This window comes from Ilumatobacter sp. (genome assembly GCF_039969435.1).
GTDB lineage: Bacteria > Actinomycetota > Acidimicrobiia > Acidimicrobiales > Ilumatobacteraceae > Ilumatobacter_A.
Genome location: NZ_JBDVNU010000025.1, coordinates 1 through 57,671, shown reverse-complemented (window position 1 = coordinate 57,671; position 57,671 = coordinate 1). Strand labels below are relative to the sequence as shown.

The window sequence follows — 57,671 nt, the reverse complement described above, 5'->3', positions numbered from 1 at the left end:
ACCGCCCGGGCGATGGACGCCGCGTTCTCGGCCGTCACGTTGTTCCGATCGACCTCGCGGATGCTGAACCAGCCCACCGCGGTGAGCGGGATCAGAAGCAGTGCAGCGACGTACACGGCGAGCGGCAGGCCACCGAGGCGGCGTCGGGAGAGCATGCGATGGTGTCTTCGGCCGACCCTGTGGACGACTTGAGAACCCAACGGCGACCCCGTCGTGCCGACGATGGGACTCGAACCCACACTGACGGCCACCTAAAAACCGTGCCTCTGCCAATTGGGCTACGTCGGCGCCCGCTCTCACGATACGCACCGCGTCGGCGATCGTTCGCTCCGATCGGCGGGTCCGCGTCGCATCGACACCACCGTGCCGACCGGAGCGTTCACGCCGACCTGGGACTCACGCCCGGGACGGTCGGACCACGACGGCCGGGTCCGCGGCCCGAGGTGAAGCCGCCGGCGCCACCCGCGGTCCTAGCCTGCGGGCCGATGAATCGGCGCCAGATCCTGCACGGTGTCGCCGTGCTCGTCGCCTGGGTCGGAGTGGCCGGCGTCGGCGTCGTGATGCTCTCGCAGGCCGCCGGGTGGAACGGCGGCGCGCTGACCGCCACGCTGCAGTCACTCACGCCGTACGGGATTCCCGTCGTCCTCGCGTCGGCGGCGTTCGGAGTGTGGAAGCGAGAGGACTCGTTGGCAACGGTCGGTGCGCTGGTCGCGCTCGGCGCCTTCGCCCTCTCGATCCCCTTGGTCGTCCCACCCGGTCAGCCGGCGCCGACGCCGGAGTCGATCCGCACGAGCGTCGCGTCGGTCAACCTGCTCTACAGCAATCCCGTCGTGGACGAGGTGGCGGACGAGCTCGTCGATCTCGACCCCGACGTGATCGTCTTCTCGGAGTACACACCGGCCCACCGCGACGCACTGCTCGCCCACCCGCTGGCGGACCGGTATCGGTACCAGGTCAACCGGGACGAACGGCGCTCGAGCGGGATGGCGGTGTGGTCCAGGTACCCACTCGACGCGATGCCCGCCGGCACCGATCGAACCGTGGATACCGAGGTGTCGGCGCCCGATGGACCGATCCGACTCCTCGGCGTCCATCCGCCGACACCGGTGTTCGACTTCGATCTGTGGGAGGGCGAGCTCCGTCGCATCGGCGAGACCGCGGCGGACTCCGCGCTGCCCACGCTCGTCATCGGTGACTTCAACGCCTCGTACTGGCACCCGGCCTTCCGCGACCTGTTGGCACGCGACCTGACCGACGCACACGTGGCGAACGGATCCGGATGGTCGACCTCGTGGCCCTCCGACCGCTCCCTGCCTCCGTTCGTCCGCCTCGACCACGCCCTGACCGGCAACGGACTGGTCTCGACCGACGTCGACGACTTTCGCGTTCCGGGCAGCGATCACATCGGGTTGATCGTCACGGTGGCACCCTCGACACCCGCCACCGACGAGCCGGGTCCCGACGCTTCCGGTTGAGGCGGGTCGGTTTCCGGTTCCGAACGCCCACCGGACCGGGGACGCACGGACACGGTCCGGTCGGGTCGGCCCTGCCCGACGTCTCCGGTGCCGCCCGATTCAGCTGCGCCGGTCGAGTTCGGCGAGAAGTGCCCGGAACGCCTTGCCGCGGTGGCTGACCGCATGCTTCGCGTCGACTCCCATCTCGGAGAACGTGAGTCCGCCGCCTCCGTCGGGAGCGAAGATCGCGTCGTAACCGAAACCGGCAGCGCCACGTTCTTCGGTGGTGATCGTTCCTGCGCAGACGCCTTCGACGGCGATCTCGGAGCCGTCGGGCCACAGAGCCAGCGCCACGGTCCGGAACGCAGCAGTGCGGTCCTCGGCGTCGGTGAGCTCTCCGAGCATCTTGTGACGGTTGTCGGCGTCGCTGCACCCCTCCCCCGCGTACCGGGCGGTGTGCACGCCGGGTGCCCCGCAGAGCGCTGACACTTCGAGTCCCGTGTCGTCGGCGAGGGCGGGCAGGCCGGTCGCCTCCACGAGCGCAGCCGCCTTCAGCCGGGCGTTGCCGATCAGTGTGTCGGCGTCCTCCACGACATCGGGAACGGCCTCGGGGCGCGGCAACAGATCGACCACGCCGCGCAGCAACGCCTGGATCTCGGCCACCTTGCCCGGGTTCGCAGAGGCGCAGACGAACTGCGGGAGGGCCGTCATCGACGTGCGGGTCGCGGGGTGGGGGCCGTGGCGATCAGGTCGGCCTGCATCGCCGTGATCGTGGCCAGCCCGCCCTCGGCGAGCGCCAGCAACCGATCGAGTTGACCGCGGCTGAACGCCATCCCCTCGGCCGTGCCCTGCACCTCGACGAACTTGGCCTCACCGGTGGGTCGTCCGTCCGTGTTCGGCTGGAGCATCACGACGTTCATGTCGACCTCGGCGGCCGAGTCCTCGACGTACGGGAGGTCCAGGACGGGCTCACCGCCGACGATGCCGACGCTGATCGCCGAACAGAACGAGTGCAGCGGGTTCCGAGCGAGTTCTCCCCGGTCGACGATGCGCTGGAGTGCATCGTGCAGGGCCAGGAAGCCACCACAGATGCTGGCGGTGCGCGTGCCGCCGTCGGCCTGGAGTACGTCGCAGTCGACGGTGACCTGACGTTCGCCGAGCAGCTTCATGTCGCACGCGGCGCGCAGCGAACGACCGATCAGCCGCTGGATCTCGACCGTGCGTCCCGACTGCTTGCCCTTGGCCGCTTCACGGCCGATGCGCTCGGGCGAGGCCCCCGGCAGCATGGAGTACTCGGCCGTCACCCATCCCTTCCCGGACCCGCGCATCCAGCGCGGCACGTCGTCCTCGACGCTCGCGGTGCACAGCACGCGGGTGTCGCCGAAACCGACCAGCACCGACCCTTCGGCCATCTCGGTGAAGTCGCGCTGGAAGGTGATCGGGCGGAGTTCGTCGGCGCTGCGGCCGTCAGGTCTCGTCATGGCCCGCAAGCTACCGCTCCCGATCGTCGACGTGAGGATCGCCCCGCCCTGGGACGGGGCCCGGCTCACGTCGAGCGCGTTTCCCCGTCGCAGCGACCATCGACGTGAGGATCACCCCGTCCTGGGACGGGGCCAGGCTCACGTCGAACTCGGTCCGGGCGGCCAGGGTTCGGTGGCGTCGAGTTCGGGGCCGAGGAGGCGGCTGCCGAGGTCGCGGAACACGTCGATGTCGCCGCTCGATGCGAACCGGTGTCGGCCCGGCGTCGTCGACTCACGCAGCAATCCCACCTCGGTCAGCCGCGACCGCACGGCGAACGCGGTCTCATCGGCCGAACTCACCAGCGTGACTCCCGGACCCATCACGTCGCCGATGACCCGCGCGAGGAACGGGTAGTGCGTGCATCCGAGCAGCAGCGCGTCGACGTCGGCGTCGACGATCGGCGCGAGGAGCCTCTCGGCGAGCACCGTCACCTCGTCGCCCGAGGTCTGGCCCCGCTCGACGAACTCCACGAATCCGGGGCATGCGGCGCTGCTCAGAGCGACCGGCACGCCGGTGTCGGCGATGCTGCGGACGTACGCCCCCGACTTCACGGTCCCGACCGTTCCGATCACGCCCACTCGGCCCGTGACGGTCGTGCTGACCAGGGCTTTCGCGCCGGGGCGGATGACGTCGATCACCGGCACGTCGACCTCCGCCCGCAACTCGTCGAGACCCGCAGCGGTGGCGGTGTTGCACGCCACGACGATCGCCTTGGCCCCGTAGTCGTCGATCAGGCTGTGCGCGAGTTCGTGGGAGAACCGCTGGACGTCGGCGAGCGCCTTGGAGCCGTAGGGGTACCGACCGGTGTCACCGATGTACACGAGGTCCTCGGCGGGCAGCAGATCGATCATCGCCCGAGCCACGGTGAGGCCTCCGAAACCGGAGTCGAACATCCCGATCGGACCGCTCACACCGAATCACCCGCGTGACGACCGAAACGCCGAGCGACGGGGTCGGCTGGGGTCAGACCCCAGCCGACCCAAGCATCAGAAGTAGATGATCTTCTCGGCAGCGGCTTCGGCCACGTCGAGGTCATCGGTGTACGCACCCGTGGAAAGGTACTTCCAACCACCGTCGCACACGATGAACACGATCGTGCCCGACTCGATCTGCGACGCGACCTTGGCCGCTCCGGCCAGCGCCGCACCCGCAGAGATCCCTGCGAACACACCGCATTCCCGAACGAGGCGTCGGGTCCACTCGATGGACTCGCGGGGCCGCACGACACGCTTGCGGTCGAGCAGGTCGTATCCGTTCCAGTTCTCGAACACCGGCGGGATGTAGCCCTCTCCGATGTTGCGCAGCCCCTCCACCCGCTCACCGAGCGGCGGCTCGACGGCGATGATCTGGATCGAGGGGTCGTACTCCTTGAGGTACGTTCCGACACCCATCAGCGTCCCACTGGTGCCCAGACCGGCGACGAAGTGCGTGATGTCGGGAACGTCGCGGACGATCTCGGGTCCCGTGCCCTCGTAGTGCGCTCGCGGGTTGGAGTCGTTGGCGTACTGATATGGGAAGAAGTAGTCGGGGTGATCGGCGGCCATCGTGCGTGCGCGTGCGACGGCACCGTTCGAGCCTTCTCCACCCGGCGTGAGGATGATCTCGGCGCCGAAGATCTCGAGCATCTGACGACGTTCGACCGAGACCGACTCCGGCATCAGGATCTTGATCGGATAGCCCTTCAACTGGGCGATCGCTGCCAGAGCGATACCGGTGTTGCCCGACGACGGTTCGAGGATCGTCTGCCCCGGGGACAGGCGTCCGTCGTCCTCGGCGCTCTCGATCATCCGCTTGGCGATGCGGTCCTTGACCGACCCGAACGGGTTCTGCATCTCCATCTTGCCGAGGATCCGGACGTTCGGGTTCGGTGAGAGGTTCGAGACGTCGACCATCGGCGTGTTACCGATCATGTCGAGCACGCTGGCGTGCATGGTGCCCGGCATCGCGACCGTCACCGGCTCGTGGATCTGGGCGTTGGTCATGGCGCTCATCACAGTCATCTCCGAGTTCAACAGCGAGCCGGTCGCGGGCATTCCGACAAATCCGATCCGATTGGTCGGGAATCTATCCCGACGTCGTCACGACTACCGGATCGTGTGCCCCGATCCGGCGAGCGTCACACCTTGCGAATCCTCCACTCGGCCGACCCGAACAACCTCCGGTCCTTGACTCCGCAGCAGCTGGAGAGGTCGGACGAGGGGCCCGACCGCTCGGCTACGAGCGCGGCGTCACGATCCGAACGCAATTCTCGTGCCATCCAGGAAGTTGAGGGCGACCTTCGAACCTGGATCGGTGAGATCGTCGACCGGGATGGGAATACAGACCGTTCCCGTCAGCGTTCCGCCGATCAGTACTTCATCGAAGTCGCCGAATGCGCTCGGGGTGACGCCACAACCGGTCGCGAGGGTGAACGAGTCGTAGACGCCCGCCGACGCACCTCCCAGGATCTCCCACGAGAAATTGAACCCCGGCGAAAGCGGTTCGGTCGTCGCCGACACGAGGGTCATCGACACATCGAAGCCGGCAAACACGGTCCCGTCGGGCGGTGGCTCGTTGAACTGATTCTCGGCAGACACCACGTCGTCGATACTCCGTGGAGCCGCCACCGTGATGTTCCAGACCGACTGGTCAGCATCACCGAACGACTCGAAGGTCACATCGTGGCTCGATCCGAAGACAAAGGGCAGACCGATCGACCCGGAGTCCGATCCTCCGTCCCCGACTCCGGAATCACCTGCACTCGGCACCGGAGCGGGCGCCGGGTTGGGGAGTCCGCCCCCGCCAAAACTCAAGCGATCACTTCCGATGAAGCTCATCACCACCTGGGTTCCGGGATCTGCCGCGTCTGCTGCCGGCACAGGGATACAGACGCTCCCAGCCAGGGTTCCGCCGATCAGAGCTTCGGAGAAGTCGTCGAAGGAGTCGGTCACCACGCCGCATCCGAAACTTTCCGTCTCGATCGTCGTCGAGTCGTAGACCGACGCCGACGAACCACCGTTCACTTCCCAGGAGAAGTTGAACCCCGGCGAGAGCGGCTCCTTGTCGGCCGAAATCAACGTCATGGCCACGTCGAAGCCGAGGTAGATGATGCCGTCGGGAGGCGGGCTGTTGAACTCGTTCTCAGCAAGCACTTCAGCAGTGATGTCCCTCGGTGTTCCGACCGTCGTGTTCCAGACGGAACCGTCCGCGTCGCCGAACGAGTCCCAGGTGAGCGCCAGTTCGGAATCGAATGAGAAGGGGCGATCGCGAGATCCGTCCGCGAGGTCTGGCGACTCTTCGACTGGCGGTTCGTCAACGGACTCTTCTGCGACCACTTCGGGGTCGTTCTCTTCGGCGGGGGCCTCTGTTGCGCCCGGCGCATCTTCGTCTTCGACAGCCGCATCCGGCGCCGTGACGTCGCTCGCTTCTTCCTGCTCGTCGGTGCCCGGCTCATCGGGCTCGCTGGAGACCTCGGCGTCCGACTCGTCGCCACCTCCGCCACCAGCTACGGCAGCGATCCCCACGATCCCGAGTAGCACGACTCCTCCGACAGCCCACCATCGCTTCCAGATCGGCTTCTTGCTGTCGTGCTCCCGGGCAGAGAACGAGGTTCCGGCAGGAGAGTCGGGAAGCGGAGCCGGCGGTTGCTGCGATGGTGAATGCGGTGGCGGGGGCGATTGCGGTGGTGGTGGTGGAGACAATGGCCGACTGGTGGTCCCGACCGGGGGCGGGGGCTGGTCGTTTGCTGGCGTAGCCGAATCAAAGCGTGGGGCCGACGAGGACGCTGCGGACTGTCGAGGCTGCGAATGTTCTGTCCATTGATTCCCGTCCCACCATCGGACGAGATCAGGGCGTTGTTCATCCGGGTACCAACCAGGTTGTGTCATTTCTGGACACTAATCGTTGGCAGAGCTTCGTTTCCAAACCGGGGTTGGTCACACCACGGCGAATGGTTCGGACACGATCACGCCGTCGACGATCCGGTAGCTGCGGACCTCGGGCGACTCGCGCTTCAGGCTCACGATCACATAGTGCCAGTCGGGCGACACGGCTGCGTCGACATCGGTCGGGCTCGGATAGGGCTCGGAATGCGTGTGGGAGTGCACCACGCAGTTGATCTCCCAGTCCCTGTCGTCGGCGTCCATCTCGGCGCGCATGAAGTCCTGCGGGTTCACGGTGTAGACCCGCGCCGACTTCGCGTCGTTGCGACACGGGTAGAACACCCGCCCCCCGTTGCCGGGTCCTCCGGCCGGAGCGAGCGGGCCCGCGATCAGCCCGCACGCCTCGAGGGGGTACTCGTCGAGAGCGAGCCCGACGAGCTGGGCGTAGACGTCTCGCGTCACCTGGAACACGACGTCGATGGTACCGGCACACCGGCCGGCGGAATCGGAGCCACCCGAACGACCGGTGGTCGATACCCTCGCTGTTCTCATGGCGAAGAAGGGCAAGAAGACCAAGAAGGCCAAGCCCACCGATGGCACGCAGCTCATCGCGAGCTACAAGCGCGCCTACCGGGACTACGACATCCTCGACACGTACGAGGCCGGCATCGTGCTCACCGGCAGTGAGGTGAAGAGCCTCCGCGAGGGCAACGCCCAGATCGCCGAAGGCTACGCACGTGTGAGGCGTGGCGAGATCTGGATCGACGGTGTGCACATCCCGCCGTACCTGAACGCGATCGGGTTCGGAGCCCACGACCCCGATCGGGAACGCAAGTTGCTGCTCAACCGCGCCGAGATCGACAAGCTCGACGCCCGCACATCGCAGGGCGGTCTGACGATCGTCGCCCTTCGCCTCTACTGGAAGAACGGGCTGGCGAAGATGGAACTCGGGCTGGCCAAGGGCCGCACGAAGGGCGACAAGCGCCAGAACATGGCGGAGCGTGACGCAGACCGGGAGATCGAATCCGCATTCAACCGGGCGCAGAAGTACCAGTACGACTGATCCGGCCGGGCCCGCCGACGCCCACACGCGCAGCGGCCCCGCACCCAGGAGGTGCGGGGCCGCTGTTCATTCGATCAGCGTGAGCTGATCAGCACGTGAACGTTCGTGATCAGGCGCTCGGCATCAACACGGCGTCGATGATGTGCACCGTGGCGTTGGCCGTCGAGACGTCGGCGCATCCGACGGTCGCCTGGCCGTTGACCGAGAGGGTGCCGTCGTCGGCGACCTCGAGCGTGATGTCCTGGCCGTTGACCGTGGTCACCGAGTCGAGCTCGGCGAGGTCGGCGCTGGAGAGCTGCTCACCGGCGACGACGTGGAGCGTCAGGATCGAGGTGAGGAGTTCGGTGTCGGCGAGCACCGCCGCAACGGCGTCTTCACCGAGCGCTTCGAAGGCCGGGTTGGCCGGAGCGAAGATCGTGAACGGACCATCGGAGTTGAGGGTGTCGACCAGACCGGCCTCGACCACTGCGGCGACGAGCGTCGACAGGGCGGGGTTGTTCGACGCAGCCGTGCCGGCCGGGTCGTCGGTCATGCCGGCGAAGGAACCTTCGCCGTCGGCCGGAACGGCCTCGCAGAGCGGGCCCGAGGGAGCCAGGGCGGCGCCCTCTTCTTCCATGGCGTCGGTCGTGGCGGGCTCTTCTTCCATGGCGTCGGTCGTGGCGGGCTCCTCTTCCATCGCCTCGTCCTCCATCGCGTCACCGCTCGGCATCAGCACTTCGCCGATGATGTGCACGGTGCCGTTGGCGACCGGAACGTTCGAGCAGAGGACGTCGACGCCGTTGACGGTGGTGCCGTCGGCGCCGAACTCGATGCTCTCACCGTTGACGGTCTCGAGCGAACCGGCCTCGCCGAGGCCGGCGGCGTCGAGCGACTGCCCGGGCACGACGTGCAGCGTGAGGATCGAGGTCAGGAGCTCCGTGTCGGCGAGCACCGCAGCGAGGTCCTCTTCGGGGATCGCTGCGAACGCATCGTTGGTCGGGGCGAAGATGGTGAACGGGCCGTCGCTGTTGAGCGTGTCGACCAGTCCGGCCTCGGTCACCGCGGTGACGAGGGTCGAGAGCAGGGGGTTGTTCGACGCAGCCGTTGCGGCCGGGTCGTCGGTCATGCCGGCGAAGGAGCCTTCGCCCTCGGTCGGAACAGCGTCACACGCCGGGCCGAACGGGCCGTCCTCGGCCATGGCGTCGGTCGATGCCGGCTCCTCCATCGCATCGGTGGCAACGGGCTCTTCCATCGCCTCGGTGGCGACGGGCTCGTCGACGACCGTGTCGGCGGCGTCGTTCGAGTCCGATCCGCAGGCGGCGGCGGTCATGGTGACCACTGCGGCGAGTGCGAGGATCCGGCGGGAGTTCTTCTTTGCGATCATGAGATGTGACAGCTTTCTGTGCTTGGTGGGGGTTCACGCTGCTGGTGCAACTGAGCCGCTCGGAACGATCCTGGCGACTGTCCGGCGGGCGACCCGCTGGACATCGAGTGTTCGGTCCCGTGACGAACTTGGATCACCCGATGGTGGAGGAATCTCTCCCTGACCGTGCTGTCGTGCGCGAAGTCCCAGCTCACAGCAACTCGAGCGGACCGTCGTGGACGGCGATCGATCTCGATTCCCGTGATTCTCACGGCTCGGGCGACGGGGCTGTACGCTGCGTCGCCACATAGGAACACCAAGCAAGACAACACGGGGCTGACTGGATTCGACGTCAGTAACGCTGTTCGAGTTTGCGACCCGAGTTTCTCAGACTCGTTAAACGGGGAAACCACAGAATTGCCGATGAGCAGTTCGCTCTCGCCGCCTGATCCCTGATCAGATGAGTGAAGAGTCATCGTGAGCAGAAATGTCGCACGGGGCCACTCCACCACAGCCCGGCAACAGAAGTGGGGGATGACGATGGGAAAGACCATTGCCAGCGGGAAAGACTGCTGACTTTCAGGAAAGACTGAGCGTGGCCGGACTCGATCCGGCAGCCGACCCGTCGGTGTCTCAGCGTCAGAGGCGATGTCGGGAATGGTCGTAGCAAGTTCGGATACCGGCTGATGGACGGGGGTTCGATTCCCCCCAGCTCCACAAGTGGGTTCGCCCAAGTACGTCAGGATCCGCCATCGTGCGGATCCTGACTTGTTTACCAGGGCTTTTGTTCGCCAACGTACGTGGACGTGCGTCGTCGTTTCTGGAGCGTTGCGCCCCCGGTAACTCCCCCTGAGGTACTGTTACTCCCCCGGTTACTCCCCCACATTCCTATCCGGAGTTCCGACGAACGAAGGAGTTCGGCATGCCAAAGCAACCGCGAGGCAAGCGGATCGAGTCCGCAGATGGCACCTTCGAGGTCGCCTCGAAGAACGGCAACGGCGACGGCTCGGTCTACTTCGAGCCACCGTCCACCGAGAAGAGCGGGCGCGTGCGCAACGGCCGATGGCGCGCCACGTACCGGGACGAGAACGGCAAGGTTCAGCGAGCGAACGGGAGGACCCGAGCCGCCGCCGAAGGCAATCGAGCCGAGAAGCTCGCATCGATCGAAAAATTGCCGCGTGCCGGCAGCCGATTTTCGCCGGAGACGACCGTCGCCGAACTCACCGACTGGTGGCTCGAATCCGTGGCCAGGCATCAGGTGAAAACCTCGACGCTCGACAGCTACCGCAAGTTCGCCGGCTACCTGGCAAACGACATCGGCACACACGCCGTCGTCGATGTCGGAGCTGAGACACTCACCGCTTGGCAATCGAAGCTCCTCGACAAGTACGCGCCGTACACCGTCCTCAACTGCAGGAAGGTGTGCCGGCAAGCGTTCACCGAGGCCGTGAAATTTGGCCTCATCCCGGCCAACCCTTTTGACCTCGTGAAGGCACCACGAGCGAAACGGGTGAAAGCCGGCCGGGCCCTCTCCCCCGACGAGGCAAAGTCCCTGATTCTCGCAGCGCAGGAGATCCGGCTCGGCGCAGTCATTACGTTGCTCTTCTGCCAAGGCTGGCGCGTCAGCGAAGTGCTCGGGCTCGCTTGGGAGGATCTCGACCTCGACGAAGGGACGGCGCAGATCCAACGCGGCGCCGCCTACACACCGTCGGTCGGCACCGTGCTCGGGTCCACGAAGACTTCGGGCGCCGAGGGAGTCCACTACCTCGCCCCGGTGTCGGTCGCTCACCTCCGTCGGCGTCGTGAAGCGCAGGAGGCCGAACGAGAGCGACTCGGCTCAGAATGGCCGACGCACTCGTTCGAAGGTCGTCCGCTGTCCATGGTGTTCACAACGCTCGACGGGCGTTTGGTCAACCGACAGACCATCACGAAGGGGATCACTCGCGCTGCGGCCATCGCCGGTCTCGATCCCGAAGGACTCGCCTCTCACGCCGGACGGCGAACCGTCGTCACTGCCCTCTACGCAGACGGCGGGCTCGACCTCGCCGACGTCGCCCGCCACGTCGGCCACTCCGATCCCTCGACGACAGCCGAATACGTCCGCAGCCTCGGCCGCCGACCGAGCGATACGGCAAAGCGCGCAGCGCAGTTGCTTGACCCGACGCTGTAGGCCGACAGCCCGGTCGGCAATCAGGAAGGTGTAGGCCCTCGGTTTGGCGTCGATATGGTGCGGTTTTCGTCCGGATATTCAGGTTCTGTACCTGCCACACGCCGACATCCGACGTCACCCGTCGCGGCTACATCCAGATCGCACGTCTGTACTTGCTCACCCACGTCGGCAACATCGGTCGAAGACCTCGCGCCAGCCCACGTGCGTCGAATGATGTCGACGCTCCAGCGAAAAGGCCGGTCTGCGAACACCATCCGCCAGGCGCGAGCCGTTCTTCGGCGCGGGCTACGCGTTGCGGAACAGGAAGACCATGTGAACCGCAACGCGGCGATGCTCGTCGACGGAATCAAGGTGCCGCGATCCGAGGGCGAGGCGCTCGATCCGGCAGATGCCAGGACGCTGCTCAAAGCAGTCGGCGACTACGAGATCGGCCCGCTCGTCGCCGTTCTTATGCTCACCGGGCTTCGCAAGGGCGAGGCGCTCGGACTCGGCTGGTCGTCGATCGACCTCGATTCGTCGCCGGCCACCCTCACTGTCAGGCGGGCGCTCAAGCGAGGCGATCGCGACACGCTGTACTTGGATGAGCCGAAGACGAGTGGTTCTCGCCGAACCATTCACTTGCCCCCGCTCGCGGTCGGCGTGCTCCGCAAGCATCGAGAAGTCCAGGATGAACGACGCAGAGACTTCGGCTCGGAATGGGGGCTCGGTTGGCCCGGCGATCTCGTGTTCACCTCGACGGTTGGCACTCCTCTCGGTCCGAACCGATGCAACCGGCTAGTGAACGCTATACCCTCGCCGTACTCGACCGAGAACTCACTCCTCACAGAATGAGGCACTCGGCCGCCTCGCTTCTGATCGCTGCTGACGTCCCGCTCAAGACGATTTCCGATTCGCTTGGCCATTCATCGATCCGAGTCACCAGTGACACATACGGTCACCTTTTCTCGCCGGCGAAAGCCGATGCGGCGAACGCGATGCAGCGGCTTCTCGACGATTCCGACGAATGCGAATAGATTCCTCGAGCCGGAATCCACGTTGAGGGCTTGCCGGAAGCTCCCGTGCCGATGCTTCCCGAACGCGAGTGGCGACCGGAAGTAAGCTTTTGTTCGCGATGGCCAAGTTTCTTGACCCGAGTCTCCGTGATCTGGCGGGGGGCGAGTTGCTTGATGCGCTCGCGGAGCAACAGCGATGGGACGTTCTCCAAGCGATGTGGCTGGCGGGCGACGGGACGACCGCTGTCTCAGTTGGCCGTCGGCTCGCGGAGAGCAATGATCCGCAGGTCGTCGATTTGGTCGCTGGGTCAATCGTTGAATCCGTCTTCGCACAACCTGAAGCAGGGGAGATCGTGCAGATGTTGGACGCGTCGGTCTGCACCGCGGGCATGGCGGAACGGATCTTCGACGTCACACCTGACGAGGAGCTACGGACGGCTGTTCCGATCACGCTGTGGCTTCTTCGGCAGCCGGGTGACTCCATCGACGCGCACGCCATCGAGTTGGTCGGTGACGTCGAGTCCTCGCGAGAACTCCGCGAAGCCGCCGCCGCCCGCTGTTGTCAGAGCCCCGCTCTTCGAACGCAGGGGCTAGCAGCGCTCAGCGCCTTCGATCGCACGGATCCAACTCGTTGGGTCGAGACCGTTGACTTGATCATTCGGGTGGTCGGAACGGCGCGTGTTGCCGGTCTCGCAGACCTGCGTCGGACCCTGGTTGACGAGTACGTGGCCTACCACTCCATCGGTGAGCCAGCTGGTTTCGTGGCGCTCGTGCTGGGAGTGCCGCAGGTGGTTCTCAACGCGATTTCTACGGTGAATGACTTGCCCTCCGAGCCGACGGCGGGAGCAAGCCAACTGCTCGTGCGGGCGGCCGTCCTGAGCGACGACCCGGACTTTCGGGTTGAGGTGGCCTTGTCGACGGCGACCAGGCACCCCCCGTTCTGGGTCGCGCATCATGCCGCAATCGTTGCACCGTGGGGACCGATCGAATGGAGTACGTTTTTCGCTTCGGTGCCGACTCGCGTCGAGACGGGCTCGAACATCTTGTTTGATCAGCTCATTCAGCTTTGCCCTGACGATTTCATCGATTCTGTCGTCGCCGTCAACGCAGCAGTGCATTTGGATCTTAAGGCGGGTAGCGGTTCTGCCGTCGAGTCGGCTGGGGCCAAGCTGTCGCGTCGCATCGACGCAGAATCGGCCGATGAGCTGGCGCGCCTCGCATGGCCGCTCCCGGAAGACGACCGCTGGCCGGCCTTCCGCACGCTCGTCCGGCGAGCCATGCCAGACGATGCTGTACGAGCGACTCTGCTTGGTTTGTTGATGGACGTAGGGGTCGTTAGCCCGGCTGCTGCACAAGAGTTGGTCGCCGCCGGCTACCGTCTCCAAGCCCTCGACATGATCGGCAATTTCGATCTGGGCGTCGATTTCGTGTCGACCGTCGTTTCGGCGGTCCCGGCAGCAGCGGCAGAGTTCGGCGCCCCACTTGCAACTGCGAACCGCATCGTGTTGATGCGTGGGCTTGCACCGACCTCGCCAGACCACGCGTTCGCCCACGTGGCCAAGGCGTGGGATGAGATGGCCGAGAACGAGCGAGATGTAGTGCTTGAGCTCCTTGAGCGTTACGGGACGGAGCAGCAGTCGTCATTGCTTGACCTGATCGTCGCCGACACGAGCGGTTCGAACCGAACTCGACGTGCTCACGCCGGGCTGCGCTGGGCGGCGCTGGTCGCCGAGGGGACTGCCTTCCCGGCGGGCATCTCGTCACTGCTCCAAACCAGCAGTCCTGATCTGGCGCGAACTGCTGCCACCATCGCAACGCAAGTTCGACCGAGTGACCATGAGACCCTTGTCGCCCTGCGCGATCGGTGGGCAACCGCCGATCCTGGCGACCCAGTTCGCGCAGAGTTCAGGTCCGCTCTCGACGCTGTTGACAGCTCCCTCGCAGCAAATCTTGCTGTGCTGGAACGTAGCCCGCTTCTTCAAGACGGGCCGGAGTTGATCCGTGCGCTCGGCGTCACCGCAGGCCCCGACGGATTCATCCAACTGACCGCTCTCGTCGGACCCGACGCACGAAACGACAACATCGAGTTGCGGCGAGCTGCTGCCGCTGCATTGCAGGAGTTTTTCACGGCTCACCCTCAGGAAGCGACCACTGGCATGGTCGAGGCGCTCGGACGGATGGCGAGACCTGATGGTGGTGACCTTGATGCTGTCGCGCGCAAGTACCTCTCTGTTGCGTTCCGCAGTGCATCACTCGGCGATGACGCAGCGCTCGCAATGCTCGATCCATACATCGGTGATCAACACACGATGGGTGACTACATGGGCGCCGAGAAGCCGGCAGCCGTAGCGGCCCTGAACGGGATCGCCTCCCGGCGCTCTCAGGGCGCGGCCGGGTACTCCGGGCTGGTACAACAGCTCGACGTAGTTGTCGAGCAGATCGCGCGCGCCGGGTACCTCGTGATCGGAACGTCCGACAACATGAAGCAACAGATACGTTCAGACCCCGGCAACGCCAGTGGAAAGCTCCCATACGGCCGTGTCATCGATGGACTCAGGCAGACCCTCTCAGTGGCAAACATGGAAGTTCTGCACGATCTCCGATCCGCAAAGACCGAGGCACACGGAGCGGACGAGCTCACAGAGCACGACATGAGCCGAGCCGAAGACGCCTTTGGAGAATCCGTGTCGTTGCTCTACACCGCCATCGACGATGCGTGGACGGGGCGCCCGGGTCTGAAGGTTGTCGATGACCCGACTAGCGCCTGAGGGTGAAGTTCTAATTAGCCGTCAAAGATCGCGTGACGTCGCAACTGCACGTACCGCACTCCCTACGTGTTCCATCTGGTCGCGTTCGAACGAGTCAGTTCCGTCTCGATTTTGTACATCGCCGGATTGAAGATCCAACCCTCGACCTCTTAAAGCCACAGGTCGTACACCAACACGCTCGTGCGTGAACGCGAACGCGATCTATGCGAATCGCAGGTGGGCATCGGTTCTACTCGAACTCCGCGGCCCTGGCTCCGAGGTTGGACGCGTTCTCGCTGACTACTCGCTGGGCAGCGTCGTCGTATCCGTCCGAGCTTTCGGCTCGCAGCTCAAGCGAGAGTGTCACGTTCTCGCCGAGTCGGGCTGCGACGTGCTCAAGGATGTCCGCCAGTTCGGCGGCACCGCGCAGACGGTCGAGGTCAAACAGAGCATAGAACGAATTCACCGACGGCCCGGAGGGTTCAGCGCCCGCCGCACCAGACCCGCTCGCGCTGTCACCAGCGCCCTCATCTGCCGATGAACCATCAGACGAATCGCCGTCATCGTCCGTGGTCTCGGCCTTGGGAGCTGGAACGTGGCCTGGGTGAATGAGCCAGCCACCGGGGGCGGGCACCACCATCTGGTTGGTTGTGATGCCGACCCAGGTCTCGCCGTCGTGAGCTTCCGCATAGGCGAACGTCTCTTGCTGCCAGTTCATGTTGCTCGTGCCGTCGCTGACGGCTCCGTTCAACACGTCGACCGAGGTGAGTCTGGGCAGGTGCGGGAACCGCGCGTACTTCGTCCAGAGGTCTCGCAGCGCGATGTCGTGCCGCTCGCTCCACAACTCGTAGCGATCGACATCCATCTTCACTCGGACCCCGCCGTACGACTGGATGAGCTTTTCCTCCGTCGCCAGCTTCTTCGCGACGCGATCGGCAAGGTCACCGCTCGCCGATGCCTTCGTCGTCTGCCACACAATTTCGGAGGTACCGGGGGCCTGGTGTGGTGTGAGCACCAGTGTGAACGCTTCACCGGTCAAGCTGTCGACTGATTTCGAGGTCTCAGCGATCCTCTCCGCAGCTTGCTTCTCCTGGTGCCGGTTCAGGTTCAGGAGGTCGTGGTCCTCGGCGATCGACTTCCAGGCCAAGTGAAGACGAGCAGCCGTTCGAAGCTCCGCCAAACGGTTCGCCGCACCGGCGACGAAGACGAGCATGTTGCGATTGTGGCGCGGGCCGCCATCGTGTTGGGCGAGGATCTTGCTGGCGAGATCGATCGCTGTCGAAGTGGTGTCGTTTGCCTGATGCGTGACGTTCGGCGAGAGGACGACGAGGCGTACACCGTCATCGTCGTCCGGAACGTCGCCCGGACCTTCGGCGAAAATCTGCATGGCCTCGAACACGCCACGGGACTGGCCCCGCAGGCGTCGAGCAACCTCGTCGTCGGCGTCGCGGTCGGTGTAGTTCGAGCCGGCGCGGTCGGCGGCGAGTCGGGTCGAGTTCGGCTGTAACGAGTACCAGTACTGAGAGCCCTCGACGTAGAGGTGCGTGGCTGCGCCAGCGAGGCGCTTCAGTGCATCGGCGAACTGAGCCGGCGACTCCCCTGGCTGGACGCACCCGAGCACAACGGACTTGATGTCGACACCGCGAGAGCCGTCAGGCCGGGCTGCTGATCCCATGTAGACCGTGCGCGCAGCGCGCCGAGTGGCTGAGATCCGACCGAAGTGCTTGTTCTCCTTGTCGATGGCCAGCGGCAGGGCGTTCTCACCATCGACATCAGACTTGATCACCGGGTCCCACCCGTCCTCGAGATACTTGCGCATCTCAGCCACGAGCGGACCGGAATCCATGGGCAGTGTGCCCGGCATGATCAGCAGCGACGAGTCGCCCCGCTGCCACAGCTCCGACACCGCTTCGGCCATCAATCGCAGCACACCTCGGGTGCGCTGAAACTTGTCGAGGGACGACCACTCGCCGAACAGCCGGTCGAACAGCTCCGGATGGATCGGATACGACAGCTCCATCCGCCGTCGGTATTCATCCTCAGCCGCCATCGAAGGGAAGTCGGCTCGCTGATTTCGGTACATCTCACAGAAGGCTCGAATCACGCCGTCACGCACTCGAGCCTTGTCAGGAGTGATCGGATCAAAGAGGCGACGACGAACGATCTCGAACGACTCGTCCGGCGAGGCCGGCTGCCATTGCTTTGCATTGCGGGTCACCACGTGCTTCAGCCGCTCAAGCGCCTGCTTGCCACGCGTCCCGCCGACCTCGATGTCCGAAGCTGGGATCGACACGAGTACTACGACGTTCTTCACGGCGGCAGCTGCCTCGGTGAGCGTCTGAGCGAACGTGAACTGCGTGTCGAAGTCACCGCCGACGAGCCGCTCACCGTCACCTCCGTCGCGCAACTGACGGGCGTATGCGACCCATTCGTCGATCATCACGACGGCCGGACCGAACTGCTCGAACAACCTCTTCAGCGCAGACGCGGGATTCGTTGAGTTCTCGTCGTCAGTACGAACGATCTCGTAGCCCTCTCGGCCGCCAAGTTGATAGGCGAGGTGGCCCCACAATGTGTGGAGCACCACTCCTTCTTCGGGAGAGGACGGTGCGGACACCGACACCATCTGGCCGACCAGAGCAGCGCGGCGAATCTCACCTGGCAGTGTCACGTTGGCTTCGGAGAGGGCTTCACCCAGACCGACGAGCTTCGACGGCGACACGCCTGATGCGAGGTGGTAGAGCGCAATCATCGAGTGGGTCTTGCCGCCACCGAAGTTGGTCTGCAGCTCGATCACCGGGTCGCCACCCTGACCGGCGAGTCGGCGGCCGGCACCGATGAGCAGATCGGTGAGGCCCGCTGTCATGTAGGTCCGGGCGAAGAACGCTGCGGGGTCCTGATACTCGTGGTCGGCGGTGCCTGACGCCACCTCGAAGAGGTCGGCGGCGAACTCGGCCTGCTCGAACGTCCCAGCCGCAACATCGGAGTGCGGGCTGATGATGTCTCGCCACGGTGTCAAGCCAGCAGTCGGCTGACCTTCGGTCGGCTTGGCCGCCGTCTTGCGACGTTCGGAGCGGGCCTCTTCGTCGAACATCTGTCGTAGCAGGTCGCGACGAAGGTCCTTGAGCACTTTGCGTTCGTCGACATTGCCCAGCGCTTCGAGAACTCGCTCCATCGAATCGAGCACTCGCGTCGTGTCGTCCGACGACATCGACGCCTGATGCGCCCACTTGTTGCGAGAGTCCGCGACCTCGAAGACGAGCGACCGAATGGTCGGCGAGAAGTTGTGTCCCCAGACGTCGTTCCAGGTGATCTTCATCGAGCGGAGTAGGAACGACACGTCCGTCGGCGACGCGTTCGGGTCCGGCGAGTGCGACTTCGAGTTGATCTGGGCCACCCAGTCCTTTCCGTAGAAGCCGGAGAAGGTCGCCTCGCACGCCGGGACGAGCCCGTCCCTGAAGACATCGAGCGCCTTCTGTAGACGCTCTGAGTTCGGCATCACCATGTCAGTTCTCTCCTCGTGCTTCGAAGTCCAGCTCTGGGCTCTCAGTCATTTCATCCCCACGTGAACCTCCGGCAGCCCTGAGAGCTGGCATGGCAGCGATCAACGAGTTGTACGCCGCGGCCTCAACCACCCACCCGCGGTCGGACGAAACCTTGAACAGCAGGTAAGCGAGTTGGCGAGCTCGTTCGCCATAGCCCCCCAGCGTGTGTAGAAGCGATGCCGCTTCGGACTCCGAGCGTTCCAGTGCTGCGATGAGATACTGCGTTGTCTCCCACACCGTTGGGCGCTTATCTCCCAAGAACGTCCAATCCGGAGCGAGCTGGTCTCTCTGGTAGAGGGAGAACTGGCCTTGTCGTGTCTCACCAATGCCGGCTTCCTCGAGTCCGGTCAAGGAGGTGTCCTTAGCTTGGGCGAGGCTGATGGCATCACCCGAGGCACCGGAGCTGTAACCGTGCTGGCTGTACCAAGAGAGCGCGAAACGACTGTCCTTGTCCATCTCCGATTCCTCGCCATCAAGGATTTCACCAAGCTCGTCGTTGATGATCGCAAGAGCTGACCAGACCGGCATTGCGGACCCGTCCGCTTCGACGACACGTGAATAGCGCGAGAACACTCCAATTCCCGGTCCAATCGTCGATTGTGGAAGATCGACTGGCGCAATGCTCCCAGACTGAAGCAATCGAATGGCGGCCGGAAGTTCTGAACGGAGAGCGGCGACAAACTCCGCCCGGGTCGCCATCGGTGCCCCCGCGGCCCGAGGTCGGCAGGCAAGAACGATGGACGAGGCGAGAGCATTTGTGCCTGACGCAACTAGCCGCTTCCCCAGCTCGGTTCGCATTGGCCAAGTCGCCGTCACCTGGATTCCGGCGTCGACTATCGCCTGCAGGAAGGTGGACCAACCGGTCGACCCCTTCACGCCATCACGCGTTTCGGTTGCTTTGTATGCGTAGTAGATCGTGGCAGGAACCCCGTCTGCTTGGGACGCTGCGACCGCCCGCATGAACTCGCCCATGCCCTCTTGGAAGTACTCTTCCGCAGCGCGCAGCGAACCCTGCCGGTGTCGATTGGCAATCAGCTCGCCTGCCTTTGGCGTCGCGAGCGTGGCGCATTCATTGGGCCAGACATCGGAGAGATTGCGTCGCATCCAAGCGAAGAAGAAGTCGGCGATGTCGGCGTAGCTGATGTTTTCGGCGTAGGGCGGATCGGTAGACAACGCAACCGGCGAGTGTTTCAACATGTTCGCGCGCGCATCCACCTGTTCTGCCCTGCCAGGCGCCGAACCGGGTGGAACCAAACAGTCTCGAACCGCCTTGACGACGCCAGAGAGCTGGGATGCCCAACTCGCCATTCGCCCTGAAAATGGGTTGGCCTCGCAGTAGTCCCATGTCATCGGAATTGCTTGACGCCCGAATGCGTTTCGCAACTGCTCGTTTCCGTTGTGCCAGGTGCACATCCACGTCCAGTGCTCGACGCACTTGTCGACCACGAAGGCTAGATACGTGGTCACGGCATCGGCATAAGCCTGGGCACCTTCCCCACCGTCGCTCAATCGCTCGCCGTCATCGGCCAGACCTGCCGCAATCGCGTCCCGGAGCACATCGGCGGAGATCGATTTCAGTTCGTCGGAAAAGGTCGTTCCGGCGAGTAGCTGTCGGGGAGTGAAGAGCTTCCACCATTCGTCGAAGCCGTATGGGGTGACGGTCCCGCCGGTCAACTTCTCCGGGTTCCGGCCCGCTGGTCTCCATTCTGGTGGGTCGACATCGGCTGCCGATACATCCGCCGGCGACGGAGATACGTACACACGCCCTTCCGGGCCATCGGCAACGATTGCGAGGAGATCGCTTCCCATCCGACCAGCCGTCGCTTCATGCTTGATGAACTCGCCGGAGATGGCAGCACCTGTTGCTACACAGGTGCCCACGCCGCCATCCACGGATGGAGCGGCCGGTTCGCCACCATGGCGAACCACATAAGAGATCTCGTGCGAGGCCCGATCAATCACAGGCTCGATCCAGACGACAGGTTTGCCCTTCTTCTTCGAGAGGATCCAAGATCGAACCAGCGGGACGCTCCCCGGCCAGCTCGGATCGGGAGAAGCAACCGTGTGAGCCCAGATCCAGATCAGCGGTTTCGCTTCGGGGTTGTCGGCAGGCCGCGGATAATGGCTTCCGATCCGTTCCTCTGCTCGGCGAGCCAGCGCTGCGCCATACTCGGCGATGTCAGCCGCCAGCCCGGTTGCCCGCCCCCATTGAGCTAGTTCATTCGCGAGATGCGGGTGCACTGGGTTGCGACCAGCGAAGCGATACGGAACGTCAATCATCGCCTTCTGAATGAGCACAGCAACCGGGTTGAGGTCGCCGCTTATCACCTCCAGTCCGAGTCGCTGGGCCTCAATCGGGATGGCTCCGCCCCCACCGAAGGGATCGATTACCGGAGGAGCACCGTCGGGAAAGCACCGCTGAATCTCAGCCTTCGCCGACTCCAGAACAGCGGGGTTCTCCGAGTTTTTCCAGAGAACTAGCTGCTCAAGAATTCCAAACAACCTGTCACGCTCAGCCTGCTGCTCCACGTCTGAAAGCCGATCGTCTCCCGAAGGATCGTCCACTAGAGAAGACCACAGTACGGCTCTGGCAGCGGCGAGCGGCCGGCGAGCCCACCAACGATGGAGGCTCTGCGGGTGGGACGCCGCCCCCATTGTCTTCTGCTTCTTCGATTCGATGTTGATCGCCATCAAGGGCAGCGCCACCTCGATCAGCTTCGGTTTGTACGTCATTGGGGATCTCCGGCTTCTGCAAGAAGGGTGGCGACTTTCAGCGGTACGCCGGTCTGGGCGAAGTTCAGCATCGTGTCTGCGAACGGGTCGACGAGGTAGCGAACCAATGGAGTGCCAGCCGGGTCGTCGGGCACGGATGCGACGGCCAGGCGCCAACAATCCGGATTTGACTTCGACTTCTGAACCTGTGGCGCGCTGACATGAATCTCCTCGGTTCGAGGCAGATGACTCTTCACTTCTATGAAGTAGTGGATGCCGGTCACCGGGTCGACGGAGTCGATGTCGAAGCCGATGTTGTGATGAGGCATCTCGGTCGGCACGCGACCGATCGAACGCTCAGCATCCATCACCGCCGCCACCCCTCGGCGATCTGTCTCGGCCTTGTCGGCCTCGGGCTCGACCGCGGTCGGGGCGTCCGATTGGTGGAGATCGAGGAAGCCTTGCGGGACAACAAGTGCCGCACCGGTGATCGTCGGTGGACTGTTGTGAAGGTTCTCTTCGAGGTCGAGCTCGAGGCGGCGGCGAGCGAGGCGTGCCTCGAGGTCGTCCGCCCGAGCGCGGGCGTTGCCGGAGTTGAGCGGCGGCTTCTTGCCTGCTAGCTCCATTTCCTTGATCTCTTCAGTACGCCGGTCCCAGTAGAGGATCTCGGATTCGAGCCGCTTCCTCACAGCAGCGCGCACCTTCGCGACCCTTGTCTTGGTAATCGTCGTCAGCTCTGCGAAGTGCGGCCCCGCAAGATTCTCGATAGCCCAGTTCCTTGCGTCGTTCTCCGCTGTCCGGTCTGCCCACCCGTCGTCGACGTGGGAATCGATGACAGCCTGTTCTTCCGGCGTCGGCGGTGCGTAGGCGATGTACGGCTCGTCCCCTGGCTGCGTGACGTTGCCGGCGCTGTCGATCTCGACGTACTGGAATCGCCGGGACACGACCTGACGATGTCCATCGCTCCATCGGCCGTCCGAGATGGTGTGGTCGATGTAAACGAGTAGCCGAGGCTCGGTGCGATCGTCATCAGGAGCGACGAGCGTTGCGCCTCGCTGCAACGTGTCGGCGTGGTCGAGCAGCACCTTGTCGACCACGGCTGCGAGCAGCGGGGTGCCCGGAGCGACCAGCTCTGCACGTTGCTCGCCATCTGGCTGGATAGCTCGCTTGTCGAACGTGATTCGGGAGTACCGATCGTGGACGTGGCCGAGACTTCGGTCAGCGTGAGTTCTGATCGCGGCGGGCACCCGGGTGATCTCGAAGCGGTCAGCCTCGCGTTTGGTGATTCGACCTCCGTAGAGCTCGAGTCCAGCTTTGAAGAACGAACCGACGAAACCAGGCTGCAAGCGTCGCGCCTTCGCTCGTTCCATCAGGTCACGGATCTCGTCGGTCGCTGCTTCGACGCCGAGCCCACCAACGAGCGCTCGCTCTCGAAGCACGTCCTCCAGTTGGTTGCCGATGTCGGAGTCGATCACTTCATCCATGAATCTGGTCCGGATCGCTTCGTCGTCCTCGCGAATCGCTTTGATGAGCAACTCTTGAAGCGAAACGTTCAGATGCGGGTCTCCGAGCACGTCGTAGACCTGATCGCCGTAGGTACCCCGCTGCTGCTCGATCTTCTCGAAGAGGCGCTCGAACACCATGCCTTCGCGAGTCTCGTGAGCGACGAGGTTCCACAGGTGACAGGGCAACTTCTGGCCGATCCGATGGATGCGTCCGAAGCGCTGTTCGAGCCGGTTCGGGTTCCACGGCAGGTCGTAGTTGACCATCAGGTTGGCGGTCTGCAGGTTGACGCCCTCGCCGGCCGCGTCGGTTGCGACGAGTACCCGGACGGTCGGGTCGACCCGGAACCGGTCCTGGATTTCACGACGGTCGTGACGCTTGATCCCACCGTGAATAGTGACCACTGCTTCGGGCCGACCCAGTTCGTTGACAACCAGGTTGGCGACGTAGTGCAAGGTGTCCTTGTGCTCAGAGAAGATGATCAACTTCCGAGGAGTCTCACCCTCTCGGAACTCATCTGAACGCAGCAGATCTCGAAGCTGCAACCACTTCGTGTCGACGCCGGAATTGCGCACGTCGTTCGCAATCCGGACCAGTTCGCGAAGCTCGACGAGTTCTGCAGCGAGTTCGTCCGCTGTGGCCGCCGCCGTGCCCGCGTCGATGAACGCGTTCTCGAGGTCTTCGAGTTCAGCGTCGTCGTAGTCGTCATAGTCGAAATCTTCAAGGTCGCCGAGCTTGATGCCCTTCGGAAGATCAGTCACCTTGACCAGCCCGCCACCAGCGGCAAGGCGGCGCAACTCGCGAGACTGCTTGTCCAATCGTTCGGTACGTCGACGGAGCGAGTGGTAGATCGCATCAGGTGAAGACGCAAGACGGCGTTGCAGGCCGGCCAAGGCGAAACCGACGATGAGGCCCCGGCGTTTGTCACCGCCCTCCCGCATCCGGTCTGCCCGGTTCATGCCGGTCTTGACGTATTCCGTCACCTCGTCGTACAGGCGTTGCTCCGGACCCGACAACTTAAATCGAAGCGTCTCGGCGGTGCGTGTCGGGAACAACCGCTTGCCGTCGAAGGTGAGCAAATTCTCCTTGACAAGCCGGCGCATCACGTCAGACACGTCCGGAACCTCATCGCCGCGAAGTTGTCCGGCAAATCGTTCCTCGTCGATGAGTGTCATGAAGGCGAGGAAGTCTTCGTTCTTGCCGTTGTGAGGGGTCGCTGACAGCAGAAGGAAGTGCCGGGTGTGATCACGAAGCACTTCGCCGAGCGCAAACCGCTTCGTCTTGTTCAGCTTGTCCTTGAACCGCTGCGCCGACATCTTGTGTGCCTCGTCCACGATGATGAGGTCCCAGTCGGACTGCTCGACCTTGGCCGTCAGCTCCTCTGACCGCGCCAACTGGTCCACGCGTGCGACAAGCATGTTCTTCTCGAGAAACGGGTTTCCCGTCCGGGACTCCTCGACCGATGCCCTCGACATCAAGTCGAAGTGCAGCCCGAACTTGTCCCACATCTCGTCCTGCCACTGCTCGACCAACGAGCCCGGGGCAACGATGAGGCAACGCGCCACGTCACCACGCAGCATCAGCTCTCTGATGAGCAGCCCTGACATGATCGTCTTGCCAGCGCCGGGGTCGTCAGCGAGCAAGAAACGCAACGGCTTCTGTTCGAGAAACCTGTTGTACACGGCATCGATCTGGTGGGGGTACGGCTCGATGTTCGAGGTATCAACCGCCGCAAACGGGTCTGCCAAGTGCGCGTGCTTCATTCGCCGCGCTTCAGATGCCAAGCGGAACATCGCGCCATCAGCGTCGAACGACCACCGACGCGAGGAGACCTCTGAGATGTTCGCCGCGTCGTCGGCGGTGACAACGCGTTCGTCGAGACGTCCTTCACCATCGCGGTACGTCACCGTCACCGATGATTCGCCGTTGCGCTCAACGACGATGACGGTTACTTCGGCGTCGGCCCGAATTCCTGAGTAGCGCTTGCCGACTTCAATCGCGGCAAGGTCAGTCATTTGTTGCCGTGGACGAACCCAGTCGTCTTGCCGCCCGTCGATCCGTCATCGCATTAGAGAGTACAGAACCGACACCTTCTGGCAATGGTGCGAACACTCTCCGCATCACGATACGTGGCCCGCAACACCGAAGAAGCTCTCGATGACGGAGTCGGACACAGTGGTCCAGAACTCGCGCCTACGCGCTGCACGAGTTCTACCCGTCGATGAGACTCTCGCATCCGACGGAACGATCGAGATGCTCTCGCATCTCAAGATCGCGGAGGGTGGAGGAAGCAACATTCCGCGCGTGTACTTCTACGACGACACAGCGGGAAAGACCGGCAAGGTCCACGTCGGCTTCTTCGGGCCGCACCGCTACATGGAAAACACGAAGAGCTGATCGCTCTGCGACAGCCCGTCGGCAGTCGCGACGGCCCGCCGCCTATTGGATGCAGGTCCCGCCGGCCGAACGGATATCGATCGCCTGAGAGGTACCGGTGTAGCAAAGGAAGTCGGCCTGCTCGGCACCAGCAGTCGACCGGTGTCGCTCCGGTGACCGACCGTCCGTAACTACGAAGCGACCGCACGACGAGCAAATCCAAGCTGATGATGCGGGCTCGGGCTTTGTTGAGTCACTCATTGCACTCCAGTTCTCGGCGACCCCAATGCGCCGCTTCTGGCCACCGTTCGGAGATCGTCGCCGAGCCGACGAAGCAGGCTGCGTTGTTGGAGGAGTTCTTCGAGCGACTCGATGAGTTGTTCACGGTCGACGCCAACCTTCGACTTCGGTGGGGCCATGGCGGCAGACCGGATCAGCGCCGTGAGTTCGTGATCCGGGAGGCTCATCGCTTGACACTCTACGAACATGTGTTCGAACACCGCAACTCGACCGATATCGGTCATCATGATGCGCTTCCCGGCAAGTTGGTCGGGCCCTCGGCTTCGCCGGCTCGCACCGACGATGAGCGACGAGGTCCGGTCGCCTCCCGGACTCTCGCTTGGGTCCAACCGAGGATCTCGGCTGCCTGTGCGACACTCGTCGCTACAGCCAACTTTACCGCCGCCGCCCCTTGCTCGGCCTCGAGCGTCACAACATCGCATCGCAGCGCTTCGATCCGCCGTTCTCGCGTGAAGAAGTCGTTGATCGCTGCAAGCTGAGCGTCGTACCGCTGCTTCACCCGGTCCCGTGCTTCTCGCTCAGCCGGCGTCTCACTTCGTCTCGGCATTCCCGTACTCCTGTTCGTCGAGCCGCAGACTCCGAACGTCGACGGTCACTCAACCCACAACAGGCCCCGCCGAGCACCGATCGTTACAAAGGACTTTGCGCCGAACGTCAATACGCACGACCCGATCCACAGCCGAACGGGCCCGACACGACCCGACCGGAGCAATCTGAGAGTCGCACAGATGCACCAGGGTGCTGCACCGGCGCTGTGGCGCCGAAGTTTCGTGTAACGGTCGACCGCGAGTGGGGCCTGTTGGGGGTGTCATGTTGTCGCTGTGGAAGCTCCGTGTTGGTGCCGAGGAGTACTACCTCGGACAGGTCGCGGACGGCATCGACGACTACTACTCCGGCGCCGGTGAAACCCGTGGCCGCTGGCTCGGACTCGCCAACCAAGCCCTCGACCTGACCGACGAAGTCACGGGCGACCAACTCCGCGCTGTACTCGCTGGGCTCAATCCGGGTACCGGGCTCACCCCGAACGGCGACCAGGTCAAGACCTGGAAGAACCGTGTCCCCGGTTTCGACCTCACGTTCTCGGCACCCAAATCGGTCAGCGTCCTGTACGCACTTGCTGACCCGCTCGTGCGTGCCGAGGTCGTCGAGGCCACCAACATCGCCGTCGAGGAAGCGGTCCGCTGGCTGGAGCGAGAGGCGTGCTTCGTGCGCCGTGGGTCCAACAATCGGGAAGCGAAGGCGACGCCGTTCGAGCAGTTCGGGACCCGCCGACTTCCCGGTGTCGGGTTCATCGCTGCCGGGTTTCGGCACCGCACCAGTCGCGCTGGTGACCCGCATCTGCACACCCATGTCCTCGTCGCGAACCTGACTCGCGGGCCGGACGGAAAGTGGTCGGCGCTCGACGGACAGGCCCTGTACCGCTCCAAGTTGGCGGCCGGAGCGATGTATCAGAGTGTGCTGCGCAACGAACTGTCCCGACGTCTTGGCGTCGAGTGGAACACCGTGCACAACCATGTTGCCGACATCGCTGGCATCCCCCGTCGTGTGGTCAAGCACTTCTCGAAGCGGCGCACCGAGATCGAAGCCGAACTCGATCGGCTCGGGCTCGACGGACCTGATGCGGCTCGTGATGCGATGCTCGCCACGCGTTCCAAGAAGCTCGACATCGATCACGACACTCTCGACGAACACTGGGAGGCCGACGCGGCGAGCGTCGACTACTCCCCCGCCGACGTCGCCGAACTCCTCGCACACGCCACACTGCTCGACCCTGAGCGCGCGCTCACCACCGACACGCTCATCGCTGTCCAGGCGGTCGATACCGAGACCGGCGAGCGAATCGAACAGTCCGTCACGGTCGCCGAATTCGTCGCGTCCGTGGCGTGGAGGCTCCCCGAGACCGATGCCGTCGTGACCCGACATGACGTCCAGAACACCGTCACCGAACAACTCTCCCGGCACGGCAACTCTCGTCTCGTCGAGCGTCTCACCGACGCCGTACTCGCCTCCCCCGAACTCATCCCACTCCCCACCGAAGACGGAGCCGACGCCGGTTGGGAACAGCGATGGACCACGCAGAGGTTGCTCGACATCGAGCACGACCTCACCACCATGTTCGCTCCCATCCCGCAGCCCCACCAGGCGCTCGACCCTGTATTCGTCGACGAGGTGCTCGCCCAGATAGACCGACCGCTCGGCCCCGACCAAGCCGACACCATCCGACGAATCTGCACACAAGGGCTCCCCGTCGAGGTCGTCGTCGGGCGAGCGGGAACGGGCAAGACATACACAATGAACACCGTCCGCCACGTCTTCGAAGCCGCCGGCCGACGCTTGATCGGCGTCGCACCATCCGCCCGAGCAGCCCGCGAACTCGGCGACGGCGCCGGCATCGACGCCTACACGATCCCGCGATTCCGTAGCTCCTGCGTCAACACGCTGTCGTCGAGTGATGTGATCGTGATCGACGAAGCCGCCATGACCGGCACCATCGACCTGTGGAACGTGTGCAACGACGCCCGCACCGTCGGTGCCAAAGTCATCCTCGTCGGTGATCACCACCAACTCCCCGAAGTCAACGCCGGAGGCGGCTTCGCAGCAGCACTCGAAGCCCTCGGCGACCGCGCTGCACACCTCACAATCAACCGGCGCCAACACCACAAATGGGAACACCACGCCCTCGACCACCTCCGCAACGGCGACATCGCAACCGCCTGGAACGCGTACACCGACCACGACCGAGTGACCCTCACGGACACCCGAGAAGCTCTCCACGAGCGAGCCGTCAGCGACTGGTGGACCGCCCACGAAACCGGATCCAACGCTCACCTGCTCGCCGGCACCCGCTCCGAAGCCCGAGCACTCAATACGCTCGCCCGCCAGAAAGCAGCAGCGTCCGGAACCCTCACCGGAACAGCCCTCACGATCGGCGGCAACGACTTCCAGGTCGGTGATCGCATCGTCGCCCTCCGCAACGACATCGGGCACTACGACCTCGACACACACTCACGATGCCGTGTCGACAACGGGATGATCGGCACCATCACAGCGATCGACCACCAAACCCAAGAGGTCGATCTGCAACTCGGCAACCAGCGCACCATCCGACTCACCGGGGCCTACGTCCGATCCGGGCATGTCGATCACGGATACGCCACCACCATCCACAAAGCGCAAGGGATGACCTGTGACGACATCTTCGTCGTCGGCCCCGCCGGCCTCTACCGAGAAGCCGGCTACGTCGCCCTCTCTCGCGCCCGCAACACCGCCCACCTCTACGCCACCACCAAAGACGCCGCAAGCATCGGCGAACGTCCGCACACCGACCACGCCATCCCACTCCCCTCGGAACACGTCGACGACCCCGAACACGACCTCATCACAACGCTCGAACGATCCCAAGCCAAGAGCTTTGCCATCGCCCAGGCACCGCACCTGAGCGAGATCGCACGGGTCGCACATGAGCATCACCTCGGCTCCCTCACCGCCCGCCAGCAGCACATCCGAGACACGATCCGACAGCTCGAAGCAGACGGCTTCACGAACCCCACCGCTGCTGCACGAGCCCTCGAACGTGCCAAGTCGCATCGGTCCTTCATGCACGTCGGCGGCCGGGTGAACGCCCTCGATTGGGACAACGTCGGCACCATCACCCACCTACACGACACGACCGGAGCCGCAAGCGTTCAATTCACGACCAGCGACGGCAAACACACCCGAACCCGAACCATGCCATGGTCCGACCTCAAACCCATCGACCATCCCGAACCCGCCGACATCGGCGAACGAGCGACGAGCTACCTCGACGAACTCAGCGACACGACCGAACGCCACGTCACCCAATGGAACAGCGCACTCGGCAAGCAGGGAATCAACCCGGACGAACCCGCAATCGTCCCAGCGGCGATCCAACACCGCACCCGACAACTCACCCACCAACTCCGAGCCACACCACCACCCTGGCTCGACACCTGGCTCGGTAACCGGCCGACCGCCCCAGCCGGCGCAGTCGTCTACGACGACGAAATCCGAGCACTCGCTGCATGGCGAGACACCCAACACCTCGACCCTGCGACCCACGGCTACGGACCAGCACCCACCGACGCGGACCTCCTTGATGAATGGCGAGCCCACATGGACCGAGCGCTCGATGCCCACGCCTGGCTCGCCGAACACCGACCGTCGCCTACACCCGAAACCTCGACCCCAATCGAGCTACGAACCGCACGAGAACGCCTGCAAGAACTCGACGCATTGTTCGCCACCGCCCCTCCCGACCAGCGCAAGATCATCGAATCCCTGCTCCACAGCAAGCTCACCATCAAGGAGAAGGGCGAAGCCCTGAAGGTCGCGAACGCCAGCCGGGAAGCGCGGCGCGACTGGATCCTCGAACACTGGCCCCACATCGTCGAACACCACGAACTCACCGAGATCTCCAACCAAGCCGACGCTCTCCACCACTGGCCCGAGCCACTCCCTTCGACAGCGCAAGCAGCGCTCGACGAACTCCGAGCAACCATGGTCGACACCCCCGAAGAGGCCACGATCGCCGAGATCGAAGCCGCCATCGATCAGCGCGACCCCCACCACGAACTCCGCCGACTCACCGACGAACGAGCTCCCCTGGAACGGCAACTCCTCGCGCTCCGCTCCACTCTCGACGATCCCGAGTTGCCTACGCCGATCATTGAACAGCACATCGCCCGGCTTCACGAGAGGCTGGATGATCTCGATAGGCGGATTGAACACGCCGAGGCTGATGTCGCTATGTGGGATTGGGGCCAACGGATCGACCCGGTACTCGACGGCGCTCTCGCCCGCCGCTCGAACCACCTCGCCTACACCGCCGTCACCAGCAAGGAGCCGTGGATCGAGAACCTCATCCAGGAGATGGCTCGCCTCGATCAGCCGATCGATGCTGCATCGCTCCGTCTTGCGATCACCGAGATCGCGACCTATCGCGAACTGGCCGACATCGACTCTGATCAGCCCCGTGGACGACCGCCGTCAGATCCCCGCCTACAGACAGAGTACGAACGTCTTTCGACACCCGCCGAACCGTCGATGTCCGATCCCGTCGTGGATCTATCACCCCATACGTGAGCGTCCTCTCCGGCAATGCCGATGGAGCGATATCGGACACTTTCCCACGAAGAAGCACCGAGCCTGAAGGTAAGTCCGACCGATCGAAATGCCGGATATCGCTCAGGTGCCTGCGTGGTAGCCGGAACATTACGAGCGGCAGCGCCCCACACGGCGGTCGTGATCGTCGACGTTGCACGCCGGGCCCGACCGTCAGCCGTAGATCGGGCTTCGACCGAGGGCAACCGTCATCGCGCCGATCGCAGCAGATCGATCAATCCCGAGGTCGGCGGCGACTGCACCGCATACGTGCGGCGACCTGCGTGTCGATTGCTTCGGTCATGAATTGGCTGGTCCGGTTTCATCAGAGGGTGGAGCGCTCGGAGCAGTCGAGAGGAGGTCGGCGAGGTCGTCTCGGATGGGCATGGCTGCGAACGCTGACACTCGGGATCTGCCGGTGTTGCCGATGGGGTAGCGGCCGGTGACGCTGCCCGGTCCGGCGAGCAGGAGCCTGCCGACTTGGCCAGCGATTTCGCGAATGTCTCGCTGGCGCAAGGCGAAGCCGAGCATGTGTGCGTGCACTCTCAGGTGCGGTCGGACCCAGGGCTGGGACAAGACGTGAGCATCTTCGAGTTGACGCCATGCAGTCGCCTGATCACCGATCACGTGCGCTCGGGCAGCACTCTCGACGAGTTCGGCAATGCGGACTCGAACCACGTCGTGTAGCGGCGGTCGTCGGCGCATCAGGCCTCGCTTCTTTGCGCCGGGCAGACCGACCGGGCCTTGGTCATTCCGAAGCCTCCAACTCGGTGAGTGAGATCGTTGCGAGGCACGAACACTGTCAATTCTCCGCAACGGTGTGGGCGAGGTGCTCGCGTGACAGGTCCAGCAGCATGCGAACGTGGACGTCATCGAGACGGTAGAACACGTTGCGGCCGTCACGCCGATTCCGGACCGCCCCCGCGCTTCTTAGGAGTCGCATGGCCTGAGATACTTTTGTTTCATTCGTGTCGACAACGGCCGCGATATCGCACACGCACAGCTCACCGGCCTCCAAGAGCGCGTACAGGATGCGAACACGTGTGGGGTCGCCCAACAACCGGAACATCTCGGCGAGGTCGACGGCCTCGTCAAGACTGACGACATTGGCCGCAACGGATTCGACTCGGCCCTCGTCAATCCGAGTCTCGACACATCGATCAATTCCAGTCACGGGAGAAACCTGCACAGACGTGAAGATATACTCGTTGGCGTGATGTCGCAACCCACGAGCACAGCCTTCTCGGCTCGCCCGCCTTCGTCCCGTTTGACTACAGCGTGACTCTGTTGGCGCACGCCGGCGCCGGTCTCATCAATACCTGGGGGTTCGCGTACGTCGGGGGAATCATCGGTTTGTTCAGCGTCTCGCTGCTCTATGTGAAGGGCAAGGTCACTGAAGGGTCGAGCATCGCGGGGCGGCCGTCGAGGCGGTCTGGTCTTGCTGTGCTCGGCCCGGGTGTGATCGTGGTCGGCGGAGTGTGTGGCGTCTCGTTCGGGCTCGGCGCCGGAAGTCTTCTCGAGCGTCAGTTCTTCGACGATGTCGAAGTGAGCAGCGTGGTCGAGCGTCTGTGCGAGACCTCCTACGACCCCGCCGTTGCCGAATTGTCGCTCCACGACGACATCGGACACGTGGCCGACGATCTTGACGCAGCGACGGCTCAAGGTGTGCACCGTGAGCTGCACGCCCGAAACCTGCAGGCTGAGGAGCGCAACCTGCTCGTCGATCGTCTCATCAGCGAACTCACCGCCGCCGACGGGAATCAGATTGCCTCGTGCGAGGCGTTCTCGGTCAGCCGAACAGGTGACCAAGCGTGATCGCAATGTCTGTGCAAAGTGGGTCGAGCACAAACTGCGTAGCGGCAGTGTCGATGCGACCGAACGAGCGCCTCGAGCGTGAACGCCGAGAAATCCGACAAGGCACAGCTGTCGATCGGTTGCGGGGCAATCGGGTGGGTGATTGCACAGTTTGTGTCGCTGCCCGTGATCAGCGCGGCAGGGTCCGGGAGTGACGCAACCGACATCCTGATTCCACTGCTCGGTGTGGCAACGCTCGCGTCGTGGACTGTGCCGGTCGTGGTACTTCGTTCGTCTCGCGACGCGTCGGCGCGGCCGTCTTCGTTGTCGACTGTCAGGCCTCTGCCAAGGTCAGCGATGCTTTGATCATCCCGGACGGAGTGTTCATCCAACTGGTCGCCGTCCCGCTGCCGTATTGGCCAGTGCGATCGGTCTGGTCCAACACCTTCTCCGACGAACGATTCCATGGCAACGCTCGCGACCTCGTCGATCGAGCAGGTGGATTCGCGACTGTCGTGCTGATCGTGATGGTCGCGATCGGCGCCCCGATCGTCGAAGAACTCGTATGCCGAGGATTTCTGCAGCGCTCGCTCGCCACCCGGTTTCACTGACGTCGCCCGTTGGCTGCTCGTGGAGGGGTTGTTCAATGCCGATCCATCTCCGTCGCGTCGAGTTTCCCGGCCTCGCCTTGTTCGCACTGACGTTCGGCGCTTCGGCCCTCGCAACCGGGCGGATTGGAGCACCGGTTGGTTTTCACGTGGGCTTCAACGCTGCCAGACGCTCCTCGCATTCTGTGCGTTCAGATGTCACGTCGGAAGGTCGGCGGTAGAGACATTGGTGGTGTACGACGTTGTGTCGGACCGCGATCCGCGCCAATATGTCGCACCGACGCGCGATCGACACTGATCCGTAACGTCTGCGATGGCTTGCGCCAACCGCTGCCGCGGACATCAATGCCACGAACCGGCCTTGGAGCACGCATGCCTGACCGACACGACCCGACACTGACCACGACGCCATCAGCGACACGAGCCCGACTGTCGAGGCGCCGGTTCCTCACCGTTGCGAGCATGCTTGGTGCGTACGGGTTGACCCACGCCGATCACGTACTTGCCCAAGTGCCGGCGACGACGGGGACGACGTCGTTGAACCGACCGGCGAGCGCTCTCGCGCCCGCCGTACGCGTGGTTCCGGAGGCCGTAGTCGAACCGCCGGGACCGGGAGAGATCCTGTTCCCGATCGCGGTCGGCCCCGGTGACTACTGCTACGCCAGCAACAGTTTCGGCGACTGTCGCGGTTCGAACTGCAGTCGTTCACATGAGGGCGTTGACATCATGGCTGACGAGGGTCTCCCGATCCGTGCCACCGTCGACGGTCGCTTGACGAATCGCTATCTTGATTCGGGCCAGACCTCCGGTGCCGGACACGGCTGGACGCTGTACGACGAGTCGACCGACACGACCTTCAAGTATTTCCACATGGGCAGCCACGAAGAGGGCCTCGAGGTCGGCGACGAGGTTTTGCAGGGTCAGACGATCGGCTACGTCGGCAACACCGGGACCTCGGGCGTCCCGTCGGGCACGAACTATCACCTGCACCTCGAGTATCGCCCGAACAACGTCGCAGCGAACTCGTTCCCGCTGCTGCAACGCGACCCCAACGTCATCTTCGAAGCCTGATCTCGACAGCACAGCCTCCGATCATCCGCATGCGATTGCTGCAGCCGTCGGCCCCGAGATCGGCGTGCTACGTCAGCTCGGCGCTCGACCTCACGAACGGACGTCGAGCGGCTTCGCAGACGGTCGAGCAGAACCCGTCGCCGCCGGACGAGCTTCCACCATCAGACTTCGCGCTTGTCCCCGCACTTCCGATCTCGAAGGCGTACGCGGCTGAACCTTGAGCAGGACTCATCTGCGGAACCTGGCGTGCGGGGAGACGCGGGCTCAGCCGTAGTCGCTGATCGAGCCGTTACCCAGCGCGTCGACGAGTGCGCTGCGGCCGCGTGCGACCCGCGACCGGATCGTCCCGATCGGGCAGCCGGCGACGCGAGCCGCATCGGCGTACGGAAGCCCGATCAACTGGGTCAGGACAATGGCCTCGCGCTGATCGTTAGGAAGCGCCGCCAACAACTGCATCGTGTCGACCGCGTCGGTCGTGTCGAGTATCGGACTGACCACAGGTTCGGCGACAGGATCGGTGCGACGAACGGTGCGACGTCGGATGTCTTCGCGACACACGTTGCGTGTGACCCCGAGCACCCACGTGAGCACGGAGCCGCGTTCCCACCGGTGCAGGTTCTTGATCACCCGGTACAGCGCTTCCTGCGCGAGATCGTCACTGTCTTCGGGGCGGGTCAGGTAGGCAGCGAATCGCCACACGTCGGTCTGGACCTCACGCACAAACTGTTCGAGCGCTATCTGATCGCCGTCGCGGCCAGCGCGAGCGGTTGCGTCGAGATCGAACATGCCAGCGCAGTGTGCCAGCGCTGGGCGCTGGTCAGCACCACTGGGTGAAGTCAATCCGAACGCAGAACTCGACAAGTGGACGAGCAATGGAACTGAAAGGGCATCTCATGCCACTTCTAGCCATGGAGTGCGATGCAGCGCGAGAGGTCCTGTCGGCACAGTTGGACCAAGAGGCGGGCGTTCACGAGGTGGCGGTCGCGAATCGCCACCTCGGTCGATGCGCCGGATGTTCGCAGTGGTGGGCGTCGGTCGGCACCGTGACGCGCACGTTGCGTGTGCGTTCGGCTGAGAGAGTTCCGGATATCGCAACCCCGGCACTCGCCCGCAGCGGCAACGTTCGTCGGTGGCCGTACCAGTCGGCTCGCGCGAGTCTCGCGGTGCTCGCCGTCATCGAGCTGGTGTTCGCCTTGACCGGGGTGCTCGCGGGACGCGACGCCTCACCCATCCACGACAGCCAACACCTCGGTGCCTTTGGCGCAGCGTTCGCCGCGGCGGTTCTGCTCGCAGCGTGGCGACCCGGTCGCGCTCGCGGCCTGATGCCGCTCGCGCTCACACTGGGAATCGCGATCCCGGTCTTCGCAATCATCGATCTCGTCAACGAGAATCTGACAACCGGTGGCGGCATCCACCACGTAGCACAGATGGTCGGACTGGCGCTCGTGTGGCTCGTGTCCACCCACCCGACGGCACCGGCTCCGGTTCGACCGATGCCGGTGCGACGGGCCGCGCCGCCGGCGCATGTCGTTTCGGCCGGTCCGCCGCAACGATGAGTCGCGCCATGCAGTCGGTTGCCAGGGGTCTGTCAGCAACCGGAGTCGGGATCTTGTTCGTACTGTCAATCGACCAAACCACTGCAGCCGGAATGCGTTCGTCGTCGCCACCCGGCAGCGCCGTCGACGACACCACGGTGAACTCGTCCGCAGGCTCTGTGGTCTTCGGGCTCAGCATCGTGGCAGTACTGGCCATCGGGGCCTTCGTCGTCTGGAAAGCCCGCAAGAACCGCCCCTGGTGATCCGGATCGCGCTGGCCTGACCCGCGACACACGTCCAACACCACCTCAAGAATCGCACCGTCGAGGAGTTCCTGAATCCGTATGGCAATCATCGAACGAGAAGTCGAAACACCATCACCACCCAGCAACGTCGCGCCGAACGCCGTCACGGCATCGACGTCGTTCGGCTATCTGCGTCGGCCGGTGCAAACCACCGGTTGGCGTTCGTGGGCGTTTAGTGTCGACCACAAGAAGATCGGCATCATGTATGGCGTCGTAGCCATGTTCTTCTTCCTCGTCGGGGGGATCGAGGCGGGCCTCATCCGCCTCCAGCTTGCGCGGCCCGACGGGACGATCCTCTCGGCCGACAAGTACAACCAGATGTTCACCATGCACGCCACCACGATGGTGTTCTTGTTTGTGATGCCGATGGCGGCAGCGTTCGCAAACTATTTGATTCCGTTGCAGATCGGTGCCCGCGACGTGGCGTTCCCGCGGCTCAACGCGCTGTCGTTCTGGGTGTTCCTCGGTGGTGGATTGTTCCTCAACTCGTCGTGGATTCTTGGCGGCGGCGCCGACGGTGGCTGGTTCATGTACGCCCCGAACTCCGACGTCCCGTTCTCGCCCGGCAATGGCGTCGACTTCTGGGGCCTCGGCCTGCAGATCACCGGCATCGCTTCGCTCGTCGGTGCGATCAACCTGATCGTGACCGTGTTGAACATGCGCGCCCCGGGCATGTCGTTGATGAAGATGCCGATCTTCACGTGGATGGCGCTGATCACCCAGATGTTGCTGCTGTTTGCGATCCCGGTCATCACCGTCGCGTTGTTCCTGCTGATGTTTCAGCGGTCCTATGACGCGACGTTCTTCTCCGTGGAGGCCGGTGCCGACCCGTTGTTGTGGCAGCACCTGTTCTGGATCTTCGGTCACCCGGAGGTGTACATCCTCGTGTTGCCGTCGTTCGGCATCGTCTCCGAGATCCTGCCGGTCTTCTCGAAGAAGCCGTTGTTCGGATACCCCTTCGTCGTGTTCTCCGGCGCAGCGATCGGTTTCGTGGGCTGGGGTGTGTGGGCTCACCACATGTTCGCCTCGGGTCTCGGGCCTATCTCGGTCGCCGTGTTCTCGGTGTCGACGATGGCGATCGCTGTACCGACGGGCGTGAAGATCATCAACTGGACGCTCACCATGTGGGGCGGCAAGTTGCGGTTCACGACCGCCATGTTGTTCTCTGTCGGATTGATCGTGCAGTTCACGATCGGTGGCTTGTCGGGCGTCACCCACGCTGTTGCACCGTCGGACACGCAGCAGACCGACACCTATTACATCGTTGCTCACCTGCACTACGTGATCTTCGGCGGCGCCGTACTCGGGCTGTTCGCCGGCTTCTACTACTGGTGGCCGAAGGTGTTCGGCAAGATGCTCAACGAGAAGCTGGGTAAGTGGAATTTCTGGCTGATGATCATCGGGATGAACATGACCTTCGGACCAATGCACATCATCGGTCTCCAAGGCCAACCCCGACGCATGTACCGATGGACCGAGGCACGCGCTGGTGAAGGGTTCTTCAACCTCGGGTTCTGGAACCTCGTGTCCACGATCGGCACGTTCGTGCTCGCGATCGGGATCCTGCTGTTCTTGATCAACACCTGGATCAGCCGTCGAGGCCCGGCGGCTCCGCTCGACCCGTGGGATGCGCGTTCGCTCGAGTGGCTGACCACGAACCCGCCCAAGCCGCACAACTTCGATCGCACCCCGACCGTGCATGCGCTCGACGAGGTGTTCCACCGCAAGTACGAGGACGTCGGCGAAGACGGTCACCACGACTACGTACGCCGCGCCACCCTCGAAGAGATCGTTGCCGAAGAAGAAGCCAACGCCGACGGACACATACATCTCCCGTCGCCGTCGTACTGGCCGATCGTGCTCGCTACAGGCCTCCCGGTCATGGCCTACGGAGTGATCTACACCGCCTGGCTGATCGCACTCGGTGCCGCCATTGTCATCGCCGCGATGTTCGGGTGGGCACTCGAGCCAGCGGACGCCAGCCCCGACGACTTCGACCCACCCGAGACGACGCCATCGTCGGCGCTCGCCGCTCACGCGACCCACGACACATCATCATGATACCTGTATAGTTGTGCAGATGTTGTGGCGCATTGACGGAACGGAGCACCCGAGCGGTGAGGGGTGGCAGGCGTGAACGAGACAGTGCAGCTCGACCTTCCAGTGTTGCTGCCGCACGTCCCTGGTGACGACGACGGCTGCGTCCACAAGCTCACGGCGATCTTGTCGAAGAGCACTGGGGTGTCCGACGTGCACCTGGTTGCGTCCGACGGAGACGGCCCGAGTCAATTGTGTCTGCACTTCGATTCGTCGGCGACGAGCGTCGCTCGAATTCGAAGCCTCGCTCGTGCGTCGGGCGCAGAGATCACCGATCAGTTCGCCCACATCTTCTGGGACGTCAACGGAGTGACGCACACTCGCAGGGCACGATCTGTCGCGGAACGCCTCCGATCGATCGACGGGGTCGCCGAGGCCGAGGTCTCACCGGGTTTCGTGCGTGTCGAGTTCGACCGTCGAGCGACTTCCGAAGGCGACATCCGAGACGTTCTGGCGCGTCACGGTGTCGGCGTCAAGCCAGCGAGCCGAACGACGCCCACCGTCGACGCTCACGAAAGCCAGCCCGGGCCGAAGAAGGCAGGCGACTCATCGGCAACGGCACCCGATGACGCAACCGGTCGTGACGAGCACGCAGAGGACGACGGCCACGATCATGGATCGGGTGAACACGTACACAGCGGGCCGTTCGGTGAACGCAGCGAACTGATCTTCGCGATCACGTCGGCGTTGTTGTGGATCGGTGGTTTCGCCGCGGAGCTCGCCGGCTGGCTCGACGACTCGGTCCTGACCGCAGTGTTCATCATGTCGGGGTTCTTCGGCGGCTACTTCACGTTGCGCGAAGCAATCGATGGGATCCGCAACAAGCGATTCGAAATCGACTTCTTGATGCTTGTCGCTGCCGCTGGCGCAGCGATCCTGGGCAAGTGGGAGGAAGGGGCGCTGCTCCTGGCGCTCTTCAGCGTGGGACATGCGCTTGAGGGCTACGCGATGGGGCGCGCCCGCCAAGCCATCGAAGCACTCGCCGATCTCGCACCGCCGACCGCGATCGTGCGCCGCAACGGCAACGAGTCCGAAGTGCTTGTCGGGGAACTAGTTGTCGGCGACACCGTGGTGGTCAAGCCGAACGAGCGGATCGCAGCCGACGGGTTCGTCGTGTCCGGTACCAGCAGTGTCAATCAGGCGCCGCTGACCGGCGAGAGCATCCCAGTTGACAAGTCACCCGTCGACGACGTTGCTGCCGCTGCGAACGCCCCCACCGAGGTTTCTGGCGAATCGAAGCTGTTTGCCGGGACCATCAACGGCAGCGGCCAGATCGATCTGTACGTCACTCGATTGGCGAAGGACTCGTCGCTGTCGAAGCTTGCGACGATGGTTCGCGAAGCCGAGACGCAGGCGTCACCGACACAGCAGTTCACCAACAAGTTCGAACGCGTCTTCGTTCCAGCCGTCCTCGTCCTCGTCGTCGTGGTGATGGTCGCCGGGCCAGCACTCGGATCGTCACTGTCGGACTCGTTCTATCGAGCAATGTCGGTCCTCGTCGCTGCCAGCCCGTGCGCGCTTGCGATCGCGACGCCGAGCGCCGTGCTCGCAGCGGTCGCACGCGCCGGCCAGATCGGTGTGCTCGTCAAGGGAGGCGGACCACTCGAGAACCTCGGCACGTTGAACGCAATCGCGTTCGACAAGACCGGTACCTTGACGGAAGGCGAACCCCGTCTCACCGATGTCGTCGCCGCGGACGGGGTCGCCGAGGCCGAACTGCTCTCCGTCGCCATCGCGGTCGAGAACCGAAGCGACCACCCACTGGCGGCTGCCATCGTCCGTGACGGCACCGCACGAATCGCCGGCCGCGAGATCCCAGCCGTCAGCGGCGTCGAATCGATCACTGGGCGAGGGGTTCGCGCAGTGGTCGACGACCGGACAGTCCTCATCGGAAACATCAGGCTGTTCGAAGAGACCGGCGGCATCGATGAATCCGTCCGCGCAGCAGCAGACAGCTTGCTCGGCCGGGGACGAACGATCATGGTCGTCAAACATGGCGACCGGTTTCTCGGAACTTTCGGGCTACGCGACACCCCCCGGCCAGCAGCGAAGAAGATGATCGACGACCTTCGCGCACTCGGGATCGAACGGGCCATCATGATCTCAGGCGACAACCAGCTCGTTGCGGAGTCGATCGCCGCCGAGGTCGGACTCACCGACGCTTGGGGTGACCTCATGCCCGACGACAAGGTTTCAGCGATCGAGCGTTTGAGAGGCGAGGAAGGCAAAGTTGCGATGGTCGGCGACGGGGTCAACGACGCACCGGCGATGGCGAACGCAACGGTCGGGATCGCGATGGGAGCGGCCGGGTCCGATGTGGCGCTCGAAACTGCGGATGTCGCGTTGATGGGTGACGAACTCGCAAAACTTCCCGTGATCATCGGCCTCAGTCGGAAGGCGAGCCGGGTCATCAAGCAGAACCTGTACATGAGTCTCGGAATGGTTGCGTTCCTCATCCCCGCAACCCTCGTCGGGTACGTCGGTATCGGGCCGGCAGTCGTGTTCCACGAGGGATCCACACTCGTCGTCGTTGCGAATGCGCTGCGACTACTTGCCTATCGGCGCAACGAATCGACCAGCGCAAGCACTTCGCGTTGAGTCGATGCTGCTCAGGTTGATTGGTAACGAGCGAGTTGTCTGAGATCGGAGCTGTTTCGTTCACCGGCGTCGGCGTCGATGTCGCCGCCGGACTACTCGTTGCGATCCTCGTCGCTGTTCGACCGGCGTCCGGCGACGACGCCGTCGATCTGGACCGAGCGACGATTCGGCGGTATCTCGCAGCAGATCCGGTCGTTCTTCGCCCCGCCCGCATCGCCCCGAAACGCATTGCGTCGGCAGCGGCTGAAGGTCTTGCGATTGCGTTTGTGATCATCGTGTTCGTCGGCGCCTTGGCCGGGATCCTCTTGGTGATGGTCCGAAACGAGATCGGACTCTCTCCGGCACGCGCGTCGCACCGGGTGTCCGCTGGAAGACCGATGTCATCATCGGTGCAATCATCGGTTGGGCCTGGTTCGCGATCTGCACCCACGTGTTCGGAATGGCCCTCACGCGTAACGACGAGTCCACCACGATCGCAGCGAAAACCGATCGGTTCGAGATCCGAACGCCGGGTACGGGTCGTCGGAAGGCTCCGACGATGAGAGACTCCTCTCGATGAGTGCTGGATGCTGTGCTGCTGACGACGACGCACTCGTCGCGCTGCGCGACCGCCAGCGGACGGTGCTGTGGTCCGTTCTCGGGATCAATGCGGTGCTCTTCGTGGTGGAGTTCGGCGTCGGCTGGTGGGCACGCTCGACGGCGCTGCTCGCCGATTCACTCGACATGCTCGGCGACGCGTTCGTCTACGCATTCAGCCTGTGGGTGCTGCAGCGCGGTATGAGGTGGCGTGCTCGGGCGGCGTTGTCCAAAGGGGTCGTACAGCTCGTGTTCGGTCTCGTCGTGCTGGGACAGGCGGCGTGGCGTGCCGTGGACGGCACGCCACCGGTCGCAGACGCGATGGCGCTGATGGGGATCGTTGCGCTCGCCGGGAACACGTGGGCGTTCGCGCTTCTGTGGCGGCATCGCTCCGATGACATCAACATGACGTCGACGTGGCTGTGTTCGCGCAATGACCTAATCGCCAATGTGTCGGTGCTCGCAGCTGCTGTCGCGGTCTGGCAATTCGACAGTGTCTGGCCCGACGTGGTCGTCGGCGTTGCGATCTCGGTGTTGTTCCTCCGCACAGCTCGAGATGTGATCCGCGACGCTCGCTCCGCATTGGCACATGCTGACGAGGAGTCGACACACGTCACGGCCTGACAGCGCCCGGACAGACACGATTCGCCAGATCAGCATGGCGATGCAGGCTCGCGCTCGATGAGTCGTTCCGACCGATCGGCCGGCGACTGGGTCGTGCCCAGTCGACGGTGCTCGATGATCTGATCTCTTTGGCTACCTTGTCATCTCAAGTCGCCGTGACCGAGCGGGGCTCCAGGATCCTGCGACTCGGGTCCGGCACCGTCGGCATCTTCAACCCGAACACGATCACTGACGGGTCCGTTCAGGTGGAACGCTTCCCGCTCTAGGGTCTCTAGTTCTCCGCTCATACCTGGGGCACGCTTCGGTCCGGCGGCGGCACCGCTACCAGGGCCTCTCCACCGGAGAAGCCGGGACGGGCGGGCTGGCTTGATGCGTCTGGCATGGAGCGGTCGGGACTCCGGTGACGACCCACCGTGCTCGTCGGAGTCATGAACGCAGCGTTGCGAATCGAGAATCAGACATCGGATCGGCCCTGACGTGATTCCTGCGGTGAACTCGCTGGGATGCCGCGCTACCACGGGCTGGTTCAATCGGCAAACGAAGTCCAGCCCATCTTCTGTCGACATGACTCGAACCGCTGTCGCCACGGCATCGGCGGTGACGGCATCTGGAGCGGTGACGGCAACCGAGATGGTGTTCGACACGCGCCGTCCCGTCAGCGGGTCGAGAACGTCGTCGGGCCGCCCCGAGTTCGAGGCGTGGGTGGAACAGAGCAGAGTGAGTGCCGCGTTCTGCAGAAACACTCCCGAGCCACCGAAGCACTCGACGAACGCTGTGTCGGACCTGTGCGTGTCGGCGGCCGAGCGGTGAAGCGTCCGGTTGCGGGTGCTCACCGTCACGGCGCCGAGATCGAGGGCGCGCATTGCCTTGTCGACGGCGATGTCGATCACGAAACCAGGAACGATCGCGTCGAGGTCGATCACGCTGCAGTCACGGAGTTGTCGCAGTGCGTCGGTTTCGAAGCGGTACGGCGGATCAGCGATGTCCTCGACCGCTTCGTGCAGTTCGCCCGGGCTGGGCTGGCAGCCGGCAGCGGCGGCACGGTCCCAGAGATCTCGAAGCCCGCGCATGCTGATGTTGTACGCACCCCGGCTCATTCGCTGCCATCCAATGGCAGCGGCGAGGAGACGGTTGAATTCGTCGGTCGTGTTCGTCGACGGAACGGCGATCCAACGGTTCAGCATGCTCGCATCGTCGCTGACGCTGAACATCTGCTCGAGCCGGGAGATCTCACGGCGGATCATCTCGGCGGCGCGCACGGCGTTTGCAGCGTCGCCGGACCCGACATCGACCGAGATGCTCTCTGCGACGTGTGCAATGAGGCGGGTTGCGGAATCCGGCGAGACGTCAGACATGTGCCGGGGGGGGGTACTGGTCAGTTGCCGCTCGGCGACCGCATCGATTCACCCTGCTGGCACGACGTCGACGGCGAGCTGCGAGCCGCTCACGTCGCTGGGCCGAGTTCGGCCAGAGCGGATTGGGCGATCGGCACGTCGAGCGGGTCGAAGAACGGGTTGATCTCGAGCGCGCGTTCCAGATCGACGCGCGCGCCGTCCTCGTTGCCGAGGGCGAGCTTGATCATCCCGGCATGGAAATGGAACTGAGCGTTCGGGGTGCCCAACCGCAACGCTTGCTCACTCGCTTCGAGAGCGTCGTCGTAGCGACCGCTGGCGTAGAGCGCCCATGCGTGAGCGTCGTGCATCGCGATGAACGGTCGCACCGCAATGGCCCGCTCGGCTTCGCGCAGTGCGCGTTCGGGTTCGTCGTGGTCGGCCAGGAAGAGCACCGGCGCAGCGTCGTTCTCCACGCCGTTCTCCTCGAACAGCGCGAGCACCGCGTCGACCACCGCATACTGCTGTTCGGCCTCTTCCGTGCGCCCGAGTGACTCGAGAAGTTCGCCGTAGGCCACGAGGTACGACGGTTCGGGCGACGCCTCGACGAGTTCGGCGTAGTGGTCGAGCGCCGTTTCGTTCTGGCCGAGCGCCGCCTCGGCCCGAGCCTTTCCGTACAACGCTGCGGCATCGTCGGGAGCTGCGTCGCGGGCCTGGTTGTAGAGGGTCAAGGCTTCACCGGGTTCGCCCGCGTTGAACTTCAGATCACCGAGGATCGTGAGCGCGAAAGCGCGATCGGTGGGAGAGCCGGCGTCATCGAGCGCCTGTTGCATCAGCGTGGTGGCCTCATTGACGTCACCGTTCAGTTCGGCGATGTAGGACGCCCGGCTGAACGACGACGTGTCGGGCGACAGTTCGATCATCCGGTCGACCGAGGCTGCGGCCTCGTCGTACTCGCCGAGTTGGAGTTGGGCATCGCTCAACGCACCCCACAGGATCGGGTTGAACGAATTGATCTCCAGGCCGCGCTCGGCTTCGGTCTTTGCGTCGGCAAACCTGTGGCGGCCCGCTGCGAGCACCGAGCGCCCCGCGTAGGCGAGGAAGTTGTCGTCGGGCTCGACGGCGAGCGACTCCTCGAGCGCAGCCTGAGCGCGCGGGAACAGCGACGGGTCGGCGACGACACGAGCCTGTTGCACGTAAGCGATACCGAGCGTGGCCCAGGCGACGTGGTCACCCGGAACAGCTTCGACGCGGACGAGGAGCTGTTCGACGAGGCCGTCGAGCGTGGCGGCGGGCGGGCCGGCAGCGCCGGCGACCACCTGCGGTGCGATCACCTCGGCGTCCGCGGCCGTCTCGATCTCGTCGGAATCCGACTCCGAGAACTGGGACACACCAAATGCTCCGGCGGCAATCAGTGCGACGGCCAGGACGCTCGCCGTGACGATCATGCGAGTGCGACGTTTCATGAGAGCGGTTCGGTTCCGGGGCGAATCGGGATCAGCCGGAGTCGACGCGTCACGGTCGGCCAGCAGTCAGGTCAACGCGAAGACCAGCTCGACTGCGGCCAGAACCGTCAGGTTGGCGCACAGTCTCTTGCGCCGTCTTGCACTCCATGTCCACGAGTGGCTCCAGATGTCCGTCCAGTTCCATCTCGTCGCCGATGTCTTGATTTCACGATTGTTTCCTGCGTCGCATCCACGACCGCGACCGGGCACACCGAGCCGGAATGTTCGACCCTGATGCAATTGCTCTTGCGGGTCGCGACGACGCTGACGTGGCGCTCTGCCGGTTCGGCTGCGAGGTCCAGACCGACGTCTGGCGGCTCGCCACCTACCGCACCCGCCCCGAGGACAGCGATGGCCTCGCTCAAGAAGCGCTATTCTGCGTGATCAAATACTTCACCGCTGGGAACGCGGCCTGGCGTTGACGTGGATGCTCGGCGTCACCCGCAACGTGTGGCGCGAAAGGCATCCGCCGCCGAACCGTTCGTCGCACCGACCCCGTTGCCGAGGCTGCAGTCAGCCCGATGCTCGAGAAGAACTGACGGCGTCGACACCATGCAACTGTTGGTGCCGGTGGCTGCTGAGACACCGTCGCTGACGTGGGTACTCGAAAATGACCTCGGGTTCGCTGTCGGGGTACCTACCGACGTCGATCTCTGGAGGATCAGAATGCGAGGAGGATCCCGGCGGCGTTGAAGCCGACATGGAGCGCGATCGGTGCTCCAATCCGCCCAGTGACGAGCATCGCAGCGCCGACCGCCAGTGCGAACAGGGCGAGGCCGGGATACTCGACGGGACGGAGGTGGATGGCGGTGAACAGTCCTGCCACGACCAGCCAACTGGCGATGCGGGTGAACCGGGTGGCGAGCCAGCGTTGAAGGAAGCCCCGATACACGAGTTCTTCGACGATCGGGGCTCCGATCACAACCATCAAGATGAGGACGATCGTCGAGAATCCGCCGGCTCGATCGACGAGGTCGCGAGCGTTGTCCTGAATCCGTGCGTCGGAGAACGTGTCGGGCCAGAGCGATCGCAGGGGCGCATACAGCAACGGCACCGTAACCAGTTGGATGAACACACCGACCGGGATGAACAGAGCATCGCCGACCTTGGCGGAGACTTGAAAGTCGACCAGGAAACTGCCCGTGCCGACCCGGCGCGAGAAGACCACCAACATCACGACCAGAACACTCCACGAAACGAGCGTCGCCACACCGAGCAGTGGAATCGGGATGTCGGTTCCGTCACTCCCGGACCCGGCTGCGCTGATCACGAGCAGCGACGCGAACTGTGCGGTCACCCACCCGATTGCCCAGTAGCCGACGGCCAACTGCGCTCCATCCGACCTCTCGGCGCTCACCGGCGCAGCGCCCGCTCGATTGCCCCGACACTGCCGCTGGGCGACTTTGGGCCCTCCCCACCTCGGCCAGATACGAGCACCGTTGTCACCCAGCGGAGGTCAGCACGGCGACGACCGTGACGAGCGCAGCGATACACAGTCGGTAGTAGCCGAAGACGGCGAGAGGGTGCTTCTCCAGATAGCCGACCATCCACCTGACTGCTGCCCAGGCGGTGGCGGCAGCGGTGGTGACCCCGGCAAGGGTGCCGACGAGTCCGAACTGTTGGAGGATCACCTCGCCGTCCACGAACAGTTGGTATGCGGTGGCCGCGCCGAGGGTGATGAGACCGAGCAGAAAGCTGAATTCCACGGCTGCAGACAGAGTCAAGCCGACAGCAAGTGCAGCAAGAATCGTGACGAGACTCCGACTCGTGCCTGGCCACAGTGCCAACGTCTGAGCGAGCCCGATGATCAGTCCATCGCGCGTGGTCAGGGACTCGAAGGGCCGGTGGCCCGATGGCGTCGTGAGGCGCGGCCAGAGCAGGGCGAATGCGCCGACGACCCATGCGGCAACGATCGGCCACGTCGAGAACAAGCGGTCCTTGATGAGATCGCCGAACACCAGCCCGATGACCGCGGCGGGCGTGAATGCAGCAACCAGCGCAAACGCAGCGGAGTTGCCCGCACGACGACGTTGCAGAAGTGCTGTGGACAGCGACACGAGACGGTTGCGGTACAGGCCGGCAACGGCTGCGATCGCTCCGATCTGGATGACAATTGCGTAGGCGTCCGCCGCTCGTTGTCCGTCGTTGGACGACGTGAGGCCGAGGGCGTCTTGCACGACGGCGAGGTGAGCGGTCGAGCTGACCGGCAGGTACTCGGTGGCGCCCTCGACGATGCCGAGCAGGATTGCCTCACCGAGCGACAACCTGCCGTCGCCAGCACTGGTCACGGCGGCCACGACCACCATCGCCACGATGACGACGGCAAGAGAAGAGAGCAACCTGATGCGGCGAGTGTGGTTGTCGGCTGCGCCGAGTTCGGTGTCGGCGATCATTGAGCGGTGCGCCGAGTCGGCTTCGTGACGTCACCCGATTGCGGGCCGCTTGTACGGCTAGCCGCAGGCACGTCGCGCGTACGGGTAGGGGTTCACAGCCTGGCCGCCGCCGGGGTGCACTTGGAGATGTAAGTGGTTCGCGGATGTGTTGCCGGTCTTGCCGACGTAGCCAATGACGTCGCCCTTCGCAACTGGTCGGCTCGATCCCTCCCAGCTACTGAGGTGCGCGTAGTAGTAGCGAGTGCCGCTCGCCCCGTAGAGGCGCACCGTGTTTCCGCCGAGGTTGTTCGTCTTGAACTCGACTCGTCCCGCCTCCATGGCAACGAGCGGTGTGCCGCCCGGCGACATCATGTCGACGCCTTCGTGGCTGCGGCCCCCGGATCGTGACGCACCCCATGTGTCGGCGAAGGAACGGGGACCGGCAATCGGGCACGCCAGATCGCTGCCAGCGTTGTCGGGCGCAGGTGTCGGTGGAACCGGTGCAGTTGGGCTGGGCTCGGGTGCTGGCGCAGGAGTCGGTGATGGTGCAGTTGGTGTCGTCGGTATGGGTGTCGGTGGCGTGGGTGGAGTCGGATCCGTGGTCGCAGGTCGTGACTGGTCCGGCAGCGGTGAGTCGGTTTCTGGAGGCGGTGCAGGTGTTGCAGCAGGCGTCGCAACGGTTGCCGGCACCGCCGCGGCCTGAACGGCTGCAGCCGCCTCGTCGGTAGCTTCACGCTCGAGCCGTTCGCGTTCTTCACGCTGGCGTTGTTGCTCGTCGAGTTCGTGCTGTACTGCTTCGTCCTGGAGACGTCGCGCCTCGATCTGACCCAACAACTCGACCTCGGCCTCGGCTGTTTCCTGGAGGACGGCATACGTCCGGGTCGCTTCTTCGGCGTCGTCGCGTCGAGACGCCAACGAGTCGCGTTGCTCGTCGACCTCGGTCATCACGGCGTCGAAATCGTCGAGATCGACGTTGGCCGTCTCGCTGGCGACCGAGCCGTAGACGCCGGCGCTGAGCGAGTCGTTCGCATCGTCCAGATCGATCAGCAACGGAAAGCTGGTCGGGCCGGCGCCGACGAACTGGCGCACCGCCTGATATTCGAGACCTTCACGCATCTCTTCGGCTTCGCCCTCGATCTGCGCAAGTTCGACCTCCGCGGTGGAAATGGAGACCTCAAGTTGGTCGATCTCGGATTCCTTGTCGAAGAGCGCTTGGGCCGCTGTGTCGGCGCGGTCTCGTGCCGCCTGGATCTCAGCGGCCGCATCTTGGGCTGCTGAGCCGCCGTGGTCAGCGTCGGCCACCGAGGGGCGTGCGACAGCCAGCGTGAGAGTCAGCGACACCGTTACGGCCGTGCGTAACCAACCAGTGCCCGATCCACTCCGCCCGCTGCTTCTCATGAGTGCCGGAAATATAACGGTTGTGTTGCGATCAGATGTCAGTTCGTGGGTGACATGTTTGCGGCGTACCGACGGAACCTGAGGCCCTCCTGAGGCCACACAGACGGAACGGTGGATGTCCGGGGCTCACGAGATACGTTGCGGCGCTGGCGCAGTGCGCTTCGGTCGGGGACGGTCGATCCGCGGCTCGCTGGTCGCCCACCGGGCGAAGATCGCGATGATGAAGCTCCACAGAATGATCCCGCCGCCGATCTTCATCACCGCCCCGGCGATCTGAAGGTCGACAACCGGCGAGATTCCCCACAGTCGTGGTGCTTCGGCGTAGGACGGATAGAACGCGGTCTCGGTCCACGTCAAGAACGACGCGGGAACCGTCGGCGCGATCGTGGCGCCGATGAGCGAGACGATCTTCACCGGCCGTTGCAACGGCTTGACGAACGGCTCGGTGCCCAGGATCGGGAGCCAGAACACACCCCCGGCAACGACCCACAAAGCATGCAGCAAGAAGTGCACCAGCGAGTTCGACGCGTACAGCGAGACGACACTGGGAAGGTGCGTGCCAACCAGCACCACCTGGAACAAGATCAGCGCGACCGGGGCGCGATTCAGGATGCGGATCAGCCCACGGACAGGGTGGGTCAATTCGACCAGAAGCCAGGAGGGGAGACCTACCACCAGCAACGGCGCCGAGATCAGGGTGATCAACAAGAACTGCACCATGTGCGCGCTGAACAGATAGTCGTCGCCGATCCTGTCGAGTGGCCAATCCACGGCCAGCCAGAGCACCACGAGGCCGAGCGCGAATCGTCCGCGCTGGGCGACACTCGGCATCGGGGGAGGGTTCGGAAGTCGCGGGCGCAGCTTCACTAACGACCACCAGTAGGCCAACGCGAGACTCGCCACGAGAATCCACACGTCCGGGCGAGCCTCCCACGCCCACGGCGACGCAGTTTCGGCGTCCACGGCTACTGCGACGATCATGCGAGCGTCGACCAGTAGTCCCAGAACCGCACCGTGATCAGACCGATGATCGTGAGGTACCAGCCAGTCAAGACGACACCGTGGAGCGCGGCCACCCGCCGGTACCAACCTGATGCCGACGAATCGTTCGCGGCTGCGAGGGGCTCGAGAAAGCGAAGCAACGTGTACCAGAACACGGCGATCGTGATGACCCAGACGACCATGCAGTACGGACACAGCGCGCCGATTCGATACAGGCTTTGGAACGCCAACCAGTGCACGAAGACGACGCCTGCCGCACTGCCTGCGAGGAGGGCGAGCCAGAACCACCGTGCGAACTGCGCTCGGGCGATGACCCCGGCCCCAGCAGTGGCGACCACGGTGAAGCCAGCGATCCCGATGATCGGGTTGGGGAAACCGAACGCTTCGGCTTGAGAGGTGGTCATGATCGACCCGCAGCTCAGTATCGGGTTGATGCTGCAACTCGGCACATACGACGGATCCTCCAGGATCCGGACCTTTTCGATGAGCAGAACGGCGGCCATTGCGACCCCGAGCGACCCCGACATCAGCAGCATCCAACCGAATGCCACGCCTCGAAGCGGTGCAGCCACGCCTTCGTAGCCCGGGTCGCGATCAGGCTCGGCGTCGACGTCCACATCTTCAGCAGACGACGACGGATGAGCAGTGGTGTCAGGCGGCGAGAGCAGCATCGATCTGGGCGGTCAGTTCCTCGAACGAGGACGGCTGAAGCTGTTCTCCGTCGAGGAAGAAGCTGGGGGTCGCCTCCACACCCAGTTCCATTCCATCGGCCTTGTCCCGGCGGATCAACTCGATTGTTTCGTCGGCGTCGTAGACGGCCTCGAACTCGTCCATGTCGAGACCGAGGTCTTCGGCGAAACCGAAGAACACGTCGCGCTGTGACGAGGACTTCTCACCCCACTCGGGTTGCGTCTCGAACAACAGGTTGTACATCGCCTCGAACTCGCCCTGGGCAGCGGCGGCCTCAGCGGCTTGGGCTGCGCCTTCAGAGTTCTCGTGGAGCGGGAAGTTCCGGACGACGAACGTGACCCGATCGCCGTACATCTCTCGAAGTGCTTCGATCGCCGGGTGAGCAGCGCGGCACGCCTCACACTCGAAGTCGAGGAACTCGACGAACGTCGTGTCGCTGTCGCCTTGCGAAAGAACCTGGCTGTCAGCTCGCACCAGGCGGTCATCGCGGTCGGCCGCCGGCGCAGCTGCGGGCCCGTCGCCCCCTGCCAGCAGAGCGACCACGACAGCGACGACCGCCACGGCGACCAGCCCGACCGACAATTTCAGATTGCGGGTCACGGTCGACTCGACCCGGCGTCGCGACCCGCCGAAACACCATTCCACAGCGGACGTTGTCTGCCTCGCGGTCGAAGGGTCGTGCCAGACATCTCGAAGTCCATGCAACACCAGTGGCTTGGGAGCCACGATTGGTTCCATCGCGGTCGCTGGGGGGTGAGGACATCATTGGCGGTTTGTTGGCGAGGATGGCGAAACGCAGGACCGCCGTCCGGGTCAGCCAAGGCCAAGACGCTCGTAGGCGGCCTGGTACTCGGCGATCTCGATCTTCTGATTACGAGACACGTTGGCCGCGAAATCCATGATCTCCTGGCGAGCGCCGTTCAGCTTTGCGTGATCGCCCATGTGGATGGCACCCAGATGGTGGTCGGCCATGATCAGGAAGAACAGGCGGTCGGCGTCCTCGCCGGTCGCTGCGTCGAGTTCATCCAAACGCTGCTGGGACTGCATGCCGGGCATCTCGGCGACGGGAACCGGTTCGTCCATCCACTCCATGGCGGTACGGTCGGATTCACCCACGGCGTATCCCTCCTCGGCGAGCCAGCCCTCCATCCAACCGATCTCGCGTTGCTGATACAGCAGCACCTCTCGTGCGTAGGGTGCAACGCCGCTGTCAGGTCGTTCGTCGAGGTAGATGTTCGCGATCAGCAGCGCCTGTTCATGGTGATCGAGCATGTCGCGCACGAACCCGACATCGACTTCGTTCATCGGCGGCTGCTCCGCATCGTCTGCCCCCAAAGCCCACAAACCGGCTGCGCCGAACGCGGCAGCAGCAACAGCGATGGCGAGCGCAATCAGCACGATCCGGTAAAAGCGCTCAACAGTTGCGTCAGACGCGCCTCCAACGGAGTCGTTTTCGGTGGCGCTTGATTTGGAATCGTCGGAGGAGGAGATGAACGGCTCCTCGGTGCGATCGGTGAGCGTCATCGGACAGCAGCCTCTTCGAGAAGGATCGGTCCGCGCGTGCATGCGACGACGGTACGCTTCTGTTTGTCTGAGGCGGTGACGTCGTTCACGAACACGGATGGTACGGCGCTGCTGACGACCTGTCTGCTCGGCGAACACATAGATTCGGCAATGTGAACGCCACCAGCAGCGGGTCGATCAGTCGTCGGTTCTTCCTCGCCGGAACCGGAGGAGTGCTGCTCGCAGCCTGCGGTTCGACCGACAATGGGTCTGCCCCGCTGGACACGTCCGGGGCCGACGTATCGGAAAGCGACGACTCCTCGACCAGCGACGGCGATGACTTCGCGATCATCCGTTATTTCACCGATCCGAGCATCACCGCAGGTTCTGATCGGCGGCTTGCGCTCGGCGTCGCCGACATCGACGGCACGCTTCGAGCCGAAGGCCCCGACGAGCTGCGTGCCGGCCTCTTGAACGAGCAGGGAGAACTGATTGTCGAAGTCATCGGCCGACGGCGGATCGAGTCGGTGGCGCTGCCGTACTACGAATTCCGACTCGACGTCGCCGACCCGGCCATCTACACGCTGCAGGTCGACCTGGACGGCGCTCGCGCCGACGCATCATTCACCGTCGTCGAAGTTGGTGGGTTGCCGTTCGCTGGCCCGGGCGATCGACTCGAACCCTTCGACACTCCAACAGCGTCCGATGGTCGCGGAGTAGACCCGATCTGCACACGAGAGCCCCCCTGCCCATTCCACGAGGTGACGGTGACCGATGCGCTCGCCATCGGGAAGCCGGTCGTCTATCTGATCGGCACTCCTGCGTTCTGCCAGACCGCGACATGCGGCCCGATCCTCGAACTGTTGATCGAAGTCGCCGGCGACTTCGACGACGTGACGTTTGTGCACAGCGAGGTCTACACCGACAACACCGCCACCACGCCCGCCCCCGCCGTCGACGCGTCCGGTCTGACCTTCGAACCCTCTATCTTCCTCGTCGGCGCCGACGGCATCGTGGTCGAACGATTCGACGTCGTCGTCGACGTCAGCGAACTACGCGACCGCATCGCCACGATCGCTTGACGAACAGCTCTCCACCCGACTTGGCCTGAAGGACCGACATGCGCATTCGCCAAGCCGCCATCGTGCTCCTCGCCGCAGCAAGCACCCTGCTCGTCTCGTCACCCGCCTTCGCCCACATCGATCCCGACCCAACCGAAGCACAAGCTGGAAGCCGACTCTCCATTGGATTCACCGTCGAACACGGCTGCGACGGGTCACCAACGACGTCGCTGGACATGCGACTGCCCGACGGAGTCACCGACGCCACGCCCGAAGCACCACAGGGATGGGAAGGCTCCGTAGAAGACAACGTCGTCACCTTCGCCGGCGGCCCACTTCCCGACGATCAGGAACTCACCTTCAACATCGCGCTGACCCTGCCCTCGACACCTGACGCCACCGTGTACTTCCCGTTCGTCCAACGCTGCGAGGCTGGTGAGATCCGTTGGATCGACGTCCCCAGCGACGGCTCCGACGACGAACTGGACGAACCCGCACCCGCCATGGCCCTGATCGGCCCGATCGCCACGCCGGCAGCGCCCGCAGCCACCACAACGATCGTGCCCGAAACCACCACGACGGTGGAGCCCGAAACGACCGCCGATGCTTTGACATCGACGACAGCGCCATCTGCGACGCCCCCGACGGCCCCCGCCACCACCGATACCCCGGATGACACCATGGTCGAAACGTCCACGACGGGCGTCGATTCGCTCGCTGATGCTGACGACGACAGCGACGGCGGAAATGGGCTGCTCCTCGCAATCGCCGTGGGCGTAGCGATCGTCGTCGCAGGCACCGCAGTCGTGCTCTCCATTCGCCGCCAATCGTCATGATGTCCTCCTGGGGTCGTTTAGTCACCGCGGTCGTCATCGTCGTCGCAGGGCTGAGTTGGTCGGGACCGGTCAGTGCCCACGCCGATCTGGTGGAGACGATCCCTGGCAATCAGGCCGTGCTCGACGAGGCGCCATCCGAGATCGTGCTCACGTTCAGCGAGGCGATCGACCCGGTCGAGCCGGCGCTGCGCGTCGTTGACGCTGACGGCAACGACGTCGATCTCGGCACCGCCGACCAATCACGTGGAGACACCACACTCGGAGTCGAGATCGACGAAACACTGAGCAACGGCACCTACGTCGTTGCCTGGCAGGCTCTGTCGGCGGACTCCCACAACATTCGCGGCGCCTTCACGTTCTCGGTCGGAGAAGAAACCGCAACGAGATCCGGGCTCGTCGACGACCTGTTCGCAACAAGCAATGACTCACCCGACGGTGCCGTCCCACTCGCGATCGGGCGCTTCGCGAGCTACGCAGGCATCGCCGTCGTCCTCGGCGGACTGTTCGCAGCAACGGCACTCGCCCGACCCCAGCTCTCGACACGCCGGATCGGCCGACTCCTCATGGCCGGCGTGGCGACCGGTGCCGCCGGAACCGCAGCCATGATCTCGGCTCAGGCCAGCCTGATCGGCTCGTCGGTGCTCGACTGGCCCACCGTCGCAGCGACGCAGTCGGGTCAGTGGTGGGTGCTGCGTTTCGCTGCGATCGTCGCCTTCGTTCCGATCGTCTTGTCGCGACACCGACTTCGCTCCAAGGTCGGCGCCGCTGCGGCCACTTTCGCTGGTCTCGGGCTGCTTGGGATCGTCGCCGCAGGCGGCCACGGTGTCACCGGGCGCTGGGTTGCGCTCGGCTTCGCCGCAACCGTCACCCACCTTGCAGCCATGACCATCTGGGTCGGCGGTCTGACCCTCCTGATCATCGGGCTTCCACGAACCCGCTTCTGGGAGACGGCAAACCGGTTCTCGCCGTGGGCGCTCGGATCGGTCGCCGTGCTCGCACTCAGCGGCAGCCTCAACGGGTGGCGCCAGGTCGGCGGTCTCGGCGGGATCACCGACTCGAGCTACGGCCGCTGGCTGGTCGTCAAGGTCACACTCGTTGCCGTCGTGGTCGCGACCGCAGCGATCACACGACGACTCCTCGCTCGAAACAATGTCGCTCCCTCGGCGGAAGTGTTCGCGCTCAGCGCCGCTCCAGGACCGACCGAAGGGAGCACGTCGACAGGAACACGAAGAAGCGTCCTGATCGAAGTCGTCGGCATCGTTTTCGTGATCGCAGCAACTTCTGGGCTCGTCAACGCCCCGCCTCCGAACCGGTCCGAACCGCAGAACCAAACTGCGTCGGTGGTGCAGGGCGACCGCATCGCACAGGTTGAACTCGAACCCGCCGTCACCGGCGGCACCGTCATGCACGTCACCATCACCTCGCCACGAGGCGGACTCGACCGTGCCGACGAGATCACCGTGACCGCCGACCTCGAAAGCGAGCAGATCGGGCCGATCGAGATCGAAACCTACCCGACCAGCCCGAACCATGTCATCGCCGACGATGCCGACTTCCCCGTTGCCGGACTCTGGACCATCGAGATCACCGCCCGATACGGCGAGTTCGACCAAGTCGTCTTCAACGTCGACGTACCAGTCGAGAACTGACGGCTCCAGTGCCCGCTCCCGCAGTCAAGAGCCATCGGTGGCAGCCCACTCAATTGCGTGCTGACCGGCCACTCACGGCACGACTGATGCGACTCGTCACCGTCATCGTCTTCGCCGTGACCGCCGCTGGCTGCGGAGACAGTTCTTCCGATGTCGCCTCCGACGAAGCGGCACCGATCGTGGACCGTCTGACGAACGCACCCATTCCACAACGATGGGATTTCACCTACCAGCCCGACAGCGCCTCGCCGTACGCGGACTGCCTCAGCGGACTGGACGCCGTCGAGGGTTCGATGGACGCCACCAACGGAGTGTTGCGTCTCGCTCCTCGACGCAACGCACCGCCGCTGATCATCACCGACACAGCGCTGCTCGTCGGCCAGAGCAGTCAGATCGACTCTTGGCTCGACATACCTCTCGACGCAAGCCTCGACGAAGACCGCCTCGTCGAGGAGTTCGGCGACATTCTCAGCAGCTACATCCTGACCGGCATCGACGAACCCGACCTCCGCTCCACCGTCCTCGCGGCGATCGACATTGCGGCAACAGTCGACGCAACATCCACACCGTTCGGACTTGATGGTGAGGCCATCGAGATCACGATCGAACCCGACCTGTACCTCGACGAACTCGCAGCCGGCGGCGTCACAGTCACCGACGACGAACGTAACCAGATTCCCACGATCACCGCAGTGATCGACTCGTTCGGCCGCGTGACGGGCCTCATCGTCGACCCGGGTGCGACCGGAGACGACGGAACCGACGCCGAGCACCGAGACCGCTACGTCGTCACCGCCACCCACGACGACCTCGAACCAGTCGAGGTCCCGGACGCGACAAAGCGAACGGCGAGCAGACTCGCCGACATCGACTATCCCGGCCCCGACGAGTCCTGCACGTTCGGATCCTGATCGGACGCATCGCGCCGGCAGCGGACCCGATTCGTCCGATCGGAGTCTTTCCGGTTCAGACTCGATCGCATCGGTGGTCGACGAAGCCGACGGTCCGGATCTGGTGCTGATGATCGCCTACCAGGCGACACCCACGGTGACGTAGATGTCGGCGCTGTTGCAGGTGGGCCGCCAGCCCGTGTGCAGCATGTCGACCAACCGAGCCATCGTCGAAGAGCGGCGGGTCTGGCACCTCATCGAGAACCTGGCTCGCGCCGATCTGCACTCTCGGCGCCGGCCACATAGGGACATCGCGCAAATTGCGGTGGCAGCGACGCGACGCGTGCGAGGGTGCCGACGAGCGGCAATTCGGGGCCAGATCCCCACACGGTGGCTGCCATCACGTCGCCGACAGGATGCGCACAACACTCGGGGCAGGCGGCAACGCCGGCGCCGGGAATGGTTGCGTTCCTGCTTGGCGCTCTGACCGGTGCAACCGAACATTGACTCGACGCTGGCAGCGAGTCGTGTAGCGCTTAGAACTCTAGGACGTTGCTGCGGGTGTCAATAGTGATGCTGAAACGGAGGAACGGGTCTGCTGCACGGTTCGGTGACATCTGATCTGGCTTGCCCTCGGGGTGGGCCTGGAAGGATGTTGCTATGCCGAAGCCATACCCGAAGGAGTTCCGCGACGATGTCGTGAGAGTCGCCCAGAACCGCGAGGAGGGGGTGACGTTGGAGCAGATCGCGAAGGATTTCGGGATCCACGCGATGACGTTGTCGAACTGGCTCTCCCAGACCGCAGTCGACGCCGGCACCAAGCCCGGCAGATCGACCGCTGAGAACGCTGAGCTGCGCGAGGCGAACAAGCGGATCCGGCTGTTGGAGCAGGAGAACGAAGTGCTGCGGCGAGCAGCTGCGTATCTGTCTCAGGCGAACCTGCCGGGAAAAGGATCTACCCGCTCGTGAGCGAGCTCGCTGCTGATGGGATCCCCGTCACGGTGACGTGTCGGGTGTTGAAGCTCTGCCGCCAGGACTACTACCGCTGGCGCCATCAGCCGGTCTCGGACGAGTTGCTCGACGAGGCGTATCTCACCAACGCGATCTTCGACGCGCACGCCGACGACCCGGAGTTCGGCTACCGGTTCCTCGCCGATGAGGTCCGCACTGCCGGTCACGTCGTGTGCGATCGCACGGTGTGGCGGATCTGTCGGGACAACGGCTGGTGGACGAGCGCTTGACCTCCTCGGTTGCGGCACGACCCGGACCCGTCACGCGCAGGTCGAGACAGAACCCTGCTGTCACAGATCCAAATACCTACCTGACGTCGATACTCGCAGCGCATAACGACATCGCCACAAGCGGCCGTCGGCCGATCAGATCGGCACTTATGTGGGTAATCGGTGTCAAGGGCAATCTGAGATTTCTGGCGGTTGAGGTCATGGTTGCTCGGTGCGGGCGCGTTCGAGGAGCATGTTGAAGAGGTCGACGCGGTGGTGCTGGTCGCGTTCGGCGGCGTG

Annotated in this window: 45 protein-coding genes, 1 tRNA gene and 1 other RNA gene (1 of these 47 running past the window's edge); 23 read left to right on the top strand and 24 right to left on the bottom strand. The window is 64.2% G+C overall.

Going from position 1 to position 57,671, the window contains the following annotated elements; all coding sequences use genetic code 11:
* Together ABJK40_RS13360 and ABJK40_RS13355 are read right to left on the bottom strand one after the other, a co-directional pair.
* Window positions 1–155 carry the beginning of an EAL domain-containing protein gene (locus ABJK40_RS13360; RefSeq protein ID WP_348478558.1) on the bottom strand. Its footprint begins 2,500 nt before the window's first position, so only the first 155 of its 2,655 coding nucleotides appear in the window; it begins with the start codon at window positions 153–155; the stop codon falls past the left edge of the window.
* A 59-nt stretch (window positions 156–214) separates the two neighbouring features.
* Window positions 215–288: transfer RNA gene (locus ABJK40_RS13355), tRNA-Leu, on the bottom strand.
* A 197-nt stretch (window positions 289–485) separates the two neighbouring features.
* Here ABJK40_RS13355 and ABJK40_RS13350 point away from each other — a divergent pair.
* Window positions 486–1,475: an endonuclease/exonuclease/phosphatase family protein gene (locus tag ABJK40_RS13350; RefSeq protein ID WP_348478557.1), complete on the top strand. Its 990-nt coding sequence runs from the start codon at window positions 486–488 to the stop codon at window positions 1,473–1,475.
* Window positions 1,476–1,574: 99 nt separating this feature from the next.
* On the opposite strand, the gene rdgB is transcribed toward ABJK40_RS13350, so the two are convergent.
* From rdgB to ABJK40_RS13320, 6 genes are all read right to left on the bottom strand, one after another.
* Window positions 1,575–2,165, bottom strand: a complete 591-nt coding sequence (gene rdgB, locus ABJK40_RS13345; RefSeq protein ID WP_348478555.1) for an RdgB/HAM1 family non-canonical purine NTP pyrophosphatase — start codon at window positions 2,163–2,165, stop codon at window positions 1,575–1,577.
* The gene (gene rph / locus ABJK40_RS13340; protein WP_348510314.1) at window positions 2,162–2,935 is read right to left on the bottom strand and encodes a ribonuclease PH; all 774 of its coding nucleotides are present in this window, start codon (window positions 2,933–2,935) and stop codon (window positions 2,162–2,164) included. The genes rdgB and rph overlap by 4 nt, the downstream gene beginning before the upstream one ends.
* Window positions 2,936–3,073: 138 nt before the next feature.
* Window positions 3,074–3,886 carry a glutamate racemase gene (gene murI / locus ABJK40_RS13335; RefSeq protein ID WP_348478553.1) on the bottom strand — a complete coding sequence of 271 codons (813 nt, stop codon included), beginning with the start codon at window positions 3,884–3,886 and terminating at the stop codon, window positions 3,074–3,076.
* 75 nt (window positions 3,887–3,961) lie between these two features.
* Window positions 3,962–4,918, bottom strand: a complete 957-nt coding sequence (locus ABJK40_RS13330; protein WP_348478581.1) for a cysteine synthase family protein — start codon at window positions 4,916–4,918, stop codon at window positions 3,962–3,964.
* A gap of 285 nt (window positions 4,919–5,203) precedes the next feature.
* Window positions 5,204–6,106 (bottom strand): hypothetical protein, encoded by a 903-nt coding sequence (locus ABJK40_RS13325; protein WP_348510313.1) that lies wholly within the window; start codon window positions 6,104–6,106, stop codon window positions 5,204–5,206.
* Window positions 6,107–6,889: 783 nt separating this feature from the next.
* On the bottom strand, window positions 6,890–7,306 hold the full coding sequence (locus ABJK40_RS13320) for a M67 family metallopeptidase (RefSeq protein ID WP_348478551.1): 417 nt from the start codon (window positions 7,304–7,306) through the stop codon (window positions 6,890–6,892).
* A 79-nt stretch (window positions 7,307–7,385) separates the two neighbouring features.
* Between ABJK40_RS13320 and smpB the strand changes: the two genes are divergently transcribed.
* The gene (gene smpB, locus ABJK40_RS13315) at window positions 7,386–7,898 is read left to right on the top strand and encodes an SsrA-binding protein SmpB (protein ID WP_348478550.1); all 513 of its coding nucleotides are present in this window, start codon (window positions 7,386–7,388) and stop codon (window positions 7,896–7,898) included.
* Window positions 7,899–8,007: 109 nt separating this feature from the next.
* Here the strand turns inward: smpB and ABJK40_RS13310 are convergent, their stop codons facing one another.
* Complete coding sequence (locus ABJK40_RS13310) at window positions 8,008–9,261, bottom strand: fasciclin domain-containing protein (protein WP_348478548.1); 1,254 nt, start codon at window positions 9,259–9,261, stop codon at window positions 8,008–8,010.
* A 311-nt stretch (window positions 9,262–9,572) separates the two neighbouring features.
* On the opposite strand from ABJK40_RS13310, the gene ssrA reads away from it, so the two are divergent.
* The 5 genes from ssrA (at window position 9,573) to ABJK40_RS13285 (ending at window position 15,170) form a co-directional block, all read left to right on the top strand.
* Window positions 9,573–9,960, top strand: a transfer-messenger RNA (tmRNA) gene (gene ssrA, locus ABJK40_RS13305).
* A gap of 202 nt (window positions 9,961–10,162) precedes the next feature.
* Window positions 10,163–11,410: a tyrosine-type recombinase/integrase gene (locus tag ABJK40_RS13300; protein WP_348478546.1), complete on the top strand. Its 1,248-nt coding sequence runs from the start codon at window positions 10,163–10,165 to the stop codon at window positions 11,408–11,410.
* Between the two features lie 210 nt (window positions 11,411–11,620).
* The gene (locus ABJK40_RS13295; RefSeq protein ID WP_348510312.1) at window positions 11,621–12,241 is read left to right on the top strand and encodes a hypothetical protein; all 621 of its coding nucleotides are present in this window, start codon (window positions 11,621–11,623) and stop codon (window positions 12,239–12,241) included.
* Window positions 12,175–12,423, top strand: coding sequence for a tyrosine-type recombinase/integrase (locus tag ABJK40_RS13290; RefSeq protein ID WP_348478544.1), 249 nt, complete (start codon window positions 12,175–12,177; stop codon window positions 12,421–12,423). The genes ABJK40_RS13295 and ABJK40_RS13290 overlap by 67 nt, the downstream gene beginning before the upstream one ends.
* Window positions 12,424–12,521: 98 nt before the next feature.
* Window positions 12,522–15,170, top strand: a complete 2,649-nt coding sequence (locus tag ABJK40_RS13285) for a hypothetical protein (protein ID WP_348478542.1) — start codon at window positions 12,522–12,524, stop codon at window positions 15,168–15,170.
* 229 nt (window positions 15,171–15,399) lie between these two features.
* Here ABJK40_RS13285 and ABJK40_RS13280 read toward each other — a convergent pair whose 3' ends face one another.
* A complete protein-coding gene (locus ABJK40_RS13280; protein ID WP_348478541.1) occupies window positions 15,400–17,946 on the bottom strand; it encodes a DUF499 domain-containing protein in 2,547 nt (848 codons plus the stop codon).
* A 472-nt stretch (window positions 17,947–18,418) separates the two neighbouring features.
* On the opposite strand from ABJK40_RS13280, the gene ABJK40_RS13275 reads away from it, so the two are divergent.
* A complete protein-coding gene (locus tag ABJK40_RS13275) occupies window positions 18,419–18,562 on the top strand; it encodes a hypothetical protein (RefSeq protein WP_348510311.1) in 144 nt (47 codons plus the stop codon).
* A gap of 93 nt (window positions 18,563–18,655) precedes the next feature.
* Here the strand turns inward: ABJK40_RS13275 and ABJK40_RS13270 are convergent, their stop codons facing one another.
* A complete protein-coding gene (locus ABJK40_RS13270; RefSeq protein ID WP_348478540.1) occupies window positions 18,656–21,427 on the bottom strand; it encodes a DUF1156 domain-containing protein in 2,772 nt (923 codons plus the stop codon).
* Entirely contained in the window at window positions 21,424–24,924 is a 3,501-nt protein-coding gene (locus tag ABJK40_RS13265; RefSeq protein WP_348478539.1) for a helicase-related protein, read from the bottom strand. The genes ABJK40_RS13270 and ABJK40_RS13265 overlap by 4 nt, the downstream gene beginning before the upstream one ends.
* Before the next feature lie 238 nt (window positions 24,925–25,162).
* On the opposite strand from ABJK40_RS13265, the gene ABJK40_RS13260 reads away from it, so the two are divergent.
* Together ABJK40_RS13260 and mobF are read left to right on the top strand one after the other, a co-directional pair.
* Window positions 25,163–25,306 (top strand): hypothetical protein, encoded by a 144-nt coding sequence (locus ABJK40_RS13260; RefSeq protein ID WP_348478538.1) that lies wholly within the window; start codon window positions 25,163–25,165, stop codon window positions 25,304–25,306.
* Window positions 25,307–26,395: 1,089 nt separating this feature from the next.
* Window positions 26,396–30,688 carry a MobF family relaxase gene (gene mobF / locus ABJK40_RS13255; protein ID WP_348478535.1) on the top strand — a complete coding sequence of 1,431 codons (4,293 nt, stop codon included), beginning with the start codon at window positions 26,396–26,398 and terminating at the stop codon, window positions 30,686–30,688.
* A 318-nt stretch (window positions 30,689–31,006) separates the two neighbouring features.
* Here the strand turns inward: mobF and ABJK40_RS13250 are convergent, their stop codons facing one another.
* Together ABJK40_RS13250 and ABJK40_RS13245 are read right to left on the bottom strand one after the other, a co-directional pair.
* Window positions 31,007–31,411, bottom strand: coding sequence for a DUF3703 domain-containing protein (locus ABJK40_RS13250; RefSeq protein WP_348478533.1), 405 nt, complete (start codon window positions 31,409–31,411; stop codon window positions 31,007–31,009).
* 97 nt (window positions 31,412–31,508) lie between these two features.
* Window positions 31,509–31,775, bottom strand: a complete 267-nt coding sequence (locus ABJK40_RS13245; RefSeq protein WP_348478579.1) for a metalloregulator ArsR/SmtB family transcription factor — start codon at window positions 31,773–31,775, stop codon at window positions 31,509–31,511.
* 209 nt (window positions 31,776–31,984) lie between these two features.
* Between ABJK40_RS13245 and ABJK40_RS13240 the strand changes: the two genes are divergently transcribed.
* Both ABJK40_RS13240 and ABJK40_RS13235 read left to right on the top strand, forming a co-directional pair.
* The gene (locus ABJK40_RS13240; protein ID WP_348478532.1) at window positions 31,985–32,521 is read left to right on the top strand and encodes a hypothetical protein; all 537 of its coding nucleotides are present in this window, start codon (window positions 31,985–31,987) and stop codon (window positions 32,519–32,521) included.
* A gap of 782 nt (window positions 32,522–33,303) precedes the next feature.
* Window positions 33,304–34,179: a M23 family metallopeptidase gene (locus tag ABJK40_RS13235; RefSeq protein ID WP_348478530.1), complete on the top strand. Its 876-nt coding sequence runs from the start codon at window positions 33,304–33,306 to the stop codon at window positions 34,177–34,179.
* A gap of 264 nt (window positions 34,180–34,443) precedes the next feature.
* Here ABJK40_RS13235 and ABJK40_RS13230 read toward each other — a convergent pair whose 3' ends face one another.
* A complete protein-coding gene (locus tag ABJK40_RS13230) occupies window positions 34,444–34,965 on the bottom strand; it encodes a sigma-70 family RNA polymerase sigma factor (RefSeq protein WP_348478529.1) in 522 nt (173 codons plus the stop codon).
* A gap of 377 nt (window positions 34,966–35,342) precedes the next feature.
* Between ABJK40_RS13230 and ABJK40_RS13225 the strand changes: the two genes are divergently transcribed.
* The 4 genes from ABJK40_RS13225 to ABJK40_RS13210 all read left to right on the top strand — a co-directional run bounded on the left by ABJK40_RS13225 (window position 35,343) and on the right by ABJK40_RS13210 (window position 41,914).
* A complete protein-coding gene (locus ABJK40_RS13225; protein ID WP_348510310.1) occupies window positions 35,343–35,735 on the top strand; it encodes a hypothetical protein in 393 nt (130 codons plus the stop codon).
* Between the two features lie 425 nt (window positions 35,736–36,160).
* The gene (ctaD, locus tag ABJK40_RS13220; RefSeq protein WP_348478527.1) at window positions 36,161–38,080 is read left to right on the top strand and encodes a cytochrome c oxidase subunit I; all 1,920 of its coding nucleotides are present in this window, start codon (window positions 36,161–36,163) and stop codon (window positions 38,078–38,080) included.
* Window positions 38,081–38,152: 72 nt separating this feature from the next.
* Window positions 38,153–40,714: a heavy metal translocating P-type ATPase gene (locus ABJK40_RS13215; protein WP_348478526.1), complete on the top strand. Its 2,562-nt coding sequence runs from the start codon at window positions 38,153–38,155 to the stop codon at window positions 40,712–40,714.
* Between the two features lie 555 nt (window positions 40,715–41,269).
* On the top strand, window positions 41,270–41,914 hold the full coding sequence (locus ABJK40_RS13210) for a cation diffusion facilitator family transporter (RefSeq protein ID WP_348478524.1): 645 nt from the start codon (window positions 41,270–41,272) through the stop codon (window positions 41,912–41,914).
* A gap of 140 nt (window positions 41,915–42,054) precedes the next feature.
* Here ABJK40_RS13210 and ABJK40_RS13205 read toward each other — a convergent pair whose 3' ends face one another.
* Together ABJK40_RS13205 and ABJK40_RS13200 are read right to left on the bottom strand one after the other, a co-directional pair.
* Complete coding sequence (locus ABJK40_RS13205) at window positions 42,055–43,269, bottom strand: FAD:protein FMN transferase (RefSeq protein WP_348478523.1); 1,215 nt, start codon at window positions 43,267–43,269, stop codon at window positions 42,055–42,057.
* Window positions 43,270–43,358: 89 nt separating this feature from the next.
* Window positions 43,359–44,711, bottom strand: coding sequence for a tetratricopeptide repeat protein (locus ABJK40_RS13200; protein ID WP_348510309.1), 1,353 nt, complete (start codon window positions 44,709–44,711; stop codon window positions 43,359–43,361).
* Between the two features lie 260 nt (window positions 44,712–44,971).
* Between ABJK40_RS13200 and ABJK40_RS13195 the strand changes: the two genes are divergently transcribed.
* Window positions 44,972–45,172, top strand: coding sequence for a hypothetical protein (locus ABJK40_RS13195; RefSeq protein WP_348415850.1), 201 nt, complete (start codon window positions 44,972–44,974; stop codon window positions 45,170–45,172).
* Between the two features lie 239 nt (window positions 45,173–45,411).
* On the opposite strand, the gene ABJK40_RS13190 is transcribed toward ABJK40_RS13195, so the two are convergent.
* The 7 genes from ABJK40_RS13190 to ABJK40_RS13160 form a co-directional block, all read right to left on the bottom strand.
* Window positions 45,412–46,107 carry a CPBP family intramembrane glutamic endopeptidase gene (locus tag ABJK40_RS13190; protein ID WP_348478520.1) on the bottom strand — a complete coding sequence of 232 codons (696 nt, stop codon included), beginning with the start codon at window positions 46,105–46,107 and terminating at the stop codon, window positions 45,412–45,414.
* Window positions 46,108–46,192: 85 nt separating this feature from the next.
* The gene (locus ABJK40_RS13185) at window positions 46,193–47,143 is read right to left on the bottom strand and encodes an undecaprenyl-diphosphate phosphatase (RefSeq protein ID WP_348478519.1); all 951 of its coding nucleotides are present in this window, start codon (window positions 47,141–47,143) and stop codon (window positions 46,193–46,195) included.
* Window positions 47,144–47,200: 57 nt separating this feature from the next.
* A complete protein-coding gene (locus tag ABJK40_RS13180) occupies window positions 47,201–48,463 on the bottom strand; it encodes a peptidoglycan DD-metalloendopeptidase family protein (protein ID WP_348478518.1) in 1,263 nt (420 codons plus the stop codon).
* A 183-nt stretch (window positions 48,464–48,646) separates the two neighbouring features.
* Window positions 48,647–49,501, bottom strand: coding sequence for a cytochrome c oxidase assembly protein (locus ABJK40_RS13175; RefSeq protein ID WP_348478578.1), 855 nt, complete (start codon window positions 49,499–49,501; stop codon window positions 48,647–48,649).
* Window positions 49,498–50,139 (bottom strand): vitamin K epoxide reductase family protein, encoded by a 642-nt coding sequence (locus ABJK40_RS13170; RefSeq protein ID WP_348478517.1) that lies wholly within the window; start codon window positions 50,137–50,139, stop codon window positions 49,498–49,500. Before ABJK40_RS13170 ends, ABJK40_RS13175 begins: the two co-directional genes overlap by 4 nt.
* Window positions 50,140–50,173: 34 nt before the next feature.
* Window positions 50,174–50,812: a thioredoxin domain-containing protein gene (locus ABJK40_RS13165; RefSeq protein WP_348478516.1), complete on the bottom strand. Its 639-nt coding sequence runs from the start codon at window positions 50,810–50,812 to the stop codon at window positions 50,174–50,176.
* A 213-nt stretch (window positions 50,813–51,025) separates the two neighbouring features.
* Window positions 51,026–51,736 carry a DUF305 domain-containing protein gene (locus ABJK40_RS13160; RefSeq protein ID WP_348478515.1) on the bottom strand — a complete coding sequence of 237 codons (711 nt, stop codon included), beginning with the start codon at window positions 51,734–51,736 and terminating at the stop codon, window positions 51,026–51,028.
* Between the two features lie 152 nt (window positions 51,737–51,888).
* Between ABJK40_RS13160 and ABJK40_RS13155 the strand changes: the two genes are divergently transcribed.
* The 6 genes from ABJK40_RS13155 to ABJK40_RS13130 all read left to right on the top strand — a co-directional run bounded on the left by ABJK40_RS13155 (window position 51,889) and on the right by ABJK40_RS13130 (window position 57,392).
* A complete protein-coding gene (locus ABJK40_RS13155) occupies window positions 51,889–52,797 on the top strand; it encodes a hypothetical protein (RefSeq protein WP_348478514.1) in 909 nt (302 codons plus the stop codon).
* Between the two features lie 38 nt (window positions 52,798–52,835).
* Window positions 52,836–53,612 (top strand): DUF1775 domain-containing protein, encoded by a 777-nt coding sequence (locus tag ABJK40_RS13150; protein WP_348478513.1) that lies wholly within the window; start codon window positions 52,836–52,838, stop codon window positions 53,610–53,612.
* An 89-nt stretch (window positions 53,613–53,701) separates the two neighbouring features.
* Window positions 53,702–55,261: a copper resistance protein CopC gene (locus ABJK40_RS13145; protein WP_348510308.1), complete on the top strand. Its 1,560-nt coding sequence runs from the start codon at window positions 53,702–53,704 to the stop codon at window positions 55,259–55,261.
* Between the two features lie 86 nt (window positions 55,262–55,347).
* The gene (locus ABJK40_RS13140) at window positions 55,348–56,172 is read left to right on the top strand and encodes a hypothetical protein (RefSeq protein ID WP_348478510.1); all 825 of its coding nucleotides are present in this window, start codon (window positions 55,348–55,350) and stop codon (window positions 56,170–56,172) included.
* Between the two features lie 639 nt (window positions 56,173–56,811).
* Entirely contained in the window at window positions 56,812–57,120 is a 309-nt protein-coding gene (locus ABJK40_RS13135) for a transposase (protein ID WP_348478508.1), read from the top strand.
* On the top strand, window positions 57,117–57,392 hold the full coding sequence (locus ABJK40_RS13130; protein ID WP_348478507.1) for an IS3 family transposase: 276 nt from the start codon (window positions 57,117–57,119) through the stop codon (window positions 57,390–57,392). Before ABJK40_RS13135 ends, ABJK40_RS13130 begins: the two co-directional genes overlap by 4 nt.
* Window positions 57,393–57,671 lie beyond the last annotated feature (279 nt).

Coding starts and splice junctions, on each gene's coding strand:
- ABJK40_RS13275 (WP_348510311.1), top strand. CDS start 18,419: ATGGTCGGCGAGAAGTTGTGTCCCCAGACGTCGTTCCAGGTGATCTTC.
- ABJK40_RS13135 (WP_348478508.1), top strand. CDS start 56,812: ATGCCGAAGCCATACCCGAAGGAGTTCCGCGACGATGTCGTGAGAGTC.
- ABJK40_RS13235 (WP_348478530.1), top strand. CDS start 33,304: ATGTCACGTCGGAAGGTCGGCGGTAGAGACATTGGTGGTGTACGACGT.
- ABJK40_RS13150 (WP_348478513.1), top strand. CDS start 52,836: ATGCGCATTCGCCAAGCCGCCATCGTGCTCCTCGCCGCAGCAAGCACC.
- ABJK40_RS13210 (WP_348478524.1), top strand. CDS start 41,270: ATGAGTGCTGGATGCTGTGCTGCTGACGACGACGCACTCGTCGCGCTG.
- ABJK40_RS13205 (WP_348478523.1), bottom strand. CDS start 43,269: ATGTCTGACGTCTCGCCGGATTCCGCAACCCGCCTCATTGCACACGTC.
- ABJK40_RS13310 (WP_348478548.1), bottom strand. CDS start 9,261: ATGATCGCAAAGAAGAACTCCCGCCGGATCCTCGCACTCGCCGCAGTG.
- ABJK40_RS13330 (WP_348478581.1), bottom strand. CDS start 4,918: ATGCCGGGCACCATGCACGCCAGCGTGCTCGACATGATCGGTAACACG.
- ABJK40_RS13300 (WP_348478546.1), top strand. CDS start 10,163: ATGCCAAAGCAACCGCGAGGCAAGCGGATCGAGTCCGCAGATGGCACC.
- ABJK40_RS13270 (WP_348478540.1), bottom strand. CDS start 21,427: ATGACGTACAAACCGAAGCTGATCGAGGTGGCGCTGCCCTTGATGGCG.
- ABJK40_RS13200 (WP_348510309.1), bottom strand. CDS start 44,711: ATGAAACGTCGCACTCGCATGATCGTCACGGCGAGCGTCCTGGCCGTC.
- ABJK40_RS13140 (WP_348478510.1), top strand. CDS start 55,348: ATGCGACTCGTCACCGTCATCGTCTTCGCCGTGACCGCCGCTGGCTGC.
- ABJK40_RS13230 (WP_348478529.1), bottom strand. CDS start 34,965: ATGTTCGATCTCGACGCAACCGCTCGCGCTGGCCGCGACGGCGATCAG.
- mobF (WP_348478535.1), top strand. CDS start 26,396: ATGTTGTCGCTGTGGAAGCTCCGTGTTGGTGCCGAGGAGTACTACCTC.
- rdgB (WP_348478555.1), bottom strand. CDS start 2,165: ATGACGGCCCTCCCGCAGTTCGTCTGCGCCTCTGCGAACCCGGGCAAG.
- ABJK40_RS13295 (WP_348510312.1), top strand. CDS start 11,621: ATGATGTCGACGCTCCAGCGAAAAGGCCGGTCTGCGAACACCATCCGC.
- ABJK40_RS13265 (WP_348478539.1), bottom strand. CDS start 24,924: ATGACTGACCTTGCCGCGATTGAAGTCGGCAAGCGCTACTCAGGAATT.
- ABJK40_RS13175 (WP_348478578.1), bottom strand. CDS start 49,501: ATGATCGTCGCAGTAGCCGTGGACGCCGAAACTGCGTCGCCGTGGGCG.
- ABJK40_RS13250 (WP_348478533.1), bottom strand. CDS start 31,411: ATGCGCCGACGACCGCCGCTACACGACGTGGTTCGAGTCCGCATTGCC.
- ABJK40_RS13290 (WP_348478544.1), top strand. CDS start 12,175: ATGCAACCGGCTAGTGAACGCTATACCCTCGCCGTACTCGACCGAGAA.
- ABJK40_RS13285 (WP_348478542.1), top strand. CDS start 12,522: ATGGCCAAGTTTCTTGACCCGAGTCTCCGTGATCTGGCGGGGGGCGAG.
- ABJK40_RS13245 (WP_348478579.1), bottom strand. CDS start 31,775: ATGTTCCGGTTGTTGGGCGACCCCACACGTGTTCGCATCCTGTACGCG.
- ABJK40_RS13185 (WP_348478519.1), bottom strand. CDS start 47,143: ATGATCGCCGACACCGAACTCGGCGCAGCCGACAACCACACTCGCCGC.
- ABJK40_RS13350 (WP_348478557.1), top strand. CDS start 486: ATGAATCGGCGCCAGATCCTGCACGGTGTCGCCGTGCTCGTCGCCTGG.
- rph (WP_348510314.1), bottom strand. CDS start 2,935: ATGACGAGACCTGACGGCCGCAGCGCCGACGAACTCCGCCCGATCACC.
- ABJK40_RS13160 (WP_348478515.1), bottom strand. CDS start 51,736: ATGACGCTCACCGATCGCACCGAGGAGCCGTTCATCTCCTCCTCCGAC.
- ABJK40_RS13260 (WP_348478538.1), top strand. CDS start 25,163: ATGCTCTCGCATCTCAAGATCGCGGAGGGTGGAGGAAGCAACATTCCG.
- ABJK40_RS13195 (WP_348415850.1), top strand. CDS start 44,972: ATGTTCGACCCTGATGCAATTGCTCTTGCGGGTCGCGACGACGCTGAC.
- smpB (WP_348478550.1), top strand. CDS start 7,386: ATGGCGAAGAAGGGCAAGAAGACCAAGAAGGCCAAGCCCACCGATGGC.